Source organism: Pseudovibrio sp. Alg231-02 (assembly GCF_900143565.1).
Taxonomy (GTDB): domain Bacteria; phylum Pseudomonadota; class Alphaproteobacteria; order Rhizobiales; family Stappiaceae; genus Pseudovibrio.
This window is the reverse complement of sequence record NZ_FREX01000001.1, coordinates 1,092,577-1,150,247: the sequence shown is the minus strand read 5'-3', so window position 1 is coordinate 1,150,247 and position 57,671 is coordinate 1,092,577. Positions and strand designations below refer to the sequence as shown.

Annotated in this window: 52 protein-coding genes and 1 riboswitch (2 of these 53 only partly in view); of the genes, 20 read left to right on the top strand and 32 right to left on the bottom strand. The window is 51.4% G+C overall.

The window, feature by feature from the left end; all coding sequences use genetic code 11:
- Both DHN43_RS05070 and hisS read right to left on the bottom strand, forming a co-directional pair.
- Positions 1–266: the beginning of an ATP phosphoribosyltransferase regulatory subunit gene (locus DHN43_RS05070; protein ID WP_108817897.1), read on the bottom strand. The gene continues 856 nt to the left of window position 1, outside the view; the window shows 266 of its 1,122 coding nt (coding positions 1–266); its start codon is at positions 264–266; its stop codon lies off the left edge, out of view.
- 1 nt (position 267) lies between these two features.
- On the bottom strand, positions 268–1,788 hold the full coding sequence (gene hisS / locus DHN43_RS05065) for a histidine--tRNA ligase (protein ID WP_108817896.1): 1,521 nt from the start codon (positions 1,786–1,788) through the stop codon (positions 268–270).
- A gap of 260 nt (positions 1,789–2,048) precedes the next feature.
- On the opposite strand from hisS, the gene DHN43_RS05060 reads away from it, so the two are divergent.
- The 7 genes from DHN43_RS05060 (at position 2,049) to DHN43_RS05030 (ending at position 8,040) form a co-directional block, all read left to right on the top strand.
- A complete protein-coding gene (locus tag DHN43_RS05060; protein WP_108817895.1) occupies positions 2,049–3,197 on the top strand; it encodes a glycosyltransferase in 1,149 nt (382 codons plus the stop codon).
- Between the two features lie 85 nt (positions 3,198–3,282).
- On the top strand, positions 3,283–4,788 hold the full coding sequence (locus tag DHN43_RS05055) for an ArnT family glycosyltransferase (protein WP_108817894.1): 1,506 nt from the start codon (positions 3,283–3,285) through the stop codon (positions 4,786–4,788).
- 81 nt (positions 4,789–4,869) lie between these two features.
- A complete protein-coding gene (locus tag DHN43_RS05050) occupies positions 4,870–5,667 on the top strand; it encodes a ChbG/HpnK family deacetylase (protein WP_208980505.1) in 798 nt (265 codons plus the stop codon).
- A 219-nt stretch (positions 5,668–5,886) separates the two neighbouring features.
- Positions 5,887–6,576, top strand: coding sequence for a Crp/Fnr family transcriptional regulator (locus DHN43_RS05045; protein ID WP_008552228.1), 690 nt, complete (start codon positions 5,887–5,889; stop codon positions 6,574–6,576).
- 80 nt (positions 6,577–6,656) lie between these two features.
- Positions 6,657–7,070, top strand: a complete 414-nt coding sequence (locus DHN43_RS05040) for a group III truncated hemoglobin (RefSeq protein ID WP_063293700.1) — start codon at positions 6,657–6,659, stop codon at positions 7,068–7,070.
- A gap of 59 nt (positions 7,071–7,129) precedes the next feature.
- On the top strand, positions 7,130–7,558 hold the full coding sequence (locus tag DHN43_RS05035) for an acyl-CoA thioesterase (protein WP_057463735.1): 429 nt from the start codon (positions 7,130–7,132) through the stop codon (positions 7,556–7,558).
- A 32-nt stretch (positions 7,559–7,590) separates the two neighbouring features.
- Positions 7,591–8,040, top strand: a complete 450-nt coding sequence (locus tag DHN43_RS05030; RefSeq protein ID WP_244273181.1) for a group III truncated hemoglobin — start codon at positions 7,591–7,593, stop codon at positions 8,038–8,040.
- A 29-nt stretch (positions 8,041–8,069) separates the two neighbouring features.
- On the opposite strand, the gene DHN43_RS05025 is transcribed toward DHN43_RS05030, so the two are convergent.
- Positions 8,070–8,450 (bottom strand): hypothetical protein, encoded by a 381-nt coding sequence (locus DHN43_RS05025; RefSeq protein WP_208988127.1) that lies wholly within the window; start codon positions 8,448–8,450, stop codon positions 8,070–8,072.
- 47 nt (positions 8,451–8,497) lie between these two features.
- Positions 8,498–8,628: riboswitch (SAM-I-IV-variant riboswitch) on the bottom strand.
- A gap of 288 nt (positions 8,629–8,916) precedes the next feature.
- Between DHN43_RS05025 and DHN43_RS05020 the strand changes: the two genes are divergently transcribed.
- Entirely contained in the window at positions 8,917–10,158 is a 1,242-nt protein-coding gene (locus DHN43_RS05020) for a PQQ-dependent sugar dehydrogenase (RefSeq protein ID WP_108818011.1), read from the top strand.
- An 85-nt stretch (positions 10,159–10,243) separates the two neighbouring features.
- Here the strand turns inward: DHN43_RS05020 and msrA are convergent, their stop codons facing one another.
- Both msrA and DHN43_RS05010 read right to left on the bottom strand, forming a co-directional pair.
- Positions 10,244–10,873: a peptide-methionine (S)-S-oxide reductase MsrA gene (gene msrA, locus DHN43_RS05015; RefSeq protein WP_057463732.1), complete on the bottom strand. Its 630-nt coding sequence runs from the start codon at positions 10,871–10,873 to the stop codon at positions 10,244–10,246.
- Positions 10,874–10,991: 118 nt separating this feature from the next.
- Complete coding sequence (locus DHN43_RS05010) at positions 10,992–11,459, bottom strand: GNAT family N-acetyltransferase (protein ID WP_063317815.1); 468 nt, start codon at positions 11,457–11,459, stop codon at positions 10,992–10,994.
- Positions 11,460–11,755: 296 nt separating this feature from the next.
- Here DHN43_RS05010 and DHN43_RS05005 point away from each other — a divergent pair, with 296 nt between their 5' ends.
- Complete coding sequence (locus DHN43_RS05005; RefSeq protein WP_057463844.1) at positions 11,756–13,144, top strand: sugar porter family MFS transporter; 1,389 nt, start codon at positions 11,756–11,758, stop codon at positions 13,142–13,144.
- 519 nt (positions 13,145–13,663) lie between these two features.
- Here the strand turns inward: DHN43_RS05005 and DHN43_RS05000 are convergent.
- The 6 genes from DHN43_RS05000 to DHN43_RS04975 form a co-directional block, all read right to left on the bottom strand.
- Positions 13,664–14,326 (bottom strand): NAD(P)H-binding protein, encoded by a 663-nt coding sequence (locus DHN43_RS05000; RefSeq protein ID WP_108817893.1) that lies wholly within the window; start codon positions 14,324–14,326, stop codon positions 13,664–13,666.
- Between the two features lie 123 nt (positions 14,327–14,449).
- Entirely contained in the window at positions 14,450–14,896 is a 447-nt protein-coding gene (locus tag DHN43_RS04995) for a DUF4268 domain-containing protein (protein ID WP_057464070.1), read from the bottom strand.
- 94 nt (positions 14,897–14,990) lie between these two features.
- A complete protein-coding gene (gene groL, locus DHN43_RS04990; RefSeq protein ID WP_108817892.1) occupies positions 14,991–16,643 on the bottom strand; it encodes a chaperonin GroEL in 1,653 nt (550 codons plus the stop codon).
- A gap of 65 nt (positions 16,644–16,708) precedes the next feature.
- Positions 16,709–16,996 (bottom strand): co-chaperone GroES, encoded by a 288-nt coding sequence (gene groES, locus DHN43_RS04985; protein ID WP_057464068.1) that lies wholly within the window; start codon positions 16,994–16,996, stop codon positions 16,709–16,711.
- Positions 16,997–17,476: 480 nt separating this feature from the next.
- Positions 17,477–18,052: a hypothetical protein gene (locus DHN43_RS04980; protein WP_063295465.1), complete on the bottom strand. Its 576-nt coding sequence runs from the start codon at positions 18,050–18,052 to the stop codon at positions 17,477–17,479.
- Positions 18,053–18,226: 174 nt separating this feature from the next.
- Positions 18,227–19,678, bottom strand: coding sequence for a sigma-54-dependent transcriptional regulator (locus tag DHN43_RS04975; protein ID WP_108817891.1), 1,452 nt, complete (start codon positions 19,676–19,678; stop codon positions 18,227–18,229).
- A 380-nt stretch (positions 19,679–20,058) separates the two neighbouring features.
- On the opposite strand from DHN43_RS04975, the gene DHN43_RS04970 reads away from it, so the two are divergent.
- Positions 20,059–21,501 carry an EAL domain-containing protein gene (locus DHN43_RS04970; RefSeq protein ID WP_063293708.1) on the top strand — a complete coding sequence of 481 codons (1,443 nt, stop codon included), beginning with the start codon at positions 20,059–20,061 and terminating at the stop codon, positions 21,499–21,501.
- A gap of 43 nt (positions 21,502–21,544) precedes the next feature.
- On the opposite strand, the gene DHN43_RS04965 is transcribed toward DHN43_RS04970, so the two are convergent.
- From DHN43_RS04965 to DHN43_RS04925, 9 genes are all read right to left on the bottom strand, one after another.
- On the bottom strand, positions 21,545–22,900 hold the full coding sequence (locus tag DHN43_RS04965) for a M16 family metallopeptidase (protein ID WP_108817890.1): 1,356 nt from the start codon (positions 22,898–22,900) through the stop codon (positions 21,545–21,547).
- A gap of 13 nt (positions 22,901–22,913) precedes the next feature.
- Positions 22,914–24,323: a M16 family metallopeptidase gene (locus DHN43_RS04960; RefSeq protein ID WP_063287163.1), complete on the bottom strand. Its 1,410-nt coding sequence runs from the start codon at positions 24,321–24,323 to the stop codon at positions 22,914–22,916.
- Positions 24,324–24,509: 186 nt separating this feature from the next.
- A complete protein-coding gene (locus DHN43_RS04955) occupies positions 24,510–25,247 on the bottom strand; it encodes a hypothetical protein (protein ID WP_208980502.1) in 738 nt (245 codons plus the stop codon).
- 198 nt (positions 25,248–25,445) lie between these two features.
- On the bottom strand, positions 25,446–25,952 hold the full coding sequence (gene lspA, locus DHN43_RS04950) for a signal peptidase II (RefSeq protein ID WP_108817889.1): 507 nt from the start codon (positions 25,950–25,952) through the stop codon (positions 25,446–25,448).
- Between the two features lie 27 nt (positions 25,953–25,979).
- The gene (gene ileS, locus DHN43_RS04945; protein WP_108817888.1) at positions 25,980–28,913 is read right to left on the bottom strand and encodes an isoleucine--tRNA ligase; all 2,934 of its coding nucleotides are present in this window, start codon (positions 28,911–28,913) and stop codon (positions 25,980–25,982) included.
- Between the two features lie 339 nt (positions 28,914–29,252).
- The gene (locus DHN43_RS04940) at positions 29,253–30,227 is read right to left on the bottom strand and encodes a DMT family transporter (protein ID WP_057464059.1); all 975 of its coding nucleotides are present in this window, start codon (positions 30,225–30,227) and stop codon (positions 29,253–29,255) included.
- A 162-nt stretch (positions 30,228–30,389) separates the two neighbouring features.
- The gene (locus DHN43_RS04935; protein WP_057464058.1) at positions 30,390–31,328 is read right to left on the bottom strand and encodes a DMT family transporter; all 939 of its coding nucleotides are present in this window, start codon (positions 31,326–31,328) and stop codon (positions 30,390–30,392) included.
- A gap of 24 nt (positions 31,329–31,352) precedes the next feature.
- On the bottom strand, positions 31,353–32,354 hold the full coding sequence (locus tag DHN43_RS04930) for a bifunctional riboflavin kinase/FAD synthetase (protein WP_108817887.1): 1,002 nt from the start codon (positions 32,352–32,354) through the stop codon (positions 31,353–31,355).
- A 234-nt stretch (positions 32,355–32,588) separates the two neighbouring features.
- Positions 32,589–33,035 (bottom strand): MaoC family dehydratase, encoded by a 447-nt coding sequence (locus tag DHN43_RS04925; protein WP_057464057.1) that lies wholly within the window; start codon positions 33,033–33,035, stop codon positions 32,589–32,591.
- 280 nt (positions 33,036–33,315) lie between these two features.
- Here DHN43_RS04925 and DHN43_RS04920 point away from each other — a divergent pair, with 280 nt between their 5' ends.
- Both DHN43_RS04920 and DHN43_RS04915 read left to right on the top strand, forming a co-directional pair.
- On the top strand, positions 33,316–33,699 hold the full coding sequence (locus DHN43_RS04920) for a response regulator (RefSeq protein WP_008552155.1): 384 nt from the start codon (positions 33,316–33,318) through the stop codon (positions 33,697–33,699).
- Positions 33,700–33,872: 173 nt separating this feature from the next.
- Positions 33,873–34,547, top strand: a complete 675-nt coding sequence (locus DHN43_RS04915) for a protein phosphatase CheZ (protein WP_063302459.1) — start codon at positions 33,873–33,875, stop codon at positions 34,545–34,547.
- A gap of 94 nt (positions 34,548–34,641) precedes the next feature.
- Here DHN43_RS04915 and DHN43_RS04910 read toward each other — a convergent pair whose 3' ends face one another.
- Positions 34,642–35,496, bottom strand: coding sequence for a TIGR01459 family HAD-type hydrolase (locus DHN43_RS04910; RefSeq protein WP_108817886.1), 855 nt, complete (start codon positions 35,494–35,496; stop codon positions 34,642–34,644).
- A 202-nt stretch (positions 35,497–35,698) separates the two neighbouring features.
- Here DHN43_RS04910 and mutL point away from each other — a divergent pair, with 202 nt between their 5' ends.
- A complete protein-coding gene (gene mutL, locus DHN43_RS04905; protein WP_108817885.1) occupies positions 35,699–37,654 on the top strand; it encodes a DNA mismatch repair endonuclease MutL in 1,956 nt (651 codons plus the stop codon).
- A gap of 99 nt (positions 37,655–37,753) precedes the next feature.
- Here mutL and DHN43_RS04900 read toward each other — a convergent pair whose 3' ends face one another.
- The 3 genes from DHN43_RS04900 to DHN43_RS04890 form a co-directional block, all read right to left on the bottom strand.
- A complete protein-coding gene (locus DHN43_RS04900) occupies positions 37,754–39,055 on the bottom strand; it encodes a porin (protein ID WP_063287172.1) in 1,302 nt (433 codons plus the stop codon).
- A gap of 792 nt (positions 39,056–39,847) precedes the next feature.
- Positions 39,848–40,408, bottom strand: a complete 561-nt coding sequence (gene rsmD / locus DHN43_RS04895; RefSeq protein ID WP_063309865.1) for a 16S rRNA (guanine(966)-N(2))-methyltransferase RsmD — start codon at positions 40,406–40,408, stop codon at positions 39,848–39,850.
- A complete protein-coding gene (locus DHN43_RS04890; protein ID WP_108817884.1) occupies positions 40,405–42,585 on the bottom strand; it encodes a pseudouridine synthase in 2,181 nt (726 codons plus the stop codon). Before DHN43_RS04890 ends, rsmD begins: the two co-directional genes overlap by 4 nt.
- Positions 42,586–43,095: 510 nt before the next feature.
- On the opposite strand from DHN43_RS04890, the gene DHN43_RS04885 reads away from it, so the two are divergent.
- Positions 43,096–43,527, top strand: coding sequence for a nucleoside deaminase (locus DHN43_RS04885; protein ID WP_199914780.1), 432 nt, complete (start codon positions 43,096–43,098; stop codon positions 43,525–43,527).
- Positions 43,528–43,606: 79 nt separating this feature from the next.
- On the opposite strand, the gene DHN43_RS04880 is transcribed toward DHN43_RS04885, so the two are convergent.
- Both DHN43_RS04880 and yddG read right to left on the bottom strand, forming a co-directional pair.
- Positions 43,607–44,470, bottom strand: a complete 864-nt coding sequence (locus DHN43_RS04880) for a hypothetical protein (protein ID WP_108817882.1) — start codon at positions 44,468–44,470, stop codon at positions 43,607–43,609.
- Between the two features lie 61 nt (positions 44,471–44,531).
- Complete coding sequence (yddG, locus tag DHN43_RS04875) at positions 44,532–45,422, bottom strand: aromatic amino acid exporter YddG (RefSeq protein ID WP_108817881.1); 891 nt, start codon at positions 45,420–45,422, stop codon at positions 44,532–44,534.
- 208 nt (positions 45,423–45,630) lie between these two features.
- Here yddG and DHN43_RS04870 point away from each other — a divergent pair, with 208 nt between their 5' ends.
- The 3 genes from DHN43_RS04870 to DHN43_RS04860 all read left to right on the top strand — a co-directional run bounded on the left by DHN43_RS04870 (position 45,631) and on the right by DHN43_RS04860 (position 48,460).
- Positions 45,631–46,380, top strand: coding sequence for a helix-turn-helix domain-containing protein (locus DHN43_RS04870; protein ID WP_108817880.1), 750 nt, complete (start codon positions 45,631–45,633; stop codon positions 46,378–46,380).
- 129 nt (positions 46,381–46,509) lie between these two features.
- On the top strand, positions 46,510–47,139 hold the full coding sequence (locus tag DHN43_RS04865) for a MarC family protein (RefSeq protein ID WP_208994823.1): 630 nt from the start codon (positions 46,510–46,512) through the stop codon (positions 47,137–47,139).
- 211 nt (positions 47,140–47,350) lie between these two features.
- Positions 47,351–48,460 carry a PLP-dependent cysteine synthase family protein gene (locus DHN43_RS04860; protein WP_082596673.1) on the top strand — a complete coding sequence of 370 codons (1,110 nt, stop codon included), beginning with the start codon at positions 47,351–47,353 and terminating at the stop codon, positions 48,458–48,460.
- Positions 48,461–48,519: 59 nt separating this feature from the next.
- Here the strand turns inward: DHN43_RS04860 and DHN43_RS04855 are convergent, their stop codons facing one another.
- The 3 genes from DHN43_RS04855 to DHN43_RS04845 all read right to left on the bottom strand — a co-directional run bounded on the left by DHN43_RS04855 (position 48,520) and on the right by DHN43_RS04845 (position 50,799).
- Positions 48,520–48,963, bottom strand: coding sequence for a VOC family protein (locus tag DHN43_RS04855; RefSeq protein ID WP_108817878.1), 444 nt, complete (start codon positions 48,961–48,963; stop codon positions 48,520–48,522).
- A gap of 505 nt (positions 48,964–49,468) precedes the next feature.
- Positions 49,469–50,122, bottom strand: coding sequence for a TetR family transcriptional regulator (locus DHN43_RS04850; RefSeq protein WP_063293718.1), 654 nt, complete (start codon positions 50,120–50,122; stop codon positions 49,469–49,471).
- Positions 50,123–50,214: 92 nt separating this feature from the next.
- Positions 50,215–50,799: a class I SAM-dependent methyltransferase gene (locus DHN43_RS04845; RefSeq protein WP_063306551.1), complete on the bottom strand. Its 585-nt coding sequence runs from the start codon at positions 50,797–50,799 to the stop codon at positions 50,215–50,217.
- Between the two features lie 144 nt (positions 50,800–50,943).
- Between DHN43_RS04845 and DHN43_RS04840 the strand changes: the two genes are divergently transcribed.
- Together DHN43_RS04840 and DHN43_RS04835 are read left to right on the top strand one after the other, a co-directional pair.
- Positions 50,944–52,383, top strand: coding sequence for an aldehyde dehydrogenase family protein (locus tag DHN43_RS04840; protein ID WP_108817877.1), 1,440 nt, complete (start codon positions 50,944–50,946; stop codon positions 52,381–52,383).
- Positions 52,384–52,521: 138 nt separating this feature from the next.
- Positions 52,522–52,914: a DUF2147 domain-containing protein gene (locus DHN43_RS04835; protein ID WP_063287185.1), complete on the top strand. Its 393-nt coding sequence runs from the start codon at positions 52,522–52,524 to the stop codon at positions 52,912–52,914.
- Positions 52,915–53,113: 199 nt separating this feature from the next.
- Here DHN43_RS04835 and DHN43_RS04830 read toward each other — a convergent pair whose 3' ends face one another.
- The 3 genes from DHN43_RS04830 to DHN43_RS04820 are packed head-to-tail and all read right to left on the bottom strand — an operon-like array spanning position 53,114 to position 57,083.
- The gene (locus DHN43_RS04830; protein ID WP_108817876.1) at positions 53,114–55,408 is read right to left on the bottom strand and encodes an FdhF/YdeP family oxidoreductase; all 2,295 of its coding nucleotides are present in this window, start codon (positions 55,406–55,408) and stop codon (positions 53,114–53,116) included.
- Positions 55,409–55,454: 46 nt separating this feature from the next.
- The gene (gene fdhD / locus DHN43_RS04825) at positions 55,455–56,207 is read right to left on the bottom strand and encodes a formate dehydrogenase accessory sulfurtransferase FdhD (RefSeq protein ID WP_108818010.1); all 753 of its coding nucleotides are present in this window, start codon (positions 56,205–56,207) and stop codon (positions 55,455–55,457) included.
- Positions 56,208–56,237: 30 nt separating this feature from the next.
- The gene (locus DHN43_RS04820) at positions 56,238–57,083 is read right to left on the bottom strand and encodes a patatin-like phospholipase family protein (RefSeq protein WP_108817875.1); all 846 of its coding nucleotides are present in this window, start codon (positions 57,081–57,083) and stop codon (positions 56,238–56,240) included.
- A gap of 218 nt (positions 57,084–57,301) precedes the next feature.
- On the opposite strand from DHN43_RS04820, the gene DHN43_RS04815 reads away from it, so the two are divergent.
- Positions 57,302–57,671, top strand: the start of a protein-coding gene (locus DHN43_RS04815) for a helix-turn-helix transcriptional regulator (RefSeq protein WP_057462284.1). 395 nt of this gene lie beyond the right edge of the window; only the first 370 of its 765 coding nucleotides appear in the window; it begins with the start codon at positions 57,302–57,304; the stop codon falls past the right edge of the window.

Below are 57,671 nucleotides of genomic sequence, written 5' to 3'. Positions count from 1 at the left end.
ACTTGCCCAACATAGGAGAATGCCGCAGTACGACCGGCGATACCTGTTTCCAGATAATGTCGGGCAATCGGAATAGTAAAATCAGGACGCAAGCAAAGCTCTTGTCCATCTTCCCCTGTAGTCAGGAAAAGGCGCCGCCGGAGATCTTCACCAGCCAGATCTAAAAAGATATCGGCTGGCTGTAAGATTGGCGGGGTTGCCTCTTCATAACCTGCATCCCGAAAAAGCTGGCCCAAAGCCAAGCTGCGGTTATCCCCCAATGTCATATTAGTTCTCGCTTTGGTTTTTGCGATCGTCTTCCTGTGCGGTCAGAAGCTTTTTCACTTCTGCAACAAGATCATCCCGTTTCACAGCAAACTGTGCAGGACGGCTCTCACGCCAGGTTTTGTTATCTTCAATCTCGGCAGAAAGGCGTTTGCCTTCAATGAGATCTTTGATTTGAATTTCGCCTTCTTCACGCTCTTGCGAGCCTTGAATGATGGCACAAGGTGAATTGCGTTTGTCTGCATATTGCAGCTGCTTGCCAAACTGCTTTGGGTTGCCCTGATACATTTCTGAGCGGATACCAGCAGTGCGAAGCTCCTGAACCATGGCTTGGTAGTGTGCAAGGGAGTCAACGTCCTTGTCCATCACACATACAACCACTGGGCCTGCAACTTCTTCCTGCCCAAGCTTGCCGAGCATAGTGAGTGCTGACATCAGACGGGAAACACCAACAGAGAAGCCGGTAGAAGGTACAGGCTGGCTCATGAAGCGGGAAACGAGGCCGTCGTAACGCCCGCCACCACCAACAGAGCCAAAGCGCACAGGGCGGCCTTTATCGTCTTTCACTTCAAAGGTCAGCTCAGCTTCATAAACAGGGCCGGTGTAGTATTCCAAACCGCGCACAACAGATGGGTCAATGAGAACACGGCCATCGGTGTAGTCAGCTGCATCAAACAGCTTGCCCATGGTTGCTAGCTCTTCAACGCCTTCTGCACCAGTTTTGCTGTCTGCGATCAAACCACGAAGGTTCTCGATGGTCTGGTCAGTGGTTTCCCCGCCAGCTTCCACAAAGGCAAGAACCTTTTCCGCTTCCGCTTCGCCAAGGCCAGCACCCTTGGTAAAGTCGCCGGAAGCATCTTTACGGCCTTCACCCAAAAGCAGCTTAACGCCTTCAACACCAAGACGATCCAGTTTATCGACAGCCCGTAGAACGGTCAGGCGGGTTTCAGCGTGTTCGTCACCGGAAAGGCCGATCACTTCCATCACACCGTCCAGAACCTTGCGGTTGTTCACGCGGATCACGTAGTCACCACGAGCAATGCCGAGGCGCTCCATCGTGTCGGACGCCATCATGCAGATTTCAGCATCAGCAGAGACAGAAGGTGCACCAATCGTATCTGCATCAAACTGCATGAACTGGCGGAAACGACCTGGTCCTGGCTTCTCATTTCGGAATACATAACCAGCGCGGTAGCTGCGGTAAGGCTTTGGCAGGCTTTCGAAATTCTCGGCCACATGACGGGCGAGGGGCGCGGTCAGGTCGTACCGCAGGCTCATCCATTGCTCGTCATCATCTTGTAGCGAAAACACACCAGCGTTCGGACGGTCCTGATCTGGCAAGAACTTGCCAAGAGCATCAGTGTACTCGAACATTGGAGTTTCCACGGGCTCAAAGCCGTAAAGCTCATAAGTCTGCTTGATAACGGAGAGCATCTGCTCCATCGCCTGCAGTTCAGCTGGACCGCGATCTACAAATCCACGCGGTAAACGAGCTTTGAGCTTGGCACTTTTCTTTTTTGCCATGAGGCCGTCTCATCCATGAAATAAAAGGGTTGTTGCAAACGCTTCCCGCAATAAGTCCCCAGAACGCACCAAGGGAAGCATGCTGTTGTCAGTCTCCTAGCCCATTGAGCAGGGGAGGGCAAGGCGCGAAGCGGGTGCAATCCGGCGCAAATTTCCCAATCAATACTTGCAATAGCGTCAAGAGAAGCTAAGGTCGCCCCAAAAAATGGAAGGACCATTCCCTTACGCATGCAAAGGAAGGTCTGCACACTGGAGAAATCATGGTGTCAAACACCAACTACGAACCAACTGAAATCAGCAAATCCGAAGGTCGTGTTACAGGTCCGGCAGAGCTAACCGTTGTATTGCCGACTTATAACGAAAGCAAAAACGTTCCCATCGTGGTTGAGCTGCTGGACAAAGCGCTCGCTGGTGCAGCTTGGGAAGTTATTGTTGTTGATGATAATTCTCCAGATGGAACCTCTAAAGTCACTGCTGACATTGCGCAGCAAGACCCTCGTGTTCGTATTGTTCAGCGTATTGGTCGTCGTGGTTTGTCCGGCGCATGCATTGAAGGCATGCTGGCCTCCAGCTCCAAATTTGTAGCTGTGATGGATGCTGACCTTCAGCACGACGAGAGCCTGTTGCCCAAGATGCTCGAAGCACTTCGTTCTGAAAGCTACGACATCTGCGTTGCCTCCCGCCATGTGGAAGGTGGGGATGTTGGGACGGGTTTGTCCTCAATTCGTGCATGGGGCTCCAATCTTGCCAACAATCTGGCACGTAAGTTTCTTAAAGTGGAACTGTCCGACCCGATGAGCGGCTTCTTCATGCTGCGTCGTGACAGGTTTGTTGAGCTGGCTCCGCGTTTGTCGTCCCAAGGCTTCAAAATCATGCTCGATATTGTCGCCAGCGGAAAAGGCGCTCTGCGTGTGAAAGAACTGCCTTTCGTTTTTCGTGAGCGTCAGCATGGTGAAAGTAAGCTCGATACACTAGTGACCATGGATTACCTTGGTTTGCTGGTTTCCAAAATCTTCGATGACAAGATTTCAGTCCGTTTTCTTATGTACTCCATGGTCGGTGGAACAGGTGTCGTCGTTCACCTTATCGCACTGAAGATCTTCCTTGCCGCCTTCGGCATGCCATTTGGCCTCTCTCAGTTGGTTGCAACCTTTGTGGCCATGTCCTCGAACTTTTTCCTCAACAACCGCCTGACCTATCGCGACCGTCGTTTGACAGGACTTGCATGGATCAAAGGTCTGCTCACATTCTATGTGATCTGTAGCTTTGGTATTTTGGCAAACGTTGGTGTGGCAGAGTTGATCTACACGAACAAACCAATCTGGTGGTTTGCTGGTGCTGCTGGTGCCGTTATGGGTGCGGTTTGGAACTACGTCGTTTCCAACGCTCTGACATGGCGCAAAGGCTAAAGCGTTTCTTCTAATAGTGAGAGAAGCTTTTCACAGGAAGAAACGCAGGAAACCAAAGTTAAAGCACTTTGAGGAAAGCATTTAAATGCAGGACAATCCCGCAGGAAAGCCGCTGAGCTTTTGGTTGCGCCCGACCAATCTGATCCTGATTGTCGCCGCGCTGTCTTTGGCACGGCTGGCAACTGGTATGAATGTCGATCTGGTTGAGGATGAAGCCTACTATCGTTTGTGGGGGCTGTATCCTGCACTGGGTTATTACGATCACCCGCCAATGGTCGCTTACTGGATCTGGCTTGGTCAATCCTTGTTCGGTGACACGGCACTTGGCGTTCGCTTCATCAGTATCCTGTCTGCTGCAATCGGTTCCCTTGCGCTCTGGCGAACTGCAAAAATCCTATATGATACCCATGTCGCTGGCTGGACAGTCCTGTTTTTCAACGCAAGTTTGCTGATTGGTGTCGGCTCACTTTTAGCTACGCCTGACGCCCCCTCTGTTTTCTTCTGGGGACTGGCTTTGTGGGCCATGGCAGAGCTGACGGTATCCAAAAATGCTAACTGGTGGATCCTCGCTGGTATCTTTGCAGGATTAGGCCTTCTTTCAAAATACTCCGTGTTGTTCCTGGGGGTAGGAATTATTCTCTGGCTGGTGTGGGTGCCGGAGAACCGCAGATACTTCCTGTCCTGGCAGTTGTGGCTCGGCGGAGCACTGGCAATCGCGATCTTCTCTCCAGTACTTTACTGGAACTCGCAGCATGAGTGGATTTCTTTTGTAAAGCAGTTTGGGCGTTCTGTACCAGAAGGGTACTCCGTCAAATACGTTGGCGAGTTCATCGGTGCTGTTGCAGGCCTGCTGAACCCGCTCGTCTTCATCATTGCGATGGTTGGTGCATGGCGCGTCATTCGCAAAATGATAAAGCAAGACAACACGGCCAGCCTGCTGGTTCTGACGGTCCTGCCGTTCCTTATTTACCTGCTCTTCCATTCACTCCATTCGCGTGTTCAGGGCAACTGGCCAGCACCAATGTATCCGACACTGGCCCTGTTCGCTGGTATTGCGGCAGCTTATCCGCCTGCCAATGTTGGTCGCTGGTTCAAGGCGCTTGCCCCGACTGCAGTCGGCCTGGGTGTCGTTGTTGCTGGCTTGGTCTATATCCACGCCTACACCCCGCTCAACACATCTCTGGGCCGTAAAGATCCAACGCACCAGATGCGCGGCTGGCAAGACATTGGCGATGAATTGACCGAGTTGGCAGACGCGAATGACATCAATTGGATTGGCACAACCAGCTATGGTTTGACGGGCCAAATGTCGAATGCGCTCAATAAGACAGACCTCAAAGTCTATGGAATTCCTGAGCGAATGCGCTATGCAATGATTCCCGATAATCTCCAAAATCCTGAAAATAGTGACATGCTGTACGTCACCGAGGAAAGAAGAGACCGCTCTCAAAAGCTGAAAGCCAACTTCAATCAGGTTGAGCTGCTGAAGACCATCCCCCGAGAGAATAAGGGATTATTCGGAAAAACAGCTATTGAAAATGTACGGGTCTATCGACTATCAGACCCGAAACAGCCCCTGAAATCCAACTGAAACAGCTGAGATTCCGTTGCGTTAAATTTGCAGGCTTTGTTAAATGTACTCCTGAACCTTTTGGATTGGGAGATCCGCGCGATGAAGCGCATCCTCTTGACGAGTCTCGAATTTGGGCAAAGCTACGGTGTTGACCGGGCGATCTGCGATCTAATCATCGCAGGTCGGCTTTCTGCTGTAGGCTGTGTTGTCACTGGCAAGATGTGGTCGAGGGAGTTCTATCAGCTGCGTGACGTGGTTGCCTGGGCCGAACATGAAACCATGGTCGGTCTGACAGTCACACTGACAAAGCCCGCCGGACCGCTCACCGATTTTGGCCGGACCGTATTCGGAGAGACGTTCCCCGCGCCGTGGTGGTATGCAATGCGCAGCCCCATGAAGATGCTGCCGGAAGAGGCGATCGCCGCTGAGATCGCCGCACAAGTGGATCTCTTCGAAGAGGTCTATGCCCGTCCGCCAGCATTTGTTGCCATTCAGGGAAACCTCGCAAAGCATCCTGCCGTGCATTCAGCGCTCATCACGGTGCTCAGCATGATGGCAGGACGAGAGCCTGCACTGGTACTGCCTGCTGGTGTTAGTCGATCGAGCAACTCCATTTCAAAGCGCGCCACCAAAGCCGGATTAGAAACTATATTCTCAGGTCCAGATCTGCCTATGGCTGATGAGGACACGGATCTGAGAGATTTCTTTTGGCACGGAATCAATGAGGCACAGGATTCGGCGATGGTCCTATGTCGGCCATCCTATCCTGAAGAGCAGGCCCAACCCGTCAAAAAGAAAAACGTACGCCAGAGCTCATCCCGTGAGAACCAGCTGAAGTTCCTGATAAGTGAGGAATTTCCGTTTCTTTTGATGGAAAAAGATATCTTCTTGTTCTAAGAACGATCTCTTCCTGCGGTTGAAGAGATCGTTCCTTTTGAATTTGCCATAAACGTTGGGGTATTTATGAACACCCCTAATTTGCCTAAAACTAAAGAACATCTCTGTGACTCCGGTCACAAAATGGCCGCATGATAGACCTAATTAAAATCATCAATTATATTGATGCAGCTTAAACTAAAAAACTGAATCTACGGCGCGTCAGGATCTTGTGGCAAGATGACAAAGTTCAAAGAACTCCTTCAAAACAGCTTTTCACTGTCGGGTTTGGCTGAGGAACACGCACACGGTCTCTCTGAGATAGCTCAGCCTATGTCATTGAAATCCGGCGCAGTTCTCTTCAAGGCCGGAGATCCGGGCAATGGCTGTTACGCAATCATCGAAGGCAGCATGAAAGTCTCCGTCGTCTCGTTGGATGGCAGTGAGCAGCTGCTCGCAGTTCTCGGGCAGGGCTCTCTGGTAGGTGAAATTGCTTTGCTTGACGGCAGTGAGCGTTCCGCTACCGTTACGGCACTCAAGCCAAGCCAGCTTGCATTTATCTCCAAAGCTGCATTTTATCGCTACGCCGATGAAAACCCCGCTGTTTACCGTCACATGCTGCAGATCGTAGCGACTCGCCTGCGTCGTTCAAACGATGCACTCGCTGCACGGTCCTTCTTGCCACTCAATGGCCGGGTTGCGCAGACGCTGCTGCAACTCTCTGAAACATTTGGCAAAAAAGTCGACAGCAACAAAATTCTTGTTCACTATAAGATCTCTCAGGCTGAAATCGCCAATATGGCTGGTGGGGCTCGGGAGAACGTCAGCCGCGTCCTCAATGTCTGGAAGAGAGAAGGTGTAATCAGCCGCCTCTCTGGATATTACTGCCTCGAAAAGCCGGAGGTGCTACGAGCTGCCGCAGAGCTTTAAACTCGGTATTTGAGTAAAAGTGACCCGAAGTAACAAGAAGGGCATGGGCCTTGTTCTTGCAAGGCTCCTGAAACACCGAGATGACCTATCAGCATTTTGACATTCGCCCGCAGGACGAGTGCACACCAATCCATCCTGACCTGACGCATTCTCAAGTGCGTGCTTTGGTTGCCAGTCATTCAGAAAAACTCCGTCACAATGGCGAGCTGGCATCGGTCTACCAAAATAGCATGAAGTGCGACTGGGAGGATTACGAAGCTCAGGCCGTGCGGTTCTGGTGCTCCGCTCTCATGAAAGACAGAAGCTATTCTGGCCGTCCACTTGGCAAGTATCGTGGTGCTGCAAAGCAGGTATGCAGTGATGATATTGCCAGCTGGTTGAAATTATTCGAGAATGCAGTAGATGAATGCGTTGCTGAAACCGCTCGGGCCAACACCAAGAAATGTGCGACCCAGGTTGTTGATTGCTTCCATATGGCGATGATCCCTGCTTGAGTAGTTGAGCTTCGCCATGCATAGCATTTCCTCTGGTGGATCTACGGAGCTTTAGAACTATGAATGATACAAGAGACGCTGTCGAAGAAGAGCAGCCAATTGGTGAACTGACCACGCGCACAATGGCGATGCCGGCAGACACCAATGCTTCTGGCGATATCTTCGGCGGTTGGGTTGTCTCTCAAATGGATATTGCCGCCGGTATTGCAGCAAGCCAGTGCGCCATGGAGCGCGTTGTGACTGTTGCGATCGACAGCATGACCTTTATCCGCCCTGTTAAAGTGGGCGATGTAATGTGTGTCTACTCCAACGTGCTCCGTGTTGGCAGAACCTCTGTAACGCTTGCCATTGAGGCCTGGGCTTTACGCCACCGCTTTGGCTATCGTGAGAAGGTGACGAATGCTCAGTTCACCTTTGTTGCTGTTGACGATGACGGCAAACCTATTGTGATCTCTGAAGAGCAACGTGCTAAATACAACAAGGCTTAAGCGGATCGCGGACCAGGAACAGGAAACAAGCAGTGTCATCAAAAATTCCCGTTATGTCAGCGCGTGAACGGACACCGCTTGATCCTTCCATCACACCTGCCCAGATCAATCATCTGGTTGAGAGTTTTTACGGCAAGGTCCGCCAGCACGAAACGCTTGGACCGATCTTCCTGAGAGAGATGGGTGAGGACTGGGGTCCGCATCTACACAAGATGAAGCACTTTTGGGCGTCTGTTCTGCTAAAAACTGGATCGTATAAAGGCAAGCCGGTTCCCGCTCACGCGAGGATTCAAGGGGTCACCACTGAGAACTTCCATGAGTGGATGGACCTGTTTGAAGACGAAGTCTATGCGATTTTCTCACCAGAAGCCGCACCGCTTCTTCTGGCAACTGCACAGCGCATCGCACAGAGCCTGTGGCTTGCAATGTTCGCAGACCCGTTTGCCACGCCTCCCGCAAAATTCGGCAGCCGCGCAGCTTAAAAATCAGTTCTTATTTTAGTGCAGCTTAACTAGCTCGGGAATTTCTTTTTCGAGCGCAGTGCGTTTTGCCTGAAATACTCACGCAAGGCTTCCAGTTCTTCAGGACGACGACGTGCAGTATCCGCAAACAGGCGCTCGTCAACAACCGTGTGACAGCCTTCTGCCCAAAGCCGAAGCAGCACAGCAAACCGGTCGGAGCGCTCGTCATTGGTCAGCGGCGTATTCGGCTGGCGTGTGGAGTTGGAAAGCAGTCGGCTGCGCAGCCCTTTTTCTAAAATCAGGCAATCCAGCAAATAGGCAGCAGTAAACTCGTCGGCAAGGTGTGCGACGGCTTCCCTCAAAGATTGAGGCACATATTCAGATACATACGATTGCCATGCAGACTGTGGCTGACCAGCAATATCAAACATTAAATCCTCCATCGGTTTCCCGAGGAGGACTGGCGCAAAATCCATTGAAACTACCGCTTGGTTGTTACGAATGATGAAGACAGCGTCCTCACTTCGAAACCACATCCCTTTTGGCGGAGACCACCTTGCCCGGTTAGGCAGGTTGGCGAGGGCGCCAGCCCTTCTCTTGATGATGCGTAGGATTTGGCACGAAAATGAGGCAATTGCAAGTGGGCACCTTTCCTTTGTTCTTTGTCCACACTTTCAAACTTACGTTGTGTCGTATTCTAGCACCACAAAACGCAACTTCCGCTAAGTGAATATCTTCAATTTTTGTGGTTCTATAAACCGAATTCCCGTCATATCTGAGTATTCTCCTCAGACTTTGAATGAGCGCATAGTGACGGCTCAAAAAGGTAGAGCATTTCAAATATTCCGATAAATTTTCTCAGTCAAATTTCTAAGCCCTTCAGGAAGGAAATAAATGATGTGCACCACAAAGCCCGTTCTCTTTGGAGTCCTGATAGGGTGCGCTTACGCCTTGCTGCTAACCACATCTCTGGCGGCAACGACCACCAAAATGGTCGATGGTGTCAAAACAGAGTTTGTGGAGCAGGTCTCTGAAGAGCAGAAAACTCTGGCTCGCAACGCTGAAGTTGTGGTCATGCCCAAAGGCTTCCACATCGAACCTTATGCAGCCGTGCCAGATGCCCGCCATATGGCCGTTGCGCCTGATGGCAAAACTGTCTTTGTAGGAACGACCACGGACAGAGTCTGGGTCGTTACTCCGAATGAAGAGGGCAAGAAAGCTGCAGAAGTTCGTCAATTCGCTCCAGATCAATCCTTCATCATCCCAAATGGTGTGTGCTTCACAAAAGATGGCTCATTAGTCCTTGCTGAGCAAAACCGTGTCCTGAGTTTTCCGAACGCATTGGAAAACAAAGAGCAGGGCAAGCCAGCGGTGAAGGTGCTGGTCGGCAAGGGTATGCTTATCCCTCCCTCTGAAGAAAGCTATAATCACTCCTCCCGCGTGTGTGATCAGGGTCCGGATGACCGCATCTACATCTCTCTTGGCCAGCCTTACAACGTCCCGCCCAAGATGAAGCTGAAGCTTTATGACAGCCTCGGCATCGGCGGCATTATCTCCATCACGGCAGATGGTATGGACCGTCAGGTCTACGCGACGGGGATCAGAAACTCCGTGGGCCTGGAGTTCCATCCAAACTCCGGCAATCTCTGGTTTACCGACAATCAGGTGGACGGCATGGGAGATGACATCCCGCCCGAAGAGCTGAACAAAGCCACCGAGCCGGGCAAGAACTACGGTTTCCCATGGTATGGCGGCGGAACGGTTCGTACCCCGCACTACATTGATGAGCCTGTCCCAAGTGGCGTGGTGAACCCGGAAGTCGAGCTAGATGCTCACGCCGCAAGTTTGGGCATGACATTCTATCAGGGCGATATGTTCCCTGAAGAATACAAGGGCGGTGTCTTCATCGCGCAGCACGGCTCATGGGACCGCTCAGTGCCAATTGGCGCACGTGTGGTGTTTGTGCCCATCAACGAGAAAGAAGAAGCTGGCGCCCCAAGTATTGTCGCAACAGGCTGGATTGATGCCAGCGGCGATTATCTGGGCCGTCCGGTAGACGTGGTCGAGCTTGGCGACGGATCCTTGTTGATCTCTGATGACTCTGCCGGAGGGATCTATCGCATGTACTACGAAGACTAGGGATCTCCTCTGACATGCGACAACACACCTAAAAGCAAAAGACCAGAGCAGTGCCTCTGGTCTTCTTAAGTTCTATACTAAGCCCTTAGTGCTCGCCGGGGATACCTTTGTAAGCATTTGGACCCCAGACCTGCTTGACGCGCTGATCACGACCACAGCGATAGCGGTAGAACTTGTAGCGGATCGGGTTCTTCTCATAGTAGTTCTGATGATAATCTTCAGCGTCATAGAACGGAGCTGCAGTGCGGATCGGTGTTACAATCGGGCGGTTAACCTCACCTGACTTTCCAAGCGCTTTCTTGGAGGCCTTTGCAGCCTTCAGCTGCGCGGGGGAAGTTGCAAAGATGGTTGTCTGATAGCTCTCACCACGATCACAAAACTGACCACCAGCATCAGTTGGATCAACGGAATGCCAGAAGGCTGTCAGCAGCTCTTCATAAGACACCTTGGCCGGATCAAACTTCACTTCCAACGCTTCAATGTGACCTGTGCCACCAGCAGAAACCTGCTTGTAGGTCGGGTTTGCACTGCGGCCACCCGTGTAACCAGATGTGGTCTCAAGAACGCCCTCGATCTTGTCAAAGTCGGACTCGATACACCAGAAGCAACCACCAGCAAAAATTGCGGTTTCGGTCTCAGCAGCTTGCGCAGGCTGGCTCACAGCATAAAGCAAAGGAAGAACGGCAAGGGCTTTTGCAGCTTTGCGTGCAATCATCTCAGATCCTTAAATCAGGTCATGCATTGGAATTTCCAAAACCCTAGCAGCCACCAGCCCACAACGGAAATGAAGTCACTTCAACAAAACGTCAATCAGCGAGAGCATGGTTCGCGTCTCAAACCTCGCAGGACATATTCCAACCGGTCACGTTAAAACCAGCCTTGTAATAGGTGCGTATGGCGCCGTGATTGTCGGGGGCAACACGCAGTCCAATACGTGTCAGACCGTCTTTCTTGAATATCGCCTTCAACGCCTCAAGAGCTTTGGAGGCATACCCCTTGCCACGGTGTTCTGAGTAGACCAGAAAATCCATGATGAAGGCAGATGCATCATCCTGAAGGGAGTACCAGAGAAAACCAACTTCCACTTCGCCAGCCTTCGTCTTGTTGACGATGCTCAGCAGCTTATTGTGTTTGTTGCTTTTTCCCTCTGGAAAGGCCTTTGACAAGCCTTCCTCGGCTTTCTTCAGTGCGGCCTGTTCCTCCATTCTGCGATTATCCATCAGGTCCTGAGCGTATTCAGAGACGGAAATGATCTGAAACTCATCAAAACGAGCAGCGGGGAAATCCTGAAGAACAATCATGGTAAGTCCTGGTTGCCAAAGGTTGAAGCGCTTGGGAAGGCCTTGCGCTGATCATGCGACGGGAAGCTTAATTGAAGGCAAAGGCCGCGAAAAGCTCAATGCTATAATTTCTAACAGGTGCGGTTTTAAGCCGCTGGATCATCATAGCGACACTGAAACGATCTAGGTTTTCTTTCTTGCATATGATCAAACGTTATTGGGGTCTTGCGAAAAACAGCTCAATTCAGGGCTGTGTGTCCTCCGGATGGTTAGAGACCTCCGCCTATACTTTCCCTTGGTCTTAAAAGGGAATGCGCATGATTATCCTCCTGGCATGTATCGCCGTACTCTGTGGTTTGCTCTATGGCTACAACGAAGGCGTCATCGCCGGCGCTTATGAGCCCATCAAAGCAGAGTTTGAATTCTCTGCGTATTGGGGAGGGCTTCTGGTCGCATCCTTGTCCATCGGCGGTTTGATCGGAGCCTACCTGAGCGCCTATCTCAGTGATAGATTTGGCAGACGATCAACGGTCATCATCGCAGCTCTGTTCTTTATCACCGGAGCTGTCTTATCCAGTGTGGCACAAGACCTTTTCATTCTCACATTCGCCCGTTCTCTCATTGGAATGGGGATTGGCTTGTCCTCAATGGCTGGCCCCCAATATGTCTCCGAAATTGCACCGCGCAAGATCAGAGGCCGTATGCTTGGCGCGTTTCAGTTCATGATCTCCTTTGGTGTCTTGATTGGCTACCTCTCCAATCTGATCACGCTTGATCTCGGCTACAGCGCAGAAGCTATCAATCGTTGGCAGTTCATGTTCCTCCTTTCCGCGATCCCTGCAGCGTTTCTGCTCTTTGGAATCTGGAGTGCCCCCGAAAGCCCGCGCTGGCTCGTTATGGCAAAGCGCTCAGCAGAGGCTGAAGCCGTCTTTGAAAAGATCGAACCAACCCGATCTGAGGCGTGGGTCAAAGGCAATGTGAAGCGGATTGAACAAGACCTCGCCGAAGTCGCAGACCAAAAGGGAGGCTGGCTGGACCTCATCAATCCACGAAACCGGCCTATCACCAGTTTCTGCGTCTTCACCTTCCTGTTTCAACAGCTTAGCGGCATCAATGCGGTCATCCTCTACGCACCGGAGCTTTTCGGTGATCTGGGCTTCTCTGAGGAGGCAAGCCGCTTGTCTGCAACAGTCGGTCTTGGTGCAGCCCTCGCTCTCGCCGCAGCTGCCAGTTTGCTCCTTATTGACCGCGTTGGCCGCAGGCCTCTGATGGTCTACGGATTGCCAGCCTGCGCACTCTCTCAGTTCCTGATTGTGGGAGGTTTCCTCATGGGGGACGGGATTGGCACGGCTCTGTCCGTCTCAGGTCTTTGCCTCTACGTGATCTCCTATTCCCTCTCCATGGGGCCACTACCATGGGTCTACATGTCAGAGGTGTTCCCCAATTACCTGAGGGCCAAAGGCATGGTCGTAGCGGTAACCGTCAACTGGGTCTTCACATTCCTCGTTGTGTTCGGTTTCCCCAAATTGAACCAGCTCTTCACGATCACCGAGATCTTCCTATTCTTCGCCATATGCTGTTGCATCGGAACCGTCTACGCCATCCGCCGCGCACCAGAGACCAAAGGTGTCTCTCTGGAGGATATCTATGAGCTGTTCCACAAAGGGGACAGCAAGACAGCTGAGAGACCAGTTGCTGGCGAGTAAAACCACAAGCACCAAAAGCACCGCATGACTTCTCATGCAGTGGTGAAGCTAAAATCCCGAGAAACGGGAGGGGCAAGGCGAGCAGGCAATACCTGCGCATTGTATGTAAGTTAGTTTCTTCGGCATTGGCTGTCGCCTTGCCCGGGCGTTTTTGTATGAAACAAGGTCTCCACCGAAAGGCATTGGGAGCAGGTGCCTACCCATCAACGTGAGGCCTCACAAAACACAAGGCTTTGCTTCGAAACTCACCTCTTTGGGCAGTTGCTGTAAAGGACAGTTTGACTTGTCCCTGACAGCTGCAGCTGCCAGTGTAGACGCCTATCGGGTGACCAGCTTCCGCTTGGTCCCTGCACTAAAGACTTTCAAGGGGTGTTTCAACGGACCCGCCGGAGGATGCGTTATGTCTCCCGGTAGCCCCGCCCAGCCCACGCCACACTGACGGTCGCTCCGCCAGCTGCCCGTGTACGTGGACATAGGATTAGTATGACGGGTGATTTGGGCGAGGGGATAAGATTTTTCTCAGCCAGCCTTTGCGGCAATCTCGTCGCCTTGCAGAATGCTGAAGCCATTCCCGCCTTCAAGCGCAGCGGCAACAAGTGCGCGTGCAACTGCAGCCCCCTCAATTGGACGATATTTGCGCAAAGGGCCTTTAAAGAGAAACGAAAGATGTGGCAGCACCGACGCGGCAAGCCCCTCAGCAAAGCGTTGCTCCTGACGCTCACCCAGCAACAAAGAGGGCCTGAACACTTTTGTTGAAGGGAAAGCGAGCGTGCGAACTGCCTCTTCAAGTTCCCCTTTGACCTTCAGATAGGAGTTGGAACTGCCCACTGCTGCACCAATCGAAGAAACCATGAGAAACTGCTCAGCACCAGCTTCACGCGCCAACCGCGTAAGGTCGTAGGCAAGCTGGAAGTCAATCGCGTAAAACGCTTCTTTTGAGCCAGCTTTCTTCAGCGTGGTCCCCAGACAGCAGAACACATCCGTCACGTTCATTGGCAGTTGAAGGCTGGAAAGATCGCTGAAATCGGTCAGATGCAAACGAAGCTTATCATCTTCAATCTCTGGATCTTTGCGCACAACTGCATGAACCTCGTCATACGCCTCACTGGCAAGCAGCAGCCGAACCACCTCAGAACCAATCAGCCCAGTTGCACCAAAGACCATCGCCACACGATTTTTCATAGGAAATTCCTCCAATTATCAGCCAAAGCAGATTGGTAGATCAGGGTGAGTGTTTAAGACTCGAACAAGTTGAAGCGTAATGCAAAAATAAGAGCACCATTTCAGGTGCTTTCATTTCGATTGCTATTTGGGAATGGCAGAGAGCAGCGGGAAGAGTGCCATGTGGAAGTTTCCGAGCCAGGTTACATACCAGTCTGCAAGCTCTGGCATTGTTGTGTTGGTGCCAAGATCAACATCTCTCTTCCATAACACGATGCTGCAATATCGGGCATGTTCAGCAGGATCCCAATCAAGTGACGCACCGATCTCTGTCTCTACATGTTCTTTTTGGCGTAGCAGTTCTTTGAAGTAGGCCTCGCCGGGCTCATTCCGAAAGTTGATCATAACTTTCGCGCAGTTTTCTTCATCCAGGTAATGGAGACTCAGATAGGCGTTCGGGATGCCAAATTTGATGTCGTAGTAACTTCCGTCAGGAACATTATTTCTCAGTTTAATCGGCAGTTTAGTGTCAGACATCTGGTCTTTGACTGCTTGCCAAATATCATGATGTTTTTGTTTTAGTTCACTCATGAGTTGTTTTTTCCTAGCTGAAGCTGTTTGTGACAATGCAAAAAAGGGCACCCCGAAGGATGCCCTAATTCGTTTAAGCGTTGGTTGGCTTGGCTTAGAAGCCCATGCCGCCCATGCCGCCCATGCCGCCGTCCATTGGAGGCATTGCTGGGCCAGCGTCTTTCTTAGGAAGTTCAGCAACCATTGCTTCAGTGGTGATCAGCAGGCCGGAAACGGATGCTGCATCCTGAAGAGCGGTACGAACAACCTTAGTTGGATCGATGATACCAGCTTCAATCATGTTGACGTATTCTTCGGTCTGAGCGTTAAAGCCGAAGGTTTCGTCAGCGATGTTGTCCTGGATCTTGCCAACAACGATTGAGCCTTCAACGCCGGAGTTTTCAGCGATCTGGCGAAGTGGAGCTTCAAGAGCGCGCAGAACGATCTTGATACCAGCTTCAATGTCAACGTTATCGGAAGATACTTTCTCAACAGCAGCTTTTGCACGAAGAAGAGCACAACCACCACCTGGTACGATACCTTCTTCAACAGCAGCGCGTGTTGCGTTCAGAGCATCGTCGATGCGGTCTTTTTTCTCTTTAACTTCTACTTCGGTTGCACCGCCAACGCGGATAACTGCAACACCGCCAGCAAGCTTAGCAAGACGTTCCTGCAGCTTTTCACGGTCGTAGTCAGAAGAAGTTTCTTCGATCTGAGCTTTGATCTGAGCAACGCGTGCTTCGATGTCAGCTTTTTCGCCAGCGCCGTCAACAATAGTGGTGGTCTCTTTAGAGATGTTCACCTTGTCAGCAGTGCCGAGCATGTCGATGGTTACGTTTTCCAGCTTGATGCCCAGATCGTCAGAGATCACGGTGCCACCAGTCAGGATAGCGATGTCTTCGAGCATTGCTTTACGACGGTCGCCGAAGCCAGGAGCCTTAACAGCAGCAATCTTCAGGCCACCACGCAGTTTGTTCACTACGAGAGTTGCCAGTGCTTCACCTTCAACATCTTCAGCGATGATGATGAGTGGGCGGGAAGACTGAACAGCGCTTTCAAGGATTGGAAGCATTGGCTGCAGGTTGGAAAGCTTTTTCTCGTGAAGGAGAATAAGTGGCTTTTCCAGGTCAGCAATCATCTTTTCAGCGTTGGTGACGAAGTATGGAGAAAGGTAACCGCGGTCGAACTGCATACCTTCAACAACTTCAAGCTCGGTCTCAAGAGACTTAGCTTCTTCAACGGTGATAACACCTTCGTTGCCAACGCGCTGCATTGCTTCAGCAATGTCTTCACCGATCTGAGTGTCGCCGTTAGCAGAGATAGTGCCAACCTGTGCAACTTCGTCAGTAGAAGAGATAGACTTGGAACGGGAAGTCAGGTCTGCAACAGCAGCAGCGGTTGCCATGTCAACGCCGCGCTTCAGGTCCATTGGGTTCATGCCGGCAGCAACAAACTTTGCACCTTCTTTAACGATAGCCTGCGCCAGAACTGTCGCAGTTGTTGTACCGTCACCAGCAATGTCGTTGGTTTTGGAAGCAACTTCACGCACCATCTGTGCGCCCATGTTTTCGAACTTGTCTTCAAGTTCGATTTCCTTCGCAACAGAAACACCATCTTTGGTGATGCGTGGTGCGCCGAATGCTTTATCCAGAACAACGTTACGACCTTTAGGGCCGAGGGTAACTTTTACAGCGTTTGCAAGGATGTCGACGCCTTTAAGCATCTTGTCGCGGGCATCGGAGCCGAATTTGACTTCTTTAGCAGCCATGGTTTTGTCTCACTTAAATTCTTGAATAACAGAAGGGATCGTAGGGTCTCAACAATGGCCTGGAATTAAGCCAGGATACCCATGATGTCGGATTCCTTCATGATCAGCAGGTCTTCACCGTCGATCTTAACTTCAGTACCGGACCATTTGCCGAACAGAACGCGGTCACCAGCTTTAACGTCGATAGCGATCAGCTCACCGTTGTCCTTACGTGCGCCAGCGCCAACAGCGATAACTTCGCCTTCCTGTGGCTTTTCTTTTGCAGTGTCAGGAATGATGATGCCACCAGCTGTTTTTTCTTCAGACTCAATGCGGCGAACGACAACACGGTCGTGTAGCGGACGAAACTTCATAATTGGCTCTTCCTCTCATACGCGAGCGCCCCTTTTAGGCAACGCCCGGACGCGAAGGTTAAAAACTTTGAGAGTGGGTGAAACCTTGCGGGCCCACAGTGATTAGCACTCCCAAAGGCAGAGTGCTAACAACCGTGAAATGATGTAGTTTCACCCTCTGGTATAGTCAAGGAGAGAGCGGTAAAAAAATATTCTGTAGCGCAAGAAATATAGGAATACTGCGAGAAATTGGGGGCAATTTGGGTACAGTCTCAACTCACCCTAGACCAATGGACTGTCTGTGCTGTCTGCACGGGAATTTCCGGAATCAGCGCAAAAGAAAAGCCGGCTTTAAGATCAAAGCCAGCTTTTGAACTTTAACAGGAAGCTTTCAGGTCTTAGAGCGTGTTCCCGAAAAGTGGTTCCGGTTTTTGGATAAGAATACGCGCAAAATTAAAGAGTTAGAGCTTGGTGCGTGAATGCATATGAACGCAACATGCTCTAATTCTGAAGAGGCGCGTCCTTCATGGAAAACGGAAGCTCAAAGCTGCCGGACTTTTCCGAGTTCTCGTCGTTAAACTGCACCTTCAGCACATAGTCTCCAGCTTGCAGCCCTTTAAGGTTGAAGCTCAAAGACGTCTGATACTCGCGGATTTGGTTGAAGCTTACGGAGTGCAAGGCGGTAAACCCGTCCTGAGAAGCAAGCACCTGACCAGTGGTGTTGCGCAGTTCAAAATCAACGCTCAGATCAATCGCATATGTGCTGCCCATCTCTTTGTAAGAGAAGCCAACAGGCTCAGCATAAACGGTCAATGGATCACCGCTCTGGAACTCTGCCGTCTCTAGGGGTGTGTAAGCCCCATAACTCTCAGCTGGTAGTGCGATGAATTTTGCTGCCGTAAAAGCGAGTGGCTGCTGCTGCCAGGCAATGGTGTAGGCGTCCTGAGCAGCTTTAAAGCCAGCGCTCGGCGCACTCTTGTCTTCAGCAGATGCAGCGCTACCCAACAAAGCAACCGCAAAAATAGAACAGGCTGCAGCTTTTGCGTAAGCTGACATCCCTCTCACTGTAAATGGCATTGTTAGCCCCCTAGAGCCAGCAGAACACAATATCTGCGGCACTCACCTGATTCTTGGCGGTGGTATAGCTCTTAAATCTAAGGGAGACAATACTGCCCCATTTGTTGAGGCAGCTTAGATATGCGTCACGAAGACATTCCTCATGCGATGGTTAAGCAATTACCACGCAATTGATCAGGCACCAGCTCGTTCAGCCCAGGATTGCTTCTTCCGGTAGATAGTCGAGGGGCTGATTTCCAAGGCGGCAGCTGCAAGGGCAATGTTGCCGTCAAAAGTTTCAAGCGTGGTCTCGATAATCTGCTTTTCCTGAAACCATAGCGGTTCGATTGACCGCCCCATGGAAGGCATCGGTTCGCTTGTGCTGAAGGCAATCTCGGAAAGAACAGGAACAGCCTGGTCACGCAGCAAAGGAGAGAGCATGAGTTCAGTGACTTCATCACCGTCATTCATGACCACAAGCTGGCGAATGACATTCTCCAGTTCGCGCACATTACCCGGCCAGCTGTGCTGCAACAAAAGAGCTTCTGCATAGGTCGAAAAACGCTGAAATCTGCGATTTTCTTCTGCGGTATACTTCTTCAGGAATGTTTGAGCGAGGGACGGTATGTCTTCGCGGCGCTCCCGAAGAGCGGGTAGTCGGATCGGCAGCACGTGGAGACGATAGAACAGGTCCTCACGGAAGCGACCAGCAGTGATCTCTGTTTTCGGGTCTCTGTTGGTTGCGCAGATAACGCGCAGATCCAGCGAGCGTGGTTTATGCTCTCCAACCCGTTGAATGGAGCCAGTCTGAAGGAAACGCAAAAGCTTGCTCTGCAGGCAGAGTTCCATTTCACCGATCTCATCAAGGAACAGAGTTCCCCCATCGGCAAGCTCTGCTGCACCAGCTCTGGCCTCATCTGCTCCGGTAAAGGCACCGCGTGCATGACCGAAGATCTCGGACTCCATCAAGTTGGCCGGAATCGCTCCACAGTTGATTGCGACAAAAGGCCCGCCTTTGCGTGCCGATCTGGCATGCAGTGCCTGTGCACACAGTTCCTTGCCTGTACCTGATTCTCCGGTAATGAAGGCTGGTGCGCTGGATGTCGCCATCCGGTTGATCTGCGCATAAACGCTTTGCATGCGGTTGGAAGCACCAACAAACCCTTCAAACTGAGCAGCTGTTCCAGACGTGTCGCTGGAGACAATCGCCTCAGAGCCAGTCGCGGCTGAAAGGGACGGAGAGGGTGCCGCTCTTTTGAAGACACCCAGATGTGCTTCAAGTTTCTCCAAAAGCATTTCGCTTGTGTAAGGTTTGGTCAAAAAGTCATGGGCGCCATTGCGCATGGCATTCATGGCGCGGCTCACAGACCCCTTGGCACTGACAGCAATCATAACCGCGCGTGGCGCAGCAGCGACAATCTCGGAAAGCTCGGCTTCCCCACCGATGCATTCAAGATCGACAATAACGATATTGATTGGGGTATGCCGCAAAAAGGCGACAGCATGTTCTTTGCTCGCAAGAACATGCGCAGGTTGTCCGCTGGTAACATGCTTCGACAAAGCACTACTGGTTTTACGAGCCTCTGCACGATTAGTGTCGACGACACAGGCGTTCAAAAACCTATTGGTAGCTTTGGGGGATCCCATTGGCAGGCAACCTCAAAAATCAATACATCAGGTCGAAAATCATTCGACACCCTGAGTTTGTGCAAACAGGGTAAACAAACCCTTTTCGTTTTCGAGGTTGATTGCATTATGCAGTTAATTTCTTTCACGCAGAACGCTTCGAGCAACTTTCTTACCCGATAAATATCATTGTTCGCCAGAATCGCTCGCCTAAGTTCAGCTCGGGATTGTGACGAAAATCGTATGCGCTGATGATATATGTAGCTCTATTGTCATTCTTGCGGGGACAACACGGGTTTTCCCTAGAAATATAATGGGTATAGGGTTCGAACGACCTCGGTAAATGCGGCAAAATTCAGGTATGTATTTTGTGATTCGGACCAACAGGTACTCTTAAGGATATGACGCGCTTGGCGAACATTTCCATTTTGTTTTCTATTTCAGCCATTGCGGCCTCTTGTGGCACTGTGATGGTCTACCTTTTTGCGCGTCCGGTTGGCGAGGCCATCACCGTTGCCTTCACGGCGATGTGCACCATGATCTTCATCCATTTCATGTTGACCCGCTCTCAGGAAAAATCTGCGGTATCTGACGCTGTCAATCGCTTGGAAGAGCGGATTGCAGTCATCGATGATGATGTCGGAAACCTCGAAGGCCGCCTCACTGGCGTCGAGCACAACATTCCGCGTCGCACACGGGAAGAGATCGACCCGCTGTTTGCTGAAGTGGAGGTAATCGGTTCTCTGGTGAAGCAGATGGCCGAAGCCATGGCCGACATGGAAACCCGGATCGAGGATCAGGGCATTGCCATCGAGGACCAGCGCACCAAGCAGGCACAGCTTCAGCCTCAACCAGCTCAGCGCCTGGCCGCTCCGCAGGCAGCGGTGAGAGAACCATCTGTTGATCTGGCCAGTCAGGCAGCTGCTGCATTTGCGAGCGCAGCAGGCCAACCAATGGCTGCAAGTCAACCGATGGGTGCGGTGCAGGAACCGTTTGCTGAGACGCGCGCACCGGAGATGAAGCGCCCGGCAGCTCCGCGCATGCATCACCCAAATGCCGCTCTGGCAGAAGAAATTCGCGCAAGCATCGAAGCCGGCAGGGTGGACCTTTACCTCCAGCCAATCGTGACATTGCCACAGCGCCGTGTTCGCTATTACGAAGCCCTGACGCGTCTGCGCAAAGCCAATGGCGATACGCTGGAGCCAATCGAGTTCCTTCAGGAAGCGGACCGCACCGGCCAGATGCCTGCGATCGACAACATTTTGTTGTTCCGTTCCCTTCAGATTCTGAAGCGTCTGGCAACCCGCAACAGAGAAGCAGGCTTGTTCTGTAACCTGTCTCCAAGCACGCTCATGGATGAAAACTTCTTCCCGGGCTTTCTGGAGTTCGTGCGCGCCAACGACACATACTCAGATCTGTTGATCTTTGAATTCTCACAAGCTGATGTCGCTGTCATGAGCGCGATTGAGTATGAGAGCCTCGCTGCACTGGCTGAGCTGGGCTTCCGGTTCTCTGTGGACCGCATCACCGATCTGCGCATGGACTTCCGCGCTCTGGCTGATCGCGGCTTCCGCTTTGCAAAGCTGCATGCATCACGCCTGTTGTTGCATGAAGATGATCTGGCCAAGAGCAACATCCATCCGGCTGATTTTGGCAGTTTGCTGCAACGCTATGGCATTGAGCTGATCGTGGATCACGTGGAGAGCGAAGGCGCTGTACTGGAGCTTCTGGAAATGGACATCCGCTGTGCACAGGGCTTCCTGTTCTCACCGCCGCGTCCTGTCCGTGCAGACGTTCTGCAAGGCGCGCCAAACCCGCGGTCACTAAAGAAAGAGGCGAGCTGATTTTCATCAACTCGCCTGCTTGTTTTCATGCTTTGCGTAAGAGTTAGTTCAGTGGTTTGCCAACCGTAACAAAGGTTGGCTCAATGCCATCAAACATGTCCTGAGCAACCTCACGAACACCTTCCAGTGTCACCGCTTCAACCATCTCATTACGCTTGTCGATGTAATCAATGCCCAGCTCTTGGGTCTGAATGCCTGTCAGCTGACGGGCAATGCTGCTGGAGCTGTCAAAGTTGAGAGCGTAATTGCCAGTCAGATAGGACTTCGCTTCTTCAAGTTCAGCTGGAGTAGGGCCAGTCTGCGCCATACGCACCATCTGCTTCTTGATGATATCAATCGCTTCACCAGCTTTGTCCGAGCGTGTACCCGTGGACCCCATCAACAGCGCTGCGTGCTTGTAAGGAACCAGATAAGAGCCAACGGAGTAAGCCAGACCACGCTGCTCGCGGATTTCGTCATAGAGCCATGAAGAAAATGATCCACCACCCAGAATGTGGTTCATCACGAAGGCAGACATGAACTTCGGATCATGACGCTCATAACCCGGCAGAGCGAACTGAATGGAGGTCTGAGGGCTCTCAAAGTCAACGTGAACAGCCTTATCTGTCACAGGCTCCACATTGGGAATAGCAACCAGATCACCGTTTTCAGGCAAGTTTGCAAAGACTTTGTCCAAAACGTTGGCCAGTTCATCAGCACTAATGGCTCCCACAACGCCGATCTTCAAAGAGTCCTTTGCAAAGATCTTTGCGCGCTGTGTTTTCAGATCATCAGAAGTCAGCTTGGCAACCGTATCCTCAGTTCCTCGGCTTGGGCGGCCATAAGGGTGATCAGGGAAGATGGTCTTGGACAAATTCAAACCAGCCAGAGCATCTGGGCGCTTCAGGCTACGACGAATGCCAGAGATCGTCTGTGCTTTCATCCGCTCAAGCGGATCACTATCAAAACGTGGCTCGTTCACAGCCAGACGAAGCATCTCAAAGGTGTGATCTTTATTGGCCTGCAAGCTCTGGAAAGACCCATAGAAGAAGTCGCGGCCAGAACTGAAGGACAGACTCATGGTCAGATCTTCAAGACGTCCCTGAAAGGCTTGGGAATCCAGATCACCAGCCCCTTCATCAAGCATGGTGCTCAAGAGGTTGGTCACACCCAGCTTGGCATCTGAATCCTGAGAGCTACCACCTGCAAACGCAAAGTTCAGTGCGATGATCGGAACAGTGTAGTCTTCCACCAACCATGCTGTGATCCCTCCGGGGCTTTTAACCTCTTGGATCTCAATAGCCTGGCTGTTCTGCACAAAGGTAGCGACGAACAGGAATGACAAGGCCAGCAACGCAAACAAACTTGCCGTCATGCGGGAAGCGGAGGCAGAAGCTGCCATAAGAACTTTAGCTTTCATCGAGCGTCCCCTCTCACTCTGCATTTTCAGGTTTTGCAGCAGGCATCAGATAGCTCGCCACACTGGTTTCACTAAGGTACTTCTGTGCAACTGCCTGAACCTGTTCAGGTGTCACTTTGGCAATGCGAGCAGGCCAGGTCTGAACCTTCTCAACAGAACCGCCTGTGGTCAGAGCTGTCCCAAAGATGCGCGCAAGCACGTCTTGCTTGTCTTGCGCGTAAATGGCAGAGGCCAGCATAGAGCGTTTAGAACGTTCCACTTCTTCAGCCGTCACACCGTTCTCAAGAACATCATTCACGATTGCCAGAGCACGTTTCTCAAGTTCTTCAAGCTCAACACCATCCTTTGGAGAGGTGTAAAGAATGAAGCGGGTGTCATCCAAAGCGGTGGATTGGTACCAGGCACCAGCACTGGTTGCGACTTCGCCTTCAATCACCAGCGCTTTGTAAAGCCGGCTGTTAGCGCCGCCACCTAAAATGTCTGAAAGCACTTCAAGAGCTTCAGAGTCACTCGGCTCTGCAGTGGTCGAGCTTGGTACGATCCAGCCATGTTGCAGGCTTGGCTGCGCAACCTGATCACTCTGCAGGCTGACTTCGCGATTACCTGGCACGATCTGGACATGCGGACGATCACGTGGTCCCGGGTCTGCACGTTGCTCAACCTTGCCATAGGTCTTCTTGGCGAGGGCCAGAACGTCTTCCGAAGTCACGTCACCGGCGACAATCAGGATTGCGTTGTTTGGTGTGTAGTACTTGTCGTAAAAGGCGATAGCATCGTCTTTGTTCAGCGCCTGAATTTCGTTTTTCCAGCCAATCACCGGAATACCGTAGGGGCTGTTCGGAAACAGGACCTGATCGAATGTCTCAGATAATCTGGCCGCGGGACTGCGGTCCACGCGTTGGGAACGCTCTTCGAGCACCACATCCCGTTCCGGATCAACCTGCTTTTCAGTCAGGATCAGGTTGGACATGCGATCAGCCTCATAGCCCATCACCATTTCCAGATGCTCTTTGGCAACCTGCTGATAATAGGCCGTGTAGTCTTGAGAGGTGAAGGCGTTTTCCTGACCACCTACCTGAGCAACCTTTTTGGAGAACTCACCCTCTGGTGTATTCTTGGTTCCTTTGAACATGAGATGTTCAAGAAAATGCGCGATGCCGGATTTACCGGGTTTTTCATCTGCTCCGCCAACGCGGTACCACACCATGTGGGTCACAATCGGGGCGCGTCGGTCAGGGATGACAACCACCTGAAGGCCATTGTCGAGAGTGGTTTGGGAGACATCGGTTCCGCCGATGTGTATTTTTGAAAAGTCTTCGATTGAAGCTTTCCCTGTTGTATCCGCAGCCACGGGCAATACTGGGCTTGCGAAAACAACCAGACTCAAAGCGAGGGCTTTAAGCGCGAGAGATCGACCAGTCACGTAGGGGGCTCCCTTTAAAATGAGCAGGACACAGCTGCCCTACCTATACCGTGATTGTGGTTAATCTCCTCGTGAATTATTCGTAATCTATTGCAGCTATAATGAAAAAAGCGCGAACATCGTCGCGCTTGCTTCATAGTTTATTCAGGCTTTCAGTAAGACTTGAACTCTCTGTGAGAGAGGTTCTTACTGCTTACTCATATCGATACGAGCGCCGTCTTCAATTGCTGCTGCTTCACGCTTTTTGCGAACTTCTTCGCTTTCGTCCACTTCCGGGGTCGCAAAAGCAACGCCTGCAACAGGAGTGGAGTAAGCCACTGGAGGCTCGGTCAGGTATTTGCGTGTCGGCGTACAACTTGGATCGCCAGGTGCGCAAATCGGTGCTTCCACATCCTTGCCACCAAGCTGTTTTTTAGCGTCCTGATACTGCCTGCCAAGAGCTGCCAGTTCAGTCGGGCTCAGCTTGTCACCATCAAGAAGCTGCTGCTGACGTTTCTCAGCTGCGAAATCGCGAGGACGAGCTGCAGCCTTTTTCAGCGCAGGGTGACCGCGCATTTGCTCAATGCTCAAAGGTTCACCTGGCTCTACCTTGTAGAACGCGCGGATCTCTTCAAGTTCTTCCTTGGAGCGGTCAACCGGCCAGTTGCTAGCGACTTCAGAAAGCTTGCGGGAATCAGGCTGCGGAAGGTTGCCAGCCTGTGTCGGCATAACAAGCGGAGCACGCTCTTTGTACTTGATGTCAGTGTTCTTCTGAGACTCAAGACCAACGGCGCTCAAGACACCCGTCATCAAACTCAAATCGGTGGTTTCAGTGCCATCATCGAAGTCACCATTACCTGTCATACAGGCGGATAGTGCGAGAGAGAGCCCGCAAACAAAAGTGGCCCGAACAACGAATTTTTTGCTACGGCTTTGCAATTTCATTACCCTTGTTTCCCGATCACCATCAAAACGGCGTTTGACAGGCATCACGGGTCAAATGACAGCCTGCGAAATCTGTAGTCCTCATAATCCAGTGATGCCACCTTAAAACAGGAATCACGAAACCATGAAGGCCCTAAGTGTGTAGTTATGCCCAGAAGCACCCGATATTCCCCACATATAATTGAGAATTAGGCAGTTTTAGGGCCGGCTATCCTTATTTTTGCCAATAAATAAGGTGTCGAGCAGCAAACCAGCAGCGCCAATAACAATCCATGCATCGGCAAGATTGAAGACGTACCAGGAAAATTCCCCAACATGGAAATAGAGGTAATCGACGACTTTGCCATAATAGAGGCGGTCAAAACCATTGCTCAGGGCGCCGGAGAGAACCAGCCCTAGGCAGAAACCTTCCAGCCGGTTACTTGCGCGCGCACTCCAGAACCAGATGAAAACTGAGGCAACAACCGTAAAGGCTGCCAATCCCCAGCGGCCAAGCTCTGTCGTTTGCTGGAAAAATCCGTAGGAAACGCCTTTGTTCCAGACCAGAACCAGATCCAGAAAAGGGCCAACTGGGATTGTAGGAATACCGCCACCTGAGAAATGAGCGACAGCCCAGAACTTGGCAATCTGATCAACAACCAGACCAGCTATGGCAAGGAGGAGGACGAGGGAACTGTGATGTCCCCAAAGCTTCAGTTTCTTCAAGGTTAATTCCCTCGTCACATCGTTCGCTTAAACAGTCGCGCCATCCAGCTCGCGCATTGCATCCGCATCGCGCAGTGTCAGCTCAGGATACTCAGCGTCTGCACCAACTTCTGGCAGGATCTTCCAGGAGCGGGCACACTTGTTGCCCTCAGCAAGACCTGGCACAACGCCAACACCAGCAGTGTCTTCCAACGTGAACGCACCTTCAGGAGCGCTGTCAGAGGACAGGTTCAGCTGGGATGTGATCGCGATTTCTGCAGCGTCCAGCCCGTCCAGAGCAGCCATCAGGTCCGCATCAGAGATGTAAACGGTTGGATGTGCTTCCAAAGAAGAACCGATCCGCTTTTCACGGCGTTCGATTTCCAATGCACCAGTGATCACACGGCGCACCGTACGAACCTTCTCCCACTTAGCTGCCAGCTCATCGTTTCTCCACGCAGAAGAAACAGCAGGGAACTGCTGCAGGTGCACAGAAGTTGTCGCTTCACCGTAACGGTAGATCCAGCTCTCTTCCATGGTGAATGGCAGGATTGGTGCCAGCCACATGGTCAGATGACGGAACAGCTGCTCAATCACATAAAGAGAGGCTTTGCGCTTCGTGGAAGATGGAGCATCGCAATACAGCGCATCCTTGCGGATATCGAAGTAGAATGCGGACAACTCAACAGTCATGAAGTTAAACAGAGCAGAGAACACGCGCTTGCTGTCGAACGCCTGATAGGCATCACGAACCAGCACATCCAGCTCAGCCAGACGGTGCAACATCAACAGCTCAAGCTCATTCATGTCAGCAAGAGCAATCTCTTCGCCGTCATAGTGACCAAGAGACCCAAGCATGAAGCGCAGAGTGTTACGCATCTTGCGGTAGGCATCAACGTTGGTCTTGATGATCTCAGGGCCGATACGCTGGTCTTCAGCATAATCGACGGAGCCAACCCACAAACGCAGAATGTCAGCGCCGTACTGCTTGATGACGTCCTGAGGCGCAACCGTGTTGCCCAAAGACTTAGACATCTTGCGGCCTTGCTCATCCATGGTGAAACCGTGTGTGAGAACAGCGTCATATGGTGCATGACCACGAGTACCACAGCTTTCCAAGAGGGAAGAGTGGAACCAGCCACGGTGCTGATCGGTACCCTCAAGGTACAGAACGTAGTCGTCACCACCCAAACCTTTACGGTTCGGGTTCAGGTCTTCACGGCGTTCCATGCAGAAGGCGTGTGTTGAACCGGAATCGAACCACACGTCGAGGATGTCCTCGACTTTCTCGAAGTTCTCAGCATCATATGCATCACCGAGGAAGCGCTGCGTTGCGCCTTCTTCAAACCATGCATCCGCACCTTCATTCTGGAAAGCTTCAAAGATACGCGCGTTAACCGCTTCGTCCTTCAAAACTTCACCGGTTTCCTTGTTCACAAGCACGGTGATCGGCACGCCCCATGCACGCTGACGGGAAAGAACCCAGTCAGGGCGGGCTTCGATCATGGCGTTCAGACGGTTCTGACCAGTTGCTGGCACAAAACGGGTCTCGGAGATCGCCTTCAGCGCGCGAGCACGCAGAGTGTCCCCTTTGGCTTCCTCGGAAAGTTCTTTGTCCATGTAAACAAACCACTGCGGCGTGTTACGGAAGATCAATGGAGCTTTAGAGCGCCAGGAATGCGGATAGGAGTGCTTCACACGCCCACGAGCCATCAGACCGCCAACTTCTGTCAGCTTTTCGATAACAGCTTTGTTGGTGGAGCCTTCCTTGCCTTTACGGTCCAGGATGTACTTGCCTTCAAACAGCGGCACATGCGGATAGTAGGATCCATCCGGCTGAACGGTCATCGGAACCTGTTCAGTACCAGCTTTTGCAAAGGCTTCCCGGTTGTCCAGGAACATCTGGAAATCTTCCTGACCATGACCAGGAGCGGTGTGCACGAAGCCAGTACCAGCATCATCGGTGACATGCTCACCGGCAAGCATCGGTACGTTGAAGTCGAAGTAGTCGCCAGCGCCTTCTGCACCACGCAGCGGATGCGCGCAGTATTCGATTGTGCTCACATCAACATCGGAAACACGCTCATAGGCATCAACGCGGGAGGCTTCAAAAACAGACTCAGCAAGCTTGTCAGCAAGGATGTATTCTTCGCCAACCTTCGCCCAGTTGTCTTCAGCAGCCTCAGTCACCTTGTAGATGCCATAGCTGATGTCGTTAGAGAACGAGATCGCGCGGTTCGCAGGGATGGTCCATGGAGTGGTTGTCCAGATAACCACTTTCTTGCCGATCAGCGCTTCATTGCCGGACACAATCGGGAAGGTTACCCAGATGGTGTGGGAGATATGGTCTTCATACTCCACTTCCGCTTCAGCAAGAGCAGTCTTCTCAACGATGGACCACATCACAGGCTTGGAGCCACGGTACAACTGGCCGGATGTTGCGAACTTCATCAGTTCTTTCGCAATCACAGCTTCACTGTCGTAGCGCATGGTCAGATATGGGTTGTCCCAGTCTGCTTCAATGCCAAGGCGCTTGAATTCTTCACGCTGAACATCGATCCACTTGTCTGCAAATTCACGGCATTCCTTACGGAATTCGTTGATCGGCACAGCGTCTTTGTTTTTGCCTTTTTTGCGATACTGCTCTTCGATCTTCCATTCGATCGGCAGACCATGACAATCCCAGCCAGGCACGTAGTTCGCATCAAAGCCCTGCATCTGCATGGAGCGATTGATGATGTCCTTCAGGGTCTTGTTCAGTGCATGACCAATATGGATGTTGCCGTTCGCATAAGGAGGGCCATCATGCAGGATGAACTTAGGGCGACCTGCAGATTGATCACGCATCACCTTGTAAAGGTCCTTGTCCAACCATTTGGCGAGGATCTTAGGTTCATTCTTTGGAAGGCCTGCCCGCATTGGGAAATCAGTTTTAGGCAGGTTGAGCGTGTCCGAATAATCGCGGCTCGGTGTATCGGTCATTTGGCAGTCCGCTTATGTGGGCATTTGTTTGCCCATAGGCATTTGGTAAAGCGCAGGAATTTGCGCAAGTTTGAAAATCCCGCCGTCTCTGTGACGGTTGGAGGTCTCCCGGTACTTCAGGGCGCCAGCGGGCGTCTCAACTGAAGGCCGGGCCAATAATTCGAAATTGGCACACCTTGAGTAAGGTCAAAGGAGTAGTCCTGTTATCTTCAAACTCGGCTAACATAATGAGTGCTTTTAGCAGCGCTTATCCTAGGAATAAAGAGCCTCTAACAACAAAGCTCAATATTCTCAAGACCAAGAGCAATTTTCCTGAAGGCCGGAGCTGCCACGCTGAAGTCAGTAATGGCGCTTGGGTGAACTGTCGACAAGCTCTTCGCTCTCCGCCTGACGCTTCGCAGCTGTCCGTTCGCGGTGTGCAATGTAAAGCCCGCCACCTGAGATCAAAGCCACACCCAGCCAGACAAACATGTCCGGAATGTCCCCAAACAGCACGAAGCCCACAATCGTTGCGCTGATGATCTCTGTATAGCTGAGCGGTGCAAGAACGGAGGCAGGGGCTCGGTCAAACGCAAGTACGATACACCCGTGTGAGGCAAATGAGATAATGCCCATCAACACGAACAGCGGTAGGTGAGTGAGGTCTGGTGTTGTCCATGCAGCAGCTTCAAACCCAAGCAGGCTTGCGATGATAACAAGCGGTGTAAGCGTCAATACACCAGCAACACCCGTTGCGAACTGAATGCCAAGCAAAGAGGCACTCCCTGCCAGTTTGCGTGTCAGAACAAGATAAACTGCAAAGGAGGTCGCTGCTGCAAGGGGCAACAGAGATGGCCAACCCAATGCGCTGGATCCTGGACGGATAATGATCAGAGCCCCGATCATGCCAACCACAACGGCTGCCCAACGGCGCACGCCTACTTTTTCCTTCAAAACAACAGCTGAAAGCACAGTCAGGATCATCGGTTGCACAAAGAAGATCGCAATCGCATCCGCCAAAGGCATGTACTTAAGAGAGGTGAAGAAGAAGATTGAGCAAATTGCGAGACAAGCACCGCGCACCAGCTGAATACGGTTGACCTCTTTCATCAAAGAGCCGAACGAACGGCCCATGAAACCCGCAATCACGAGAACAATAATCGCCTGACACAGGAAGCGGCCAAGCGATACTTCAACCGGTGAAATGAACGCACTGAGATACTTGGCTGTGCCATCCATCAGGGGGGCCAGAGACATTCCGGCGACCATAAACAGAATGCCATGTAGCCCGGCATTGGAGGTATGACTATCTGTCGAGGCGGTTGTTGTTGTCATGTTGCTCTCGGATAATGGGGATACGCTGACATATCAAAGCCAGCGCAGAGGGTAAGGGCCTATATTGACGCACCAGCTATTCCTTTGCGCAACCAAAAGAAAGTGCCGGTAGCGGGCTATTCAGTGCAGTTATCTAAAGAGTATCTGTTCCGCCCCTCAATATTATGAGGGAGAGGGTTTTCTCTCTGCATTTGCAAGTATCAGTCCGCTGCAGATGAGCATACCAACGCCAACCCAGACAAACTCGTCAGGAATTTCGTTGAAGACCAGGTAACCGATTGTGGTTGCGGAGAAAATTTCAACGTAATTGATTGGAGCCAACACGGATGCCGGTGCTCTCTCAAAGGCTTTGACCAGCAGAACATGCGCGATCAGGCCAGTGGCACCAAGACAGCACAATAAGATTGTTGGTAGCGTAAAGTTGGCCTCCTGATTGACAATCACCAGATCTCCACCAAAACCAGTCAGCCAAGCATAAATGATGATCGGCAAAATAAAGAGACTGCCAGCAAAGCCAGTCGCGAACTGTATGGCGAGCTGAGAGGATTGCCCGGAGAGCTTGCGTGTCAGCATCAGATAGCAGGCAAATGTAAAAGCAGCAGCTAAAACGAGAAGGCTCGCCGGTTGAAAGACGCCAGTACCAGGGCGCATGATCACAAGCACACCAGCAAACCCAATCAATACCGCCAGCCAACGTTTTGGGCCAACTCTCTCCTTCAGGAAGACTGAAGACAGAACAACAAGAATGACCGGCTGCACAAAGAAAATTGCCGTCGCATCTGTCAATGGTAAGTACTTCAACCCAAACACAATGAACACCGAGCCCACCGCAAGCAGCAAGCCACGGCAGAACAAGGGCAGGGTGGTCTCTTTCAAAAGACTGAGCCAGCTCCGTTTTTGAAAAGTGGCAATCGCCAGAATTATGACGAGCTGCACGGCAAAGCGGAAGAAAGCGACCGTCAAAGGAGAGAAAAACTCTGAGAGGTATTTCACCACGCCATCGGTGCTCGATAGAATGAGCAACCCGCACATCATCAGCAGCACGCCATGCAACACATTATCAGAACTGGCGGTGCCAGCTCTCGTAGCCGCTGATGTCATGAACTATCTTTCTAAAGGGGGTGACTACCCGTCGGCATTGAGCATTTGGTCCAGATGAGAGAGCGGTCGCATGGAGGCAATCATTGCCCGTGCCTCAGCGCTATCCTGATCCATTTGGCTAATTAAGGCTTCAATACCGTCAAATTTAAGTTCGGCACGGATAAATCCGACGAAGCAGACTGTGACTGGCTTTTCATAGAGGTCACCAGTGAAGTCAAACACATGCACTTCAAGCAGCGGTGCGCCATCATCAAAAGTTGGACGACGACCAAAACTGGCCACACCATCATGCATCACACCGTCAATTTTGATCTGAACGGCATAAACGCCTTCTTTCAGCTCACAATTATCGGCAAGCTTCAGGTTCGCAGTTGGGTATCCCAACTCGCGGCCACGCTTCTCACCGTGTTGAACGGTCGCTTCAACAAAATAACGATATCCAAGCAAGCCGTTCGCCACTGCCAACTCGCCTTCAGCAAGAGCGGTGCGGATACGGCTGGAAGAGATGATCTCTCCCCCCTCATCACCTTCTGCGCCAACGATAGTCACGGCAAATCCATGGGCTTCACCAGCTTGCTCAAGAAATTCAGGAGTTCCTTGACGCCCCTTCCCAAAGTGGAAGTCATAGCCAGTGATGCTCTGGGAAATGCCAAGGCGGCCAACCAGAATGTCTTTCACAAAATCTTCAGCGGCCATGCCGCCAAACTCTTTTGTAAAGGGCAGTTCGATCACGCCATCCAGATGTTCCGCTTCAAAGATCTCTGCTTTGACATGTGCAGGCGTCAAACGAAATACAGGCTGATCAGGCCGGAAAAAGGTGCGTGGGTGTGGTTCAAACGTCATGGCGAGGGCCGGAACACCGCGCTTTGCAGCTTCATCACGCGCTAAATCAAGGACAGCCCGATGTCCGCGATGAACACCATCAAAATTCCCAATAGCAACAACGCCGCCGCGCAGTTTGTCGGGAAACTGCGCAAGGTCAGTAATATGCTGAAAAGAATGCGCCTGTTTGATCGGCTCACCCATGAACTGTACTTCCCGCTTGAGCGTATTACCGAAAAGTGGCTCCGGTTTTCGGATTAAAATACGCGTGAATAGAGAGATTCAGAGTCTGACGCGCGAATGCGTAGAGCGCAGCATACTCCAAACATCTGGAATTTTGCGAGACGGTGCCGTGAGAAGTCCGCCCCGTCAAGCTCTTGAGATGGAGTTTGCCGGGCCGGACACAAGAAACTTCAAGTCCTGTGCAGGAATTTCAGCTTAAAGCGGAATATCCATGTCGGCGCGAGCAGGGACTTTGACCATCGCTTCTCCCTCCAAAACCACCTTGCCTTCGACCAGACATTGGCAATCCAACCGGGCGCGATTGCCTTTGTCGATCAGCTCTGCAACGCTCACGCGCACCTCAATATCGTCGCCGATATACACAGGCGCGCGAAAATTTAAAGATTGAGACAAATAAATTGCACCTGGGCCCGGTAATCGCGTTCCAAGTACGGCTGAGATAAGGCTCGCAGTGTAAAGACCGTGCGCAATACGAGTTTTGAAAGGGGTCTTTGCTGCAAAATGCTCCGACAAATGGATTGGGTTTCTGTCACCGGAAACCTCTGCGAATCCTACGATGTCTTGAGAGCTGACGTGCTTTACGAAAACTTCGGTCATGCCGACTGAAAGGTCTTCATAAGCGAGTGGACGAAGGCTGAGCATAGTGTTTCCTCGAATTAACCACAGGCAATATTGCCGGTAAAACGCGCGGAAACGCTAGTAAGCGGGCCTCTAAAAAACAATTAGGCTTTTAGCATTATTGAAATCGTATTGGAGAAATTAACCTAACTATAACGTAGGGCGGTTAATTTCGCGAAGTTGAATTGGTGGGGACCCCTTTTATTTGGAAGGACACCTGCGTCCAGTGTGACCGAACAATGTCGTGGTCGCCGTGAGTATAGCAGAGAGGCAACGACAGCCTCTTGAGAATATGGAGTTGTACATGGCCCTTGATCTTCAGATGCCAATTCTGGTTGTCGATGATTATAAGACCATGATTCGAATCATTCGGAACTTGTTGAAGCAACTTGGCTTTACGGACATCGATGATGCGGCTGATGGCACTGAGGCCTACGAGAAAATGAAGCAGCGCCGCTACGGCCTGGTGATCTCGGATTGGAACATGGAACCTATGACTGGCTACGAGCTGCTCAAGCAGGTCAGACAGGATGCTGCTCTGTGTAAGACGCCATTCATCATGGTGACGGCTGAGTCTAAAACGGAAAACGTAATCGCTGCCAAAAAGGCAGGGGTTAACAACTACATCGTTAAGCCGTTTAACGCGCAAACTCTTAAAGGCAAAATCGAAGCGGTATTCGCCGACTAATTTGCTTTGCGCACAATTGAAGAATATGGGCTGGGGTGAGGACGCGATAACGAGAGCGCCCCAACCCTTCTGTGCACCCAACTGACCGGTTACAAGGTCGGGTAGAGCTCTGACCCGGCAGGCGATTTTGCCTGCTGGAGGAGACGTTCCCTACACAGGCAAAGGGAAGTGTTTTGACCAAAATTGATATTCAGCAACTCATCGATTTTCTGGAAGAAAGCCGTGAGAAATCTAGCGAAGTCACACTAACTGATGTGATGGGCCTTGCAGAGGTTATGACAGGTTCAATGGGGGACATCATTGAACACATCCAACCTGCAGTGACCGTGGAACTGGCAGAAATCGGCGCGGAAATTGCACGGATGAAAGCCGAAATCAGTAAGCTTCGTGTCGCAGATATGAGAGATAATCATATCCCTGACGCTGGTCGGGAGCTGGATGCTATTGTTTCTTCAACAGAGGAAGCAACACATTCAATCATGGAAGCAGCTGAAGCCATCATGGCAGCTGATCCTGAGGACATTCAAGCCTATCAGGACACCGTCAACAATCAGGTTATGGAGATTTTTCAGGCCTGCGCGTTTCAGGATATTACTGGACAACGCATTTCTAAAGTTGTCAGCACCCTGAATACGATTGATGAGCGTGTTTCCAACTTCGTCGAACGTTTACGCCTTGAGCAAGAAGCTCATAACGAACAGGGCGGGGAAGAAACGGATGAAGAGCGCCGCAAGCGTGAGCTGATCCTCCATGGCCCGCAGCACAAGGGTGAAGGTGTCTCTCAGGATGAGATTGATGCTATGCTCGGTGATGTGCAGCAGGACGATATCGACAAGCTGTTCGCCTGATTTTACTTGCGATCAATTTGTCAGTGGGCACTGCCCACCAACAAGAAATCTAAAAGCAGTTTGTTGACCTGAAATGGTGCAAACTGCTTTGGTCTTACCAGCTCAGGCGCCCCATAAAACTGTGCACATGCAGGCCTTCTGCCTTAAGCATGCTTTCAACGGCTTCAGCATCCCCTGTCAGATCCGCTGCATGAATACCTTCCGTTAAAAACAACGCGTGGATGCCCTGGGCATTTGCACCTTTGATATCAGTCGGTAAACCGTCACCAATTGCCAGAATTTCAGTTTTTTCAAGCGCTCTGCCTGCGTGCACATTCAGCTCTGCCCGCGCCATATCGTAGATCGGATGAAAAGGCTTGCCCGTAATGATGACGCGGCCACCCATCTCCTCATAAAGCTTTGCGAGTGCGCCTCCACACCAGACCAACTTGTCGCCTTGTTCAGCAACAATGTCTGGATTAGCGCAGATGAGTGGCAGGTCCAGCTTCAATAAGTCTTCAAAATGAGAACGATAATCTTCAGGCTCTTCGACGCGCCTGTCATTCAAACCTGAACAGACGATAATGTCCGCAGCATTTGGCTCCACAAAGTCAAAACTTGCACCATGAAACAGGCTATGATTCTTTTTGGGGCCAATATGATAGACTTTTGCGTGATCTATGGCGCGCAGATCAGCCTGAACAACATCACCTGATGAAACAATCGAGTCATAACAGGCTTGCGGAACACCCAAGCTACGAAGATGCTGTTCAATCTCATGAGACGGGCGCGGTGCGTTGGTAATCAAAACAACAGGCTTGCCACAACGCGTCTTATAGGTCTCAAGAGCCTCAATTGCTGCCGGAAAAGCACTCACGCCATTATGTAAAACACCCCAGACATCACATAGAATGCCGTTGAACTGATCTGCAATCTGGCTGAGGCCAGTGATGGGGGATTGCTGCTTCATATGATGTTCTCTTGGAGGAAACTTGGATACGCTCTTGAAAAAAGAGTAGAGTTGAGCCAAATCCTCATAGCCTGAGCAGGTGGTGACGACAAGTAGATATAATCACTGCTCATCTTGCATTGATATTGAACGCAAATCTCTGTCACAAATATGATTTGGATGCGCCATGTATATGCAGAACAATCTTTGAGACGGAGCGGTTATGGCGGTAAGACAACTTAGCGATACGACAATTAACAGAATTGCCGCTGGTGAAGTGATCGAGCGGCCTGCAAGTGTCGTCAAAGAGCTGGTTGAAAACGCAGTTGATGCTGGTGCTACGCGCATCGAGATCGTCACCGCGACCGGTGGTAAAAGCCTGCTGCGCATCACAGACAATGGTGCTGGCATGACGAAGGAAGATCTTCAGCTCGCCGTCCGCCGCCATTGCACATCTAAACTGCCTGAAGATGATCTCATGGACATCCGGACTATGGGTTTTCGTGGAGAAGCGCTGCCATCCATTGGCGCGATCTCACGTCTGGAAATAACCACACGCCATGCCTCGGAACCTCACGCCTGGAAAATCGAAGTTGAAGGCGGCCAGGACAATGATATTGAACCAGCTGCATTGAACTCCGGAACACGCGTAGAAGTGAAAGATATCTTCTTCTCGGTGCCCGCCCGTCTGAAGTTCCTGAAGTCCGACCGTGCTGAAGCAACCGCGATCACGGAAATCATCAAACGCATAGCTCTTGCAAACCCAACTGTCAGATTCACGCTCTCTGGATCAGACCGCCGGCAGCTGGAACTGCCAGCTTGTACAGGAGATGACGCAGATCTCGCTCGGATCGGACAAATACTGGGCGCTGAGTTTACAAAGAACGCTATGGAGATTGAGGCGCTGAGGGAAGGAGTACATCTGTACGGATATGCAGGCCTGCCGACCTTCCACCGCGCCAACTCACAGCACCAGTTTTTCTTCGTAAATGGCCGCCCAGTCAGAGACAAATTGCTCCTGGGCTCCCTGAAAGCAGCATACTCAGACGTGCTATCTCGTGATCGCCACCCGATTGTAGTGCTCAACATTGATCTTGACCCTCACCAAGTGGATGTAAACGTACATCCAGCAAAGGCAGACGTACGCTTCCGAGATGGTCAGCTGGTTCGTGGATTGATGATCGGTGCACTGAAGAATGCCTTCGTTCAGTCTGGCTTTAGAGCATCCACCGCAAACACCCAATCTGCAATCAACGCCATCCGCCCAATGGGGCAAAGCGCAGGCTTCAATGTTCATTCAGGCGCATCTATACATACGCAGCAAGGCAATAGAGAAGCCCCTCAAAACTATTCATGGCAACAATCGTCCTATCGACCAGAAGAAGGTCCAGCAGGTGTGTGGAGTGCTGCAGATATCCCGGAAGTTGGATCCAGTGAAATGCAGTTGGGTCTGATGGAAGCCAATGCACCATATTCAGCACAAATGGATCAGTCGCAGTTGCCAGCGAACGAGCAGGGCACACAGGCCTATAAACTGGTCGACGCGCCATCCGCAGACTCGCGAGCGCACGGACATCAGTTACCGGAAGACCGAGAAAACTTCCCGCTTGGTGCCGCCAGAGCGCAAATCCACGAAACTTACATTGTGTCGCAAACCAAAGACGGGTTGGTCATTGTAGATCAGCACGCAGCCCATGAGCGGCTTGTTTATGAACAGCTGAAAGAGGACTTGTCGAAGCGCAATGTGTCTCGGCAGATGCTCCTCATTCCGGAAATTGTCGATCTCCCTGAAGAGGATGTCGCACGACTGGAAGAGCGTGCGCCTGAGCTTGAAGAAGTTGGCCTTGTTCTGGAGCGTTTCGGGCCGGGCGCAATTGCAGTGCGAGAAACACCATCCATGCTCAAACGCCTTAACATCAAAGCGCTTGTGCAAGATCTTGCTGACGACTTTGCGGAGTTCGACAGCTCAACCCGCATCAGAGAGAAGTTGGATCTGGTGGCTGCAACAATGGCATGTCATGGATCAATCAGAGCAGGGCGAAGAATGCGTCCTGAAGAGATGGACAATCTACTTCGCGATATGGAAGCAACGCCAAAGTCAGGACAATGCAATCACGGCAGACCAACATGGATTGAGCTGAAGCTCTCCGATATCGAACGCTTGTTTGGTCGCCAATAATTTATACGACAAAAACCAGAAGAGGCGGATCAATGATCCGCCTCTTCCAGTTCGTATTCTCGATTACACTAGGCAATCGATGGGTTCTGACATGTGGCCTCAGAAGTCCCGTTGAACACGGAGCAGGACTGAGATGATATCCTGTTGGCCGAGTGGGCGAGTTGGGTTACCGCCGTTAGTAGAGTTATCGGGGTAAAGGTTCCCATTCGCTACGTTTCGATAGGCAACTTCAGTACCGATTTCGAAGCCGCTAACTGGTGTCCAGCCAACCTTACCGACAACATCCCACTGGTTTTGGTTCCAAAGGAACTTGGAGCGAGCGTTAGCAAAAGAAGCCTGAATTGCTGCGTTCCACTCAGGAGAGAAGTCAGCTTGGAAACCCCATGCAATGGACCAACCGGTTGCAATTCCGTCTTCACCATCTGTAAGTGAGGTCGCATCCCAGACTACGTTCTGCCAGTCACTGTTTACGTAACCAAGCGCACCCTGTGAGAAGGTTGCCTGAACAACACCCTGGAAACCGGAGAGCGTGCTAGTGAAGAATGGTAGGTCAAATTCAAAACCACCACCAACGGCCCAGCCGAGCAACCCAGAAGGGTAAGATTCAAGATAACGGATCTCAGTTAGAGCACCCATGATCTGTGCGGAACCCCAACCCTGATCAAGTCGGATGTTAGCAACAAGGTCAGGGAAGCGCATGCCACCGTAGCCTTGGTTAAACCCGGTTGAGTCAAGATATTCACCAGTAAAGAGGTTCTGCTGGCGAGCTGTTCTGTCTTCCACAGACCAGCTGGTGGACAAGCCGTTACCCAAATCGAAGGTATAACCAGCAAGCCAGAGGTTTTGGTCAGAGTACGCAACGGTGGTGATCGCACCGTAGGCATAACCGGTCCAGAAGTCATAGAAGGACTGTGCACGACCAATGGTCATGCCGCCAAACTGTACGAACGCATAATCAAGCGTCATAACAGTGTTGTCCTGTTCAACCCCAAAAGAGCCGACTGGGTTGTTCACGTTAGGAACAGAGCTGTCATCCTGAATAAAGCCAGGTGTGTCGACTGTTCCGAACAAATCAATGTAAGCACGAAGCAAGCCGTATTCTGTTTGAGTTCGGGCGTCCATGCGGAGGTAGCCACGTGCACGAGTGGATGTTGAATTTCTTGTCCGCTCAGACCAGTCGCTTGGGGCCGCCCCAAAGTTGTTGAAACGGTATTCTGCACGAACACGACCGCGAATTCTCAAACAGGTATCAGTGCCTGGAATATAAAAATATCCAGTACCGTAGGCGTCACAAATCTGGACATATTCTACGGGCTCCGGTGCAACGGGAAGATCGGCTGCAAGGACCGGAGTGGCACTCATCATAAGCGCTGCTGCGGCGCTAGTTGTAAAGTGGCGCATAATTCGACTCCTAAATCGGGTAGAAACCCACTCCTCAAACAAGGTTTATTGACAAAACTACTTAAGGCGGCCCAAATGCTGCCTAAGCAAAGCTACTTTTATTGTTGTGTACGCGAATTCCCTGCAGCAATTGATGCCAGCACATGCTTGTTGATGCAATAATAACTCTAAAAATAACCTAGAGTTATCAAGCTAATCGAAACCGCTGTTTCATTCCTGCAACGCTTTTATCCCAAACTAGGTAGATGTAACAAACGCATTTCAGGGGTGCTCTCTATCGAATTAAGTCCTTGTTATTGTTCGTTAAAAAATCATTACGCAGATTTGCGAGCCCTTTTCCTATGCAAGTTGCGTCATTCGAATCATAGACACAAATGGAGTCTGTATCAGGGAGCTGTGATACTCCATGATAAGTATAGTGATAATATTTACAAGTATTCGAATTTTGCGTTGTTTTGGGGAAGTTTGCGTTCTTTTGAGGACTGACGCGCTGCTATGCGAACTGTGAACCTCAATCCCGCAAATCTCTGTTTTTCAGGAGGCAGACGGCCAATGCATCCTCCAGCCCACCCACACCGGACAGCAACGACCCGCTTCAATCAGTTCGGGCTGAAGACCCCAAGCTCGCCTCTGCCTAGCAGTCCTTGTCCTCCCGCGCCATCAGCTAGCCCATTCACATGGCACAGCAGCAGTCCACTCAGCGTGAAGAGGGGAGGGCAACAAAAAAAAGGCCTTCCCGAAACCACATCGGAAAGGCCTTCATCTACTCTTTATATATAGGGTCGCTCTGAGCTACACGCCGTTGTAGCGGAGAATGAGGATCTGGCTGTCGCCCGCATGGCGCACATCCAGCCCTTCAAACCCATCAGGGATCACTGGAGAAACACTCGTATCTTCTTCCCAGATGCAAAGTGCGCCCTCATTGAGCCAACCACCAGCCACTGCACTGGACAGAGCCTTCTCGCCCAGCTCGTTGCGGTAGGGCGGATCCAGAAACACCAGGTCGAACGGGGCAATCGTTCCCGCTTCCCCTAAAGATGTTGCATCACGCCGCAAAATCTTTGTGGCGCCCATCAATCCGGTGGTCTCCACATTCCGGCGGATCAGACCACGCGGCTCAACTGCCTCTTCAACAAAGACGCAGTACTTGCCACCACGGCTCATCGCTTCCAGACCAAGAGCGCCGGTCCCTGCAAACAGGTCCAGAACGCGTGCATCCTGAACCGGGTTGTCATAGGAATGAGCGAGCACATTAAAAATGGTCTCTCTCATCCGGTCACTGGTAGGCCGTGTATTTTGTGTCTTGGGCGTAGCGAGAGCAGTTCCCCGAAAGCGTCCAGCAACAATTCTCACGATTTTCTGCCGCCTTTGTTTCCACGAGGTGCGCCAGAGCGATCACCACCCGGGCGACCACCACGCGCTTTATCGCCGCCAAAGCTCTTGCCGCCGCCACGTGGGCCTTTGCTGAAGCTTGGCTTGCCACCATCGCGGCCACCTTCACGAGGACCTTTGCTGAAGCCGCGTTTTTCGCCATCACGACCGCCTTCACGCGGACCTTTGCTGAAACCGCGCTTTTCGCCATCGCGGCCACCCTCACGAGGACCTTTGCTGAAACCGCGCTTTTCGCCGTCACGTCCACCTTCACGAGGGCCTTTGCTGAAGCTGCGCTTTTCGCCATCGCGGCCACCCTCACGAGGGCTTTTGCTGAAACCGCGCTTTTCACCGTCACGGCCCCCTTCACGAGGACCTTTGCTGAAACCGCGCTTTTCGCCATCACGACCGCCGTCACGAGGGCCTTTGCTGAAGCCGCGCTTATCACCATCGCGACCACCGTCACGACCGCCTTCGCGCTTATCGCCGCGTGGTCCCTTATTGAAGCCACCACGCTTTTCATCAGAAGGCGCATCATCGCGGGAGCGACGGTTGGAGAAGCGGCGCTCACCCGGTGTTGGGCCGGTATCGCCAGAATAACCGGCGTTGTCTGCTGGGTTAAAGCCACCATCACGACGACCGTCACGTTTTGGAGCATCTGCCTCAGCTGAGCGTTTTGTACCGCCATGAGCCAGATCGAAATCACCGCGCTTGGTGCGGGTGCCAAAACGACGCTCTTCCGGCTTACGCTTAGCAGCGCTTCTGCCTTCGTCCTCGTCAAAACTTGGAGTGTATGTATCTACGCTGCCGTCTGCGCTGAACACGCGGCGCGGCTTGCTGTAGCCACCACGCTCGTTGCTGCCAAAGCGGGAAGGTCCAGCCTGACGGTCACGATCGCCGAATGATTTGCGGTCGCCGCGGTCACGATCACCAAATGGCTTGCGATCGCCACGGTCACGATCACCGAATGACTTGCGTTCACCACGATCACGATCGCCGAATGGCTTACGATCACCGCGATCACGGTCGCCAAAGGATTTACGCTCACCACGGTCTTCAGAAGGCTTGCGGTCACCAAAGGTTGGTTTCACACCAACGCGCTTACGGTCACCAAACGGGTTCTGTTCAGAGCGTTCACCACCACTATCTTTCTGGTCGCTGCCATGGCGCAGTGGCTTACTCTTGTTCTTAGCAAGAACAGCAGCAGCATCTTTTGCGCTGATCCAGCCACCGCCAGCGCCACCGGAAGATTTCTTTCTCTTCTTCAGTTCGGCTTGTTTGCTGGTCCGGGTATCCATCTGGTTGACGATAGGAGCGTCAAAGTCCAGGTCAGCTTCAGTAACAAGGCGTTCGCCCAGCTGGTCTTGAAGCACACGGCCACGGATTTCCTGCAGTTCACTGTCACCAAGGTCGCCCAGCTGGAACGGACCAAAGGAAATGCGGATCAGGCGGTTCACGGAAAGGTCAAGATGCTCAAGAATCCGCTTAACTTCGCGGTTCTTGCCTTCACGCAGGCCAATGGTCAGCCAAACGTTGTCGCCTTTTTCAGTGTCCAGTGTCGCTTCAATAGCGCCATAAAGAACACCGTCAATGGCAACACCGTCTTTCAGGGCATCCAGCTGCTCTTGAGTCACCTTGCCGTAGGCACGCACGCGGTAGCGGCGCAGCCAGCCAGTTGCAGGCAATTCAATCACGCGGGAAAGGCCACCATCATTGGTCAGCAGCAGCAGACCTTCGGTGTTGATGTCCAGGCGGCCAACAGTCACAACGCGTGGCATGTCAGCAGGCAGGATGTCAAAAACAGTTTTACGACCCTCAGGGTCTTTATTCGTGGTTACCGTGCCACGTGGTTTGTGGAACAGCCAGAGGCGCGTCCGCTCACGGGTTGGCAGAGGTTTGCCATCAACGACAACCTTGTCTTTTTGGGTAACGGTAAAAGCTGGTGTTTCCAGCACGGTGCCGTTGACGCTGACACGGCCAGCTTCAATCCATGTTTCTGCATCACGGCGAGAGCACAGACCAGCACGTGCCATTGCCTTGGCAATACGTTCGCCTGCAACGGTGACTGTCTGTTTTGGTTTTTTGTCGCCGGAGGATTTTTTGGTCTGCTCGCCAGATTTGCGGGGGGAGCTAGATGGTTTTTTACCGCTGTTTTTCATTGGCTCTTGCCCGGCGAACCGGGGCCTTTAACTTTCTACACTCTGATCAGATACACTGGATGAGCTCGCATAGGCGTCACCGCCTTGGCTGCCCAGCAGTCTGCCAGATGCCACACAATATTCGAATGTCGTTAGAGCGCGTTCCGTTTGATTACAGAGAACCAGACGATAAGAATTCACTCATAAAAAGAAAACGGAGCGCGACGCGTGGATGCATTCAAGACGCGGGCGTGCTCTATCCCGGTCATAACCTAAGAGGCGCCAGTTGGCAAAGGGGCAAAAGCAGACTCTCGAATTTTTTTCTGATTTTGTTGGCTCAGACTCACCTGACACTTTCATAAATGATGACAGCTTGAGTGATCTGGACATTTGCGCTTTGCATAGGGCTGGCGCTTGTTAAACCGCTTTATCTCTTGTTTTTGCGTGTCTTTATCCAAAACCTGCTTCCACTTTTTAGCAATAGGCACTAGCTTGGCCCCCATGAAGACGCCCACATTGAACTCTACTTTTATGGATCTGGCATTGGAGGAAGCGCGCGTAGCAGAAATGCGCGGCGAAGTCCCCATTGGCTGTGTTGTTGTAAAAGATGGAAGTGTCTTATCCTCTGCGGGCAACCGCACACTGGAGATGAATGACCCCACTGCACATGCAGAAGTGCTGGCCATTCGCGAAGCCGGAAAGCAGCTCAGCTCTCAGCGGTTGGAAGGCTGTGACCTCTACGTCACGCTGGAACCATGCCCAATGTGTGCCGCGGCCATCTCCTTCGCCCGCATCCGCAGGCTCTATTATGGGGCAGGGGATGCCAAAGGCGGCGGCGTTGACCACGGCGTCCGCTTCTACTCCTCCCCAACCTGCCACCACACCCCCGACGTCTACTCCGGCCTGGCCGAAACAGATTCAGCCGCCATGCTCAAAACCTTCTTTCAGGGGAAGCGGGATTGAGGTGTTGGGTTGCTTAAACCGTATTGGTTATACTCAAGCACAATCTAAGGATGTAGGAGATCGAAATGTTTATTTACTGTCATGAACTAGCTTCAAAATTATAGGGAAAGTGCCTATTAAAAGGGTCAGATATCAGCGAAGGATGATAATGCCCAACAATGTGTTCAGGCAATAAGTCTTGCTGCAATATTATTGCTGGTGAATGTCCGAATGAAATACTTTGACCTAGCAAGTCACAGAACATGCGTTCAATGCATTTAGTGGCGAAGTATTCTTGCTGGTATGTCGGGATATCTGCAAAAGGAATATCGCACACAATCATGGTGGGAATGCCAATGGACTTTAGAAAGCGTTGCGCACTCCAAGTGTCCATGGCACGAATAGCAAGATTATAGAGATACTCGCTGCCATAGATTAAGTAGTGGCCTGCCCTATCAATTAGCTCGCGCTCGTCTGTACATAAGTACAAGAAACCGTCTCTCCCACCCGTGCCTTTCGCATTAACTTCACATATCGCATCATTTAATAATTTTTGAGTTGTACTCGGGTGGTCTGGCCTGACAAGTAAGTCAGAAGCGATTTGATCCATTTCATCTGAACATAAACGATGTAAGCCACTACGATAGAAGCTCTCGATATTGCTGGTACGAGTTCCATGTGCTGCGCGAAGGGCACGATACTGATGTGCTAAGCGTTCACCAGCAAGCTTCTTCATCGATATAAAACGATTTTTTGTCTCTAAAACAATTTCATCTAACCAGAATAAGTCTTCATCGAACTCTTCTGGAGGATATTGAAGGAACTCATCAATCACACCTTGGTCCAAAACATCATCGAAAATTGACCAGATCTGAGGTTTCCAAAGATCGGGTCTTGCATAACAAAATACGTCTTTGGGTACATCTCTAACTGCTTGATCTTCTTCAATTAGCTTTGAGTGCATTTTGTGGGTCTCAATTTTTGCTCAAACAGATAAATAAACTACTTAGTGGTGTGGCTTGCTTCTAACCTGCCCTCTTCGCTGCAATCAAGGACCCGCCTGCAATCGCCAGTGCTGCGATTACGATGTTAGCGGCAAGGGTGCCTTCTCCAAACGCGATCAGCAGAAGCGTCGAGATTAAGGGCGCGCCATAAGCGAGGACGCCGAGCAGCTGAACGTTGCCGTGCTTCACGCCAAAGTCCCACGTGTAAAAGGCAATGCCCACTGGTCCTAACCCCAGACCAATCACAGCGATGATTTGGGTGAGGTCCTGAGGAACGGCTGTGGTCTCCCAGAGGAAATGCGCGAGCCAGCCAAACACGGCAGTTAAAGCACAATAGCCGATCACCGCATCGGAAGAGGTGGTCTTGATCAGTCGGCTCAAAACAGAATAGCTGGACCAGATCAACGCACAACCCGCCGCCGCCACATAGCCAACAACGTACTCCCACTGCAGATTGCCTGCAGAATTGTCCCAGCCAAGCAAAACCCAATACCCAGCAAGAGCGACAAGAGCGCCGCCAACATGCCACCTTGTAATGGTCTCTCCCGGCAACAGGGCAGAGAACAACACAATGAGCAGCGGCCAGATGTAGGCAATCAGTCCCGCTTCAACAGCAGGCGCATTCTGCAAAGCAACAAAGTACAGCGCATGGAACCCAAACAAGCCTCCAACACCGAGCAACCAGCCGGACAGAGGCAGCTTGAAGGCGGAACGCACATCAGCTTTTCCTGTCAACAGCTTGCCAGAGAGTGTGAGCGTCGCCACCGTAAACGTCATGGCCAGCAGCTGGAACGGCGGAAACTGATCACCGGTCAGTTTGGTCAGCACAGCAAGCGTGCCCCATAAAACAATGGAGATACTCCCGATGGAAGTCGCAGCGCTGACCTTGCCAGCTGTTTGGTTCTGTAACATTTAAAATTCCGCTTGAAGACTGAGGCCATCACATCGCTGGAGGTTCCAACGAAACCGACCAGATCCTGCCCCATTTCTTGCATATTAGAATTAGGCAAAACAGGAAATAGATTTTCTTTTTGAGATTTTCGAAAGACCGCGGTATCCCTGAGCAAGCAGTCCTCTTAAACAAGCTTTTGGACCAAGAGTGGAGATCTGGAACGAAGTCATGCCCTATCAAGCTGTCATCCGTGAATATGACCGGCTGGAACTCGGACACCACCACGCATTCGCGCAGGCTGTTGTTCCGTTACAGGGCGAAATGCACATTGAAATTGGCGGTCACTTCAAGCAACTGACAGTCGGTTCCGTCGGCCTCATCGCGCCAGAAACCCTGCACGACAGCGAAACCACATCCGGCAGCCGCTTCCTGATCATCGACGTCAGCGACAGAGCAGCCATCTCTCAGTTCTTCCGCCACGCAAGCGACAGCCATCAGGAGCTCTCACCGCTCGCACTGAAGTACCTCAACTTCGTCGCCTCGCTCACAGACACGTTTGAAGTAGACGCAAACGGCGCTGCCTCCATCTTAAACACAGCCCTTGAACTGGCAACAGGTCGAACCACAGATTTCATAGATCAAAACGCAATCACACAGCGATTGCAGAGCGTAAAAGAACAGCTGCCCACTCACAACAAGATCTCGGATATCGCGAAAGAGGGCGGCTATTCAGTCAGCAGCCTGCAAAAGAAACTCAAAGCCTCCTACGGCAAATCCCCAAAACAACTCCAGCTGGAGATGCGTCTGGACAAAGCTCTGACCCTGCTCAGATCAACAGACCAATCCATCGCAACCATCGCCTTCCAGATTGGCTATGAAAACGCTTCATCCTTCACCAACATCTTCAAAAAATACTTCGGCCTGACACCCTCACAATACAGAGCCCAATACTGGGCCTCCAAAGCCAGCCACAGCTAACACTTCCTCGATTACAAGATCCTGCAACTATTAAAATCCTTTAAGTTGTATGCTTTTACGGCGATCAGTATGTTGCATGCTTTGCTCAATATCCCCCCTACGTGCAAAGCGAACAACAGAAAGAATATAATGACCGAAACGGCTCTGATCACCTACATTGCTGCGCTTTTCTCCATGATGAACCCCATTGGAAACACGGGCGTTTTCGCGGGTATGACCGCCGACAGGGATGCCGCCACTGCACGGCGCATCGCGTGGACCTGCGCAGGCGCAATCGCCCTGACGCTCCTCACCGTCACCTGGACAGGTGGCATTCTTCTCAAGTTCTTCGGCATAACCGTCCATGAACTACGCGCTGCTGGCGGCGTGATTGTCCTACTGATCGCCCTCTCCATGCTGCGCAGTGACAACAGCCACCGCCAAACCTCGCAGGAAGCAGCCTCCGCAGCAGAGCAGAACCACATCGCCGTCGTCCCACTTGCCATTCCAATTGTTGCCGGACCAGGCGCCATTGCAACAGCCATTGTTGCCGCTGAGCGTCATTCTGGGATCTGGGCCAAGATTGACCTATCCATCGCAGCGGTTGGGCTTGCGCTGTTCACCGGTCTCTTGTTCTCTGTTTCAAAACCCATTGCAAACAAGCTCGGCGAGTCAGGTATGGGCGTCGTAACCCGCCTCATGGGCATGGTGCTCGCCGCAATCGCCATGGGCATGCTCGCTGAAGGCGTTATAGGCATGATCCCGGCACTGGCAAGCTGAGGCAATATCGCTTCTCTCTAAGCAAAGCATGTAAGGCCCGCTCCGGTGGGCCTTGCTCGTTCAAAACCCTCTCATTTTCACCAGCCGCTTTACCCTCTGTTTTATACAGCAGCGATCCGCCCATGCTGCGATCCAGGCGCCAGCTATACTTGCCTCAAAGAAGCTCGCCGCGAGCAGGGCGCGCTGAAGCAACGGCAAGTCAGGTGTTTTCATGCTGGAGTTCAACAGCCATACCAACCACAGAAACCCCTCTAGCAGAGCATGGGCGCTGCAGGCGATCCAGAACATTGAGGCGGATTACAACCGCTCGGCTGACACACACCTCATCAAGCTGAACATTCCCAAGCTCACCAAGGCGGGGATTGATCTTTACCTGAAAGACGAAAGCACCCACCCAAGCGGAAGCCTCAAGCACAGGTTGGCACGCTCGCTCTTCTTATACGGCATCTGTAATGGCTGGATCAGGGAAGGGACACCAATCGTAGAATCCTCCTCAGGTTCAACCGCGATCTCAGAAGCGTATTTTGCACGGCTGATCGGAAACCCCTTTGTCGCAATCGCTCCCAAGGCCACAGCGACGGGGAAGATAAGGGAGATCGAAGCGCTGGGCGGTGAGGTGCATCTGGTCGAACCCTATCAGATCTACAAGGAAGCGGCGCGATTGGCAAAAGGACTGGGCGGCCATTACGTGGACCAGTTCACCTATGCGGAGCGGGCAACAGATTGGCGCGGTAACAACAACATAGCCCAGAGTCTGTTCTCCCAAATGGAGCTGGAACGCTTCCCCGCACCCAAATGGATTGTTATGAGTGCCGGAACAGGCGGGACAACAGCCACCATTGGCCGATACATTCGGCTGCACACGCAGGATTACCCCAAAACACAGCTCTGTGTCGTAGATCCCGAGAACTCCGTGTTTCATGAGTACTACAGAAACAGAGACAAAAGCATCGTCAGGAACAAACCCTCACTGATTGAGGGGATCGGCAGACCACGAGTAGAGCCCTCCTTCATGCCGGATGTGATTGACAGAATGATCGACATCCCGGATGCAGCGAGTATCGCGACAATCAGATGGCTGGAAGGGGTAATCCTACGCAAATGTGGCGGCTCAACAGGCACAAACCTGTATGGTGCGCTCGCATTGGCCAAGGAGATGATGGAAAACGATCAGGAAGGCTCCATTGTCACCCTCATCTGCGACAGCGGAGAGCGTTATCTGGACACTCTTTACGACGACAACTGGGTGGCCAGCAAAAATCTGGACCTCTTACCCTACATGCACAAACTCATAGACTTCGCTGAAATCGACGGAATCTAAAGTGGTTTAACTCTGAAAAGTACGCCGGTACCAACGTCACCAGCGTACTTGCTGCACCATCAAGGCAGATCATAGAAACCTAAAGCATTGCCAGAAGGATCGGCAAACTCCGAATATGTAACGACCTCTGGTATTTCGATTGCTTCACCAGTGTGGATGTTCACTTCAGATCGTGCTTGTTGCGAAGTTGCCATATCGTCCACCAGGAAACGAACAATGGTGCCAGTTGATTGCGCGTCATCTGCCTCGAAGACCTGAAGCCAAACACCCGGTGCAACCTTAAACTCCACGATGCCTGGGACTGGTCTGATCACTTCGGTATCAGGACCAAGAAACTTGGCATACCACACCTCTGCTTCTTCCAGAGAAGGCACCGGGACACCAATAGTCACCTCTTGGAACGGTTCTGCCGAGACAATACTCGTGAATGCCAAAGAGGCAACAAAGGCCATTGCGAGCCTGCGCATGATCGTGATTGTATTCTGCAGCGAATTAAACGACATAGTTTTCCCTTTATGACTTAAATATAGTAACTATACTTTATGTACATAACGGCAATTGTCAACATCACCTCTTTTGACCCGAGAACTTTAATAGTGCCACGGTCCCAAACATGTTCCCCATGGGAAGGAAGAGGGGATGCGGTTTTGGCTCGGAGTTCAATTCGCATCTAATCTGCGAGCAGAGAGGTTGGCTCACCCCTGATAAGTCCATTCTAATTCTTGCTAATGTGGTTTTAAGGAAAGGTCAGCCCAAGCCTTCTGCGAAGCTTGACCGAAGTGCGGAGCTTCTCGGGTGCATCATTGCTGCTCATGACATTCGCTTGTGCACGAGAAAGGTCCTGCGTGCATCTGAGATGAAAGCAGTGGAGCTATCCAACACATAAGATGCTGGATAGTTGAGCCAACTCGTGGGTATCTTAGCCTGGGTGCAATATTGGTTGCGTTTGTAGGTGCGTAAAAGTGTGGGCCGCTTTCTGCGACTTTCTCGCGCTTTTAAGTGTTTTTCCTACAGTCTGCTTTTCTTTGCTTGTAGTCCGATGATGTATGTGTAGATCGCGTCAAATAGCTCATCTCGAAATGAGAGGTTGAGCCATTCAAGGCCTTCAAACTGAGAAAGCTCTCTTATTGGATTTGATGGACTGGCCATTGGCCACAAACCTGAGACCAGCAGGGCGGACGTGAAAGCAATTTTCTGGCCGTCTTCCTTGCTACTATCATTCATTGCCTCTGCAATATTGGTCGCAACTCTTTCATAAAGCCCCAAGCCTTGCAGCTTGATCTTTTTGATGGCTTCCAAATGGGTGTTGTGTTCCAAAAATGATGCGGAAATACAAAGCAGCTCGCACAAGAATGGCTGCTCACAATATTGATCAGTTATAATCTTGCTAAGGTCCTCAATCGAGACGGTTCGTTGAGAAACATTGTTTTGAAAATTATCTACAAACAAGCACATTTCCTCATGCATCAAAGTCATAAGGATTTCTTCGCGGCTCCCAAAATAGCGATAAAGATTAGATTTGTTTACCGCTGCGTGTTTGCCGAGTTCGTTGAGCGACCAATTCATCACGCCCTTTTGAGAGCATAGTTCCTTCGCCATTTTGAGGATGTTTTCGCGTCGAGCAGCTTTCTGCTCATCCTTGCGTGCTCGCTTGAAGTCCATGGTTTCTCCGAATAGCTCGCCTTTATCGCCAAATCTAACCTAAGCCTTGATGGGATGTAGCTCTTACCCCATCAATCACTCAAAAAAGTAGCTTAGGGTGCAGCGTAAGTAGGTTGATAGGCCCATACGACTGCAGGAGGGATATTTTTCCAGACACGTCGTGACCTGATGGCCTGAACACCTTTTCGCTTTGGAATAGGTGAGATTGTTGAATAGGTAAACTGCACTAATCGTCCACCTGGTTTGAGAACCTCAAGGCAATGATCACGAAACTGTTCGCGTTTTTCTTTCGGATAAACAAATTGAGGCAGGCTTGAAACAACGGCGTCAAATTGCTTCTTCCCATGAGAAAGATTTTTGAGTGTCTGGTAAGCATCCTGTTGCAACAAAATAGCTGCTGGGAAGTCCCTGGATAACCCTTCAGTAAATGATTTCGACAACTCAATCAGCGTTAAATCTTTTTCTTCAACACCTGCATGCAACAGAGCACGCGTGACGCAGCCTGTACCGGGACCAATTTCAAGTACCCGGGCACCAGGTTTGATGGCAGAGGCAAAGACCATAGCTCTGGCCAACTCCGAAGAGCTTGGCAATACCGCTCCTGTGCGCAGGGGAGCTTCCAACCAGTTTTCAGAAAACAACACACAATCAGACTTCTGTTTGAATGTTTGAGACATTCCTTCATTCCTCAATCTAGGCACTTCAGGAGAAAATAATTGACTTGAAAAGAACCGATGGTCTTTTATATAAGAGACTATCAGTCCTTTACTAGTCAATAAAGAACGACTTCCGGCGGAATTAAAGAGGGTCAGGTGCAACCGATGAATAAAATTGAGCAGGTTCAGCAGGTCTTTGACTTGCAAAAAAGAAACTATGCCTCATCGAAGTCAGTTTCATTTGAAACGCGAATGGACCGGTTGGGGCGTATTGAGTCTCTGTTCCGCGAAAATTATCCGGCTATGGTGCAGGCGTTACAGAATGATTTCGGTACTCGTGATCCTGATGTGGCGTTCATGGGGGACGTCTATTCACCGCTTGAAAATGTCAAAGTCGTTCGCAAAAGCTTGAAAGCCTGGATGAAACCGGAACGTCAATCAGACGGGTTCATGCGCCTCTTGGGTCAACGCTCCTACATCCTCCATGAGCCTTTGGGCGTGGTTGGGGTCATATCTCCCTTCAATGCACCAATTACACTGGCCTTTGACCCGGCTATCGACGCCATTGCTGCGGGCAACACGGTCATGATGCGTTTCCCGGAAATCATGCCTGAAACCGGAGCTTTGATGACAAGGCTCGTAGCAAAATACTTTGATCCATCTGAAATTGCTGTCGTTACCGGTGATGTTGACTTGGCAAAGTTCTTCTCATCATTGCCGTGGGATAAGCTGGTCTTCACTGGCGGGGCAACAACAGCTCGTCACATCATGGCAGCGGCAGCCAAGAACCTGACACCAGTCCTTCTTGAACTTGGTGGCAAGTCGCCCGTGCTGGTTATGGAAGATGCTGATTTGCGTTCTGTAGCGCGCAAAACAGTAAAAACGCGCCTTATGAATGGTGGGCAAGTTTGTATAGCTGGAGACTATGCACTGGTGCCCGAAGCCCAGTTCGAAACATTTCTGAACTTATTGGAAGAAGAGGCCCACTCTATCTATCCGACAGTGCTGAAAAATCCGCAGTATACCGCTGTCGTTGAAGAGGCATCTTTTAAGCGGTTGAACTCTTACATTGAAGAGGCGCGGGAAAGCGGTGCTCGTATTCGTGAGATTATCCCTGAAGGAGAAGCTCTGCCTGATCTCACGAGTCGAAAATTTCCTCTAACGCTTGTGGCCAACCCCAAGCCTGACCTGATGCTATCAAAGGAAGAGATCTTCGGCCCTATTTTACCAGTTTTTAGCTACAGGACACTGGAGGATGCCCTTGCAATTATCAATAGCAAAGAGAAACCTCTGGCCCTCTACATTCATGGCAATGATCGTGCGAGCATTGATCGGATCTTATCTGAAACAAGCGCTGGCGGCGTGACGGTCAATGACTTCCTCATCCATGCCGGTTCGCACACCATGGGCTTTGGCGGCGTCGGGAACAGTGGCATGGGTCGGTACAAGGGAGGCAAGGTTGGTTTCAAGGCTTTCTCCAATCCCAAAAGCGTGCTCGAGCAAGGGTTAGTCAGACGGTTCTCGACCAACTTCTTGCCGCCACTCTCAGGAAGTCGAGCCCGAAAAATGCTGCTCTCCAGAGTTGGCCTGACTGAGACCTCTTGAAGCTCTCAAAGCTTAAATTTTCAAGCCATGAATAGTTACCTCGGAGATTGGGCAGGCCACTCGGGCTGTCCCTTGCCTAAGCGCAGGTTTGCGATCAGCAACGCTTTAAAAACCTAAAATTTGAAAGGGAATACACACATGAAAACTCTCATGCTCTCTAGTGTGATAGCGCTCACAATGTCGTCAAGCATAGCTTTAGCGGCAGATCCGGCAATCGGCGTTTGGGAAACTGGGCTGGATGAAGGCCGATACAGCCATGTCAAAATTGAGCAATGCGGCGACAAGATGTGTGGAACGCTTTTGCGGCTTTTCGAAGAAGATGGGACACCAGTAAATGACGGCAATATCGGCAAGACAATTCTTTGGGATATGACCCCTAAGCCGGGCGGTAAATATCGTGATGGAAAATTCTGGCGTGTTTTTGATGGCAAGACCTATAACGGGAAAATGGACATGCTCGGAAGCCAGCTAAAAGTGTCGGGCTGCGTGATGTTCATTTGCGCAGGTCAAAAATGGAACCGAACTGAATAATTCGGAGATTGCATCTCCACCTCAAAACTTGCGACTGCCTAACTCATTCAAGCAATAGCAAGCTTGTAGGGGGAATGGTAAACGAGCACATTGCGCTCATTCCTCCTACGAAACGCCATTGCAAAGACGCATGGGCAGATTGTCAAAGCCATGCTTTCGATAGGCAGTTCAACAAGCTTTGACAGTCAAAACAGAAAAATCACCCCCGACGACGAGATTTTGACAGTGACACCGGAATAGCCTTGCTCGTTGGGGTGCCGGATTGGTCGCCTACGGAGTAAACGGGTACAAGGACATTCACCTCCGGGAAGTATGAGGCGATGCAGCCCTGTGGCATGTCGTAGGGCACCACCTGAAAATCGAGGGCACGCCGATTGCGGCCATCTTCGCTCACCGTTCCGATATCAACCTTTTCACCCTTGGAAACACCCGCCCGTCGCATGTCGATTGGGTTCATGAACACCACCTTGCGTCCGCCAGAGATACCTCTGTAACGGTCATTGAGTGTGTAAACGGTGGTGTTGAACTGATCGTTGGAGCGAAGGCTCTGCAGGGTGAACGTAAGCTTTGGCGCTCTGGCGGTTTGCTGTGCCGATGTCGCAAGCGGAAGCGAGTAGCCGGAAAACTCAGCTTTGCCGGACTTTGTTGCCCATCTTCGGTCGGCAATCGGATTACTCAGATAAAATCCGCCCGGGGTGCGCACCTGGCCGTTAAACCCGGCAAACTCGGGCAGCACTTCCTCAATCTTTTCCCGAATGCGATCATAGTTCTCTATGTAATGCGTCCAGTTGACCACCTTGGTGCCAAGGGTCGCTCTGGCCAATCCGGCAATAATCGCAGGTTCTGACATCAAAAGATCAGAAGCTGGCGGGTTTACACCAGCAGATCCGTGGATTCTGGAGAGTGAATCCTCCACAGTGACCATCTGCTCACCTGAACGCTGGTCATCATATTCAGTGCGGCCCAGACTAGGCAGAATATAGGAGAGGGCACCTGTCATCAGATGACTACGGTTCAGCTTGGTTGCAATACTCACCGTCAGGCGACATTTGCATATCGCTTCCTCTGTCAGGTTTGTGTCCGGCGCAGAGCGGGTAAAGTTGCCTCCAAGGCTCATGAAGACCCGCAGCTTGCCCTCATCCATCATCTTGATGGACTCAACAGCATCAACACCAGCATCCATCGGCGGTTCAAACTCAAAGGCCTGCTGCAAAGAGGTCAGAAACTCCTCTGAAGGGTCAGAGGTAATGCCCATACGGCGAATACCCTGCGTGTTCGCATGGCCCGGCATCGGGCAGGCTCCAGCCCCCGGCTTGCCAACGTTTCCGCGAATGAACAATAGGTTCATGATCTCGCGGATTGTTGCAACAGAGTGTTTGTGCTGGCTGATCCCTGTGCCCCACGTAATGATCGGGCGATCTGCCTGCACATAAATCGCAGCTGCTCTTTCAATCTCGTCGCGGGAGAGGCCAGACTGGTCTTCAATCTCTTTCCAAGGCGTCAGTTCAAGCGCTTTTTCATAGCTCTCAAACCCGTTGCAATTCTCTTCAATAAACACCCGGTCAACATGGCTATGGGTGAGTATCCGCTCATAGTCCCATGCCAGAATGGTCTTCACCATGCCGCGCACCGCCGCCATGTCACCACCCAGCTTCGGGGTGAAGAAATGGCTCGCAACAGGTGCGGAACCAAACCGCATCATCTCCAGCTGGTTCTTGGGGTCTGCGTAACGCTCCAGTCCGCGCTCTTTAAGCGGGTTAAAGGACACCACATGCGCGCCGCGTTGCGTGGCTGCGCGTAGCACCGGCAACATCCGTGGGTCAGTCGAGCCCGGATTGTGGCCAAAAACAAAGATGGCATCAGCTTTGGAGAAGTCTTCCAGACGAACCGTAGCCAGTCCGCTGCCGATCGCTTCTTCAAGCGCAATACCACTGGCTTCATGGCACATATTGGAGCTGGACGGGAAGTTTGTGGAGCCATAAACACGCCCGAACAGCTGATAGAGAAAGGCAGCTTCGTTACTTGCATGTCCAGAGGTATAAAAAACGACCTCTTTGGGGTCTTTTATGCCCCGCAGTTCTGCACCAATTTCCTTGAAGGCCTCAGCCCAACTGATTTCGTTATAGCGGTCAGTTATTCTGTTGTAGCGCAGCGGAGCTGTCAGACGGCCTTGATCCTCAAGGTCAATGTCGGAGAAGGTCTGCAATTCAGAAACCGTGTATTCCTGAAAAAAGGAGTCTGTGATCCTCTTATCCGTCATCTCGGCAGCAACAGCTTTGACGCCGTTTTCACAAAATTCGATGGACGAGGTTTTTTCAGGGTCAACCCATGCACAGCCTGGGCCAATAAAACCGTCAGGCTGGTTGGTTTTTAAAACTGTCTGGATTCCTGAAGTAAGCGACGTGTTTTGCAACAGAGCCTGACCACAGCTCCACACGGCGCCCCAGCCACCAGCGGGAGCTGTTGATTTCTTTGCAATAATAGTGTCGGACACGTCGGACTCCTCAGGCTCTTAGAACGCCCACGAACTTGATGAGTCGCTAGCTGTAGCGTGTGAAGCTGTATCCACGGTTGCAACTAAATAGATTTAAACAATTCTCTTGTGCTAATTTGACAGCCAGATCGCTGGGCGTTGCCATGACTGCAAGTGTTCCAACGCGGGCGCTAACTGCTTTTTGCACCAGATCAGAGCTGCACCGGCTCGTTGTGATGACCAGATCAACGGGTTCGCCGCTGCGCACGCCAGCCCCAAGAGCTTTGTCCATGGCATTGTGTCGGCCAATATCTTCGCGCACTGCCAGTATGTTATCACCACAACACACCGCAGCTGCATGCAAGCCGCCACCATAAATGCCATTGAGCTTTTGCTTGGATTGCATCGCTTCAAACATGGCCCCAATGCTCGCGGTTTTGGGAGCAGGCTGCTGGGCAAGCGGGGTGAGGGCGCGTAAGGCGGCACGAATGCTATCAAGCCCGCACAGGCCGCAGCCAGACGTTCCTGTCAGCAGGCGTTTGCGCTTCAAAGCGGTGAAGAACAGCTCATCGTCAATATCCAGATTGACGCTGATGCCTTCCTCACCATGCTCATTGAGGTTGATCGAGTGCACATCATTGATGGAGGAGACGATCGACTCGCTGATAGCAAAGCCAACAGCAAAGTCTTCGAGATCTCTGGGCGTGGCCATAAACACAGCAAAGCCTTCTCCATTCAACGTCACCGCAATGGGGACTTCTGGAGGAAGTTTTCTGCTTTCAGCAATCGGTGTTTGCCACTCAGGGTCCAGAATAGACAACCCAGACTCCATTTCTTTCTATTCTTCTTATCAAGAGATTAGGTAGTTCTCGATCTTTTGGTCAAGCTCAACCTTTACCTCATCACGAAGCTCGGCGCTATCCTCCAATATTTCTCGCGCCTTTAAAAAATCAAGCACTTGATATTGCTTAATGTTTGGGAAGATCGAAAGATCAGGTGCCCGTATTTTCAATTTTTCCTGAGAAATGGTCCGCATGAGGATTTGGGTCGCACCAAACACGCTTTCCGTTGCACTGGGAAACCCGCGTTTTTCATCTCGTTTGGGTGTGCCCACAACATCCACTGCAATCACGATGTCACAATCGCTGGGCAGCACATCAAAAGGCAGCGGGTTAACAACGCCGCCATCAATGAGCACCGTGTCGTTTAGGTGCACAGGCCTGAAGACAAACGGAATGGCGATACTGGCTGAGACAGCATCCACCAGATTACCCTCGGAAAAACGCACTTCCTCTGCCTTGTAGTAATCCGCAGCAATGGCTTGAAATGGAATGGAAAGCTCAGAGAAGTCGGTTTTGAGCACATCCCCCACAAAGACTTCCAGCACACGTTTGGAATCAAACTGACCAATGCTGGACTTACCACCAAGCAGGTCTGCAAAGCGTTTTGGCATGCTCACCTCAACCAGCTTGCTGAGCACCTTCTTCCACTCGCCAAGTGTTTCAAGAGTATATGCCTCAAGCGCGTCTCCACTCACGCCACCTGCATATCCTGCACCAATCAAAGCGCCGATGGATGTACCAGTAATAGCATGAGGTGTGATGCCCATGTCATCAAGAGCTTGCAAAACCGGGATATGGGAGAGACCACGGGCGCCTCCGCCACCAAGGGCAAGGCCAATCTTGGGAGTACTCATTGAAAGCCTGATCCTTTAATAACTCTCATTAAAAATATAGGTGCTCTCGCTTGCTTTCCAATTGAAAACCGAGAGAAATAACGTGATAATCATGAATGACGAACATAGATAAACAATAGATGGGCACTGGGGCAAACATATCAATTGATTTGGTGGCAGTTAAGCGCACAACTTGGCTGGTTGATATGAAGCAAGGCTCCAATCTTGCGGTGTAAATGATGAACTATTCCATGGGTTATCCGGCAGGCTTTGATCGAAATCTACTGCAGTTTTCTCAAGATCTATGGAACTGTTCGTCCCTGCAAAGCCGCTGGGAAGAGCTTACCAGTTTTGCTGAAAGACTGGGCTTTGAAAAAGGCGCCTACATCATCGTGCCCAAAATCGAAGGCCGTGTAGAAGACCGGCAACCGATTTGCCTGTCCAATCACGCAGATGATTGGGTCGATCATTACAACAGCCATCATTACTACTTCAAAGACCCTGGTATGGATCATCTGCTCAGCGGCAAGAAAGCCGATCAGCTTTGGACCGATTATACCGTCAGACCAACCGGAAAGATTGATGAAGGCTTCTTCCATGATGTCCGTT

Bases quoted from the DNA above. Each gene is read 5' to 3' on its own strand.
- DHN43_RS05035 (WP_057463735.1), top strand. From the start codon at position 7,130: ATGAATGATACAAGAGACGCTGTCGAAGAAGAGCAGCCAATTGGTGAA.
- DHN43_RS05055 (WP_108817894.1), top strand. From the start codon at position 3,283: ATGCAGGACAATCCCGCAGGAAAGCCGCTGAGCTTTTGGTTGCGCCCG.
- DHN43_RS04995 (WP_057464070.1), bottom strand. From the start codon at position 14,896: ATGAGTGAACTAAAACAAAAACATCATGATATTTGGCAAGCAGTCAAA.
- DHN43_RS04900 (WP_063287172.1), bottom strand. From the start codon at position 39,055: ATGCGCCACTTTACAACTAGCGCCGCAGCAGCGCTTATGATGAGTGCC.
- DHN43_RS04955 (WP_208980502.1), bottom strand. From the start codon at position 25,247: ATGAAATTGCAAAGCCGTAGCAAAAAATTCGTTGTTCGGGCCACTTTT.
- DHN43_RS04970 (WP_063293708.1), top strand. From the start codon at position 20,059: ATGACGCGCTTGGCGAACATTTCCATTTTGTTTTCTATTTCAGCCATT.
- DHN43_RS05060 (WP_108817895.1), top strand. From the start codon at position 2,049: ATGGTGTCAAACACCAACTACGAACCAACTGAAATCAGCAAATCCGAA.
- DHN43_RS04860 (WP_082596673.1), top strand. From the start codon at position 47,351: ATGCTGGAGTTCAACAGCCATACCAACCACAGAAACCCCTCTAGCAGA.
- DHN43_RS04940 (WP_057464059.1), bottom strand. From the start codon at position 30,227: ATGACAACAACAACCGCCTCGACAGATAGTCATACCTCCAATGCCGGG.
- yddG (WP_108817881.1), bottom strand. From the start codon at position 45,422: ATGTTACAGAACCAAACAGCTGGCAAGGTCAGCGCTGCGACTTCCATC.
- ileS (WP_108817888.1), bottom strand. From the start codon at position 28,913: ATGACCGATACACCGAGCCGCGATTATTCGGACACGCTCAACCTGCCT.
- DHN43_RS04930 (WP_108817887.1), bottom strand. From the start codon at position 32,354: ATGGGTGAGCCGATCAAACAGGCGCATTCTTTTCAGCATATTACTGAC.
- DHN43_RS04865 (WP_208994823.1), top strand. From the start codon at position 46,510: ATGACCGAAACGGCTCTGATCACCTACATTGCTGCGCTTTTCTCCATG.
- DHN43_RS04835 (WP_063287185.1), top strand. From the start codon at position 52,522: ATGAAAACTCTCATGCTCTCTAGTGTGATAGCGCTCACAATGTCGTCA.
- DHN43_RS04840 (WP_108817877.1), top strand. From the start codon at position 50,944: ATGAATAAAATTGAGCAGGTTCAGCAGGTCTTTGACTTGCAAAAAAGA.
- mutL (WP_108817885.1), top strand. From the start codon at position 35,699: ATGGCGGTAAGACAACTTAGCGATACGACAATTAACAGAATTGCCGCT.
- DHN43_RS05025 (WP_208988127.1), bottom strand. From the start codon at position 8,450: ATGTTTGATATTGCTGGTCAGCCACAGTCTGCATGGCAATCGTATGTA.
- msrA (WP_057463732.1), bottom strand. From the start codon at position 10,873: ATGATTGCACGCAAAGCTGCAAAAGCCCTTGCCGTTCTTCCTTTGCTT.
- DHN43_RS05050 (WP_208980505.1), top strand. From the start codon at position 4,870: ATGAAGCGCATCCTCTTGACGAGTCTCGAATTTGGGCAAAGCTACGGT.
- hisS (WP_108817896.1), bottom strand. From the start codon at position 1,788: ATGGCAAAAAAGAAAAGTGCCAAGCTCAAAGCTCGTTTACCGCGTGGA.
- DHN43_RS04910 (WP_108817886.1), bottom strand. From the start codon at position 35,496: ATGAAGCAGCAATCCCCCATCACTGGCCTCAGCCAGATTGCAGATCAG.
- DHN43_RS04920 (WP_008552155.1), top strand. From the start codon at position 33,316: ATGGCCCTTGATCTTCAGATGCCAATTCTGGTTGTCGATGATTATAAG.
- DHN43_RS04850 (WP_063293718.1), bottom strand. From the start codon at position 50,122: ATGGACTTCAAGCGAGCACGCAAGGATGAGCAGAAAGCTGCTCGACGC.
- DHN43_RS04820 (WP_108817875.1), bottom strand. From the start codon at position 57,083: ATGAGTACTCCCAAGATTGGCCTTGCCCTTGGTGGCGGAGGCGCCCGT.
- DHN43_RS05045 (WP_008552228.1), top strand. From the start codon at position 5,887: ATGACAAAGTTCAAAGAACTCCTTCAAAACAGCTTTTCACTGTCGGGT.
- DHN43_RS05040 (WP_063293700.1), top strand. From the start codon at position 6,657: ATGACCTATCAGCATTTTGACATTCGCCCGCAGGACGAGTGCACACCA.
- DHN43_RS04975 (WP_108817891.1), bottom strand. From the start codon at position 19,678: ATGGGATCCCCCAAAGCTACCAATAGGTTTTTGAACGCCTGTGTCGTC.
- DHN43_RS04880 (WP_108817882.1), bottom strand. From the start codon at position 44,470: ATGCACTCAAAGCTAATTGAAGAAGATCAAGCAGTTAGAGATGTACCC.
- DHN43_RS05020 (WP_108818011.1), top strand. From the start codon at position 8,917: ATGTGCACCACAAAGCCCGTTCTCTTTGGAGTCCTGATAGGGTGCGCT.
- DHN43_RS04980 (WP_063295465.1), bottom strand. From the start codon at position 18,052: ATGCCATTTACAGTGAGAGGGATGTCAGCTTACGCAAAAGCTGCAGCC.
- DHN43_RS04935 (WP_057464058.1), bottom strand. From the start codon at position 31,328: ATGACATCAGCGGCTACGAGAGCTGGCACCGCCAGTTCTGATAATGTG.
- DHN43_RS05005 (WP_057463844.1), top strand. From the start codon at position 11,756: ATGATTATCCTCCTGGCATGTATCGCCGTACTCTGTGGTTTGCTCTAT.
- DHN43_RS04855 (WP_108817878.1), bottom strand. From the start codon at position 48,963: ATGTCGTTTAATTCGCTGCAGAATACAATCACGATCATGCGCAGGCTC.
- DHN43_RS04965 (WP_108817890.1), bottom strand. From the start codon at position 22,900: ATGAAAGCTAAAGTTCTTATGGCAGCTTCTGCCTCCGCTTCCCGCATG.
- DHN43_RS04870 (WP_108817880.1), top strand. From the start codon at position 45,631: ATGCCCTATCAAGCTGTCATCCGTGAATATGACCGGCTGGAACTCGGA.
- DHN43_RS04890 (WP_108817884.1), bottom strand. From the start codon at position 42,585: ATGAAAAACAGCGGTAAAAAACCATCTAGCTCCCCCCGCAAATCTGGC.
- DHN43_RS04845 (WP_063306551.1), bottom strand. From the start codon at position 50,799: ATGTCTCAAACATTCAAACAGAAGTCTGATTGTGTGTTGTTTTCTGAA.
- DHN43_RS05000 (WP_108817893.1), bottom strand. From the start codon at position 14,326: ATGAAAAATCGTGTGGCGATGGTCTTTGGTGCAACTGGGCTGATTGGT.
- groES (WP_057464068.1), bottom strand. From the start codon at position 16,996: ATGAAGTTTCGTCCGCTACACGACCGTGTTGTCGTTCGCCGCATTGAG.
- groL (WP_108817892.1), bottom strand. From the start codon at position 16,643: ATGGCTGCTAAAGAAGTCAAATTCGGCTCCGATGCCCGCGACAAGATG.
- DHN43_RS04885 (WP_199914780.1), top strand. From the start codon at position 43,096: ATGGATCTGGCATTGGAGGAAGCGCGCGTAGCAGAAATGCGCGGCGAA.
- DHN43_RS04925 (WP_057464057.1), bottom strand. From the start codon at position 33,035: ATGCTCAGCCTTCGTCCACTCGCTTATGAAGACCTTTCAGTCGGCATG.
- DHN43_RS05010 (WP_063317815.1), bottom strand. From the start codon at position 11,459: ATGATTGTTCTTCAGGATTTCCCCGCTGCTCGTTTTGATGAGTTTCAG.